Origin of the sequence: Streptomyces sp. 7-21 (assembly GCF_016741785.1) — a bacterium.
Classification (GTDB): Bacteria; Actinomycetota; Actinomycetes; order Streptomycetales; family Streptomycetaceae; genus Streptomyces.
This window is the reverse complement of record NZ_JAERRL010000004.1, coordinates 285177-341814: the sequence shown is the minus strand read 5'-3', so window position 1 is coordinate 341814 and position 56638 is coordinate 285177. Positions and strand designations below refer to the sequence as shown.

51 protein-coding genes and 2 pseudogenes (2 of these 53 only partly in view) are annotated in these 56638 nt (G+C 73.6%); 24 read left to right on the top strand and 29 right to left on the bottom strand.

The annotated features are described in order from the left end of the window. A protein-coding gene (locus JK356_RS07245; protein WP_189896938.1) for an arsenate reductase ArsC crosses the window boundary here: on the bottom strand, positions 1–269 show its 5' portion. Its footprint begins 154 nt before the window's first position; the window shows 269 of its 423 coding nt (coding positions 1–269); its start codon is at positions 267–269; its stop codon lies beyond the left edge, outside the window. Positions 270–364: 95 nt separating this feature from the next. Between JK356_RS07245 and JK356_RS07240 the strand changes: the two genes are divergently transcribed. The 4 genes from JK356_RS07240 to JK356_RS07225 all read left to right on the top strand — a co-directional run bounded on the left by JK356_RS07240 (position 365) and on the right by JK356_RS07225 (position 3586). Then, positions 365–673 carry a helix-turn-helix transcriptional regulator gene (locus tag JK356_RS07240; RefSeq protein ID WP_201866705.1) on the top strand — a complete coding sequence of 103 codons (309 nt, stop codon included), beginning with the start codon at positions 365–367 and terminating at the stop codon, positions 671–673. After that, positions 670–1788, top strand: a complete 1119-nt coding sequence (gene arsB / locus JK356_RS07235; protein ID WP_201866704.1) for an ACR3 family arsenite efflux transporter — start codon at positions 670–672, stop codon at positions 1786–1788. The genes JK356_RS07240 and arsB overlap by 4 nt, the downstream gene beginning before the upstream one ends. Then, positions 1785–2846, top strand: coding sequence for an ArsO family NAD(P)H-dependent flavin-containing monooxygenase (locus JK356_RS07230; RefSeq protein ID WP_307815443.1), 1062 nt, complete (start codon positions 1785–1787; stop codon positions 2844–2846). The genes arsB and JK356_RS07230 overlap by 4 nt, the downstream gene beginning before the upstream one ends. Positions 2847–3001: 155 nt before the next feature. Further along, the gene (locus JK356_RS07225; protein WP_236670860.1) at positions 3002–3586 is read left to right on the top strand and encodes a hypothetical protein; all 585 of its coding nucleotides are present in this window, start codon (positions 3002–3004) and stop codon (positions 3584–3586) included. A 17-nt stretch (positions 3587–3603) separates the two neighbouring features. On the opposite strand, the gene JK356_RS07220 is transcribed toward JK356_RS07225, so the two are convergent. The 3 genes from JK356_RS07220 to JK356_RS07210 all read right to left on the bottom strand — a co-directional run bounded on the left by JK356_RS07220 (position 3604) and on the right by JK356_RS07210 (position 5835). After that, a complete protein-coding gene (locus JK356_RS07220) occupies positions 3604–4257 on the bottom strand; it encodes a hypothetical protein (RefSeq protein ID WP_201866703.1) in 654 nt (217 codons plus the stop codon). A gap of 99 nt (positions 4258–4356) precedes the next feature. After that, positions 4357–4731 carry a helix-turn-helix transcriptional regulator gene (locus tag JK356_RS07215; protein WP_189896538.1) on the bottom strand — a complete coding sequence of 125 codons (375 nt, stop codon included), beginning with the start codon at positions 4729–4731 and terminating at the stop codon, positions 4357–4359. Between the two features lie 42 nt (positions 4732–4773). After that, complete coding sequence (locus JK356_RS07210; RefSeq protein WP_201866702.1) at positions 4774–5835, bottom strand: NAD(P)/FAD-dependent oxidoreductase; 1062 nt, start codon at positions 5833–5835, stop codon at positions 4774–4776. Positions 5836–5944: 109 nt separating this feature from the next. Between JK356_RS07210 and JK356_RS07205 the strand changes: the two genes are divergently transcribed. Beyond that, positions 5945–7348 carry an NAD(P)-binding domain-containing protein gene (locus JK356_RS07205; RefSeq protein WP_201866701.1) on the top strand — a complete coding sequence of 468 codons (1404 nt, stop codon included), beginning with the start codon at positions 5945–5947 and terminating at the stop codon, positions 7346–7348. A 67-nt stretch (positions 7349–7415) separates the two neighbouring features. Further along, positions 7416–7649 carry a hypothetical protein gene (locus tag JK356_RS07200; protein WP_201866700.1) on the top strand — a complete coding sequence of 78 codons (234 nt, stop codon included), beginning with the start codon at positions 7416–7418 and terminating at the stop codon, positions 7647–7649. Positions 7650–8547: 898 nt separating this feature from the next. Here JK356_RS07200 and JK356_RS07195 read toward each other — a convergent pair. Then, positions 8548–10455, bottom strand: a complete 1908-nt coding sequence (locus JK356_RS07195; RefSeq protein ID WP_201866699.1) for a protein kinase — start codon at positions 10453–10455, stop codon at positions 8548–8550. Between the two features lie 390 nt (positions 10456–10845). Between JK356_RS07195 and JK356_RS07190 the strand changes: the two genes are divergently transcribed. The 3 genes from JK356_RS07190 to JK356_RS07180 all read left to right on the top strand — a co-directional run bounded on the left by JK356_RS07190 (position 10846) and on the right by JK356_RS07180 (position 13791). Further along, complete coding sequence (locus JK356_RS07190; RefSeq protein WP_201866698.1) at positions 10846–11469, top strand: hypothetical protein; 624 nt, start codon at positions 10846–10848, stop codon at positions 11467–11469. Positions 11470–11598: 129 nt separating this feature from the next. Beyond that, a complete protein-coding gene (locus tag JK356_RS07185; RefSeq protein ID WP_307815442.1) occupies positions 11599–12171 on the top strand; it encodes a sigma-70 family RNA polymerase sigma factor in 573 nt (190 codons plus the stop codon). A 159-nt stretch (positions 12172–12330) separates the two neighbouring features. Continuing rightward, positions 12331–13791 carry a PepSY domain-containing protein gene (locus JK356_RS07180; protein ID WP_201866697.1) on the top strand — a complete coding sequence of 487 codons (1461 nt, stop codon included), beginning with the start codon at positions 12331–12333 and terminating at the stop codon, positions 13789–13791. 137 nt (positions 13792–13928) lie between these two features. On the opposite strand, the gene JK356_RS07175 is transcribed toward JK356_RS07180, so the two are convergent. Further along, positions 13929–14276, bottom strand: coding sequence for a hypothetical protein (locus tag JK356_RS07175; RefSeq protein WP_201866696.1), 348 nt, complete (start codon positions 14274–14276; stop codon positions 13929–13931). Between the two features lie 76 nt (positions 14277–14352). Here JK356_RS07175 and JK356_RS07170 point away from each other — a divergent pair, with 76 nt between their 5' ends. After that, positions 14353–17235, top strand: a complete 2883-nt coding sequence (locus tag JK356_RS07170) for a BTAD domain-containing putative transcriptional regulator (RefSeq protein WP_201866695.1) — start codon at positions 14353–14355, stop codon at positions 17233–17235. Further along, positions 17154–17621, top strand: a pseudogene (locus tag JK356_RS22520) (DUF397 domain-containing protein); the annotation flags it as partial. The gene JK356_RS07170 and the pseudogene JK356_RS22520, both read left to right, overlap by 82 nt. A gap of 55 nt (positions 17622–17676) precedes the next feature. Here JK356_RS22520 and JK356_RS07165 read toward each other — a convergent pair. Next, positions 17677–18279, bottom strand: a complete 603-nt coding sequence (locus tag JK356_RS07165) for a TetR/AcrR family transcriptional regulator (protein ID WP_201866694.1) — start codon at positions 18277–18279, stop codon at positions 17677–17679. 64 nt (positions 18280–18343) lie between these two features. On the opposite strand from JK356_RS07165, the gene JK356_RS07160 reads away from it, so the two are divergent. Both JK356_RS07160 and JK356_RS22150 read left to right on the top strand, forming a co-directional pair. After that, entirely contained in the window at positions 18344–19183 is an 840-nt protein-coding gene (locus tag JK356_RS07160) for a bifunctional 2-polyprenyl-6-hydroxyphenol methylase/3-demethylubiquinol 3-O-methyltransferase UbiG (RefSeq protein WP_201866693.1), read from the top strand. A 160-nt stretch (positions 19184–19343) separates the two neighbouring features. After that, a pseudogene (locus tag JK356_RS22150) lies at positions 19344–19556 on the top strand (CGNR zinc finger domain-containing protein); the annotation flags it as partial. On the opposite strand, the gene JK356_RS07150 reads toward JK356_RS22150, so the two are convergent. Together JK356_RS07150 and JK356_RS07145 are read right to left on the bottom strand one after the other, a co-directional pair. Beyond that, positions 19502–20230, bottom strand: coding sequence for a S1 family peptidase (locus JK356_RS07150; protein WP_201866692.1), 729 nt, complete (start codon positions 20228–20230; stop codon positions 19502–19504). The pseudogene JK356_RS22150 and the gene JK356_RS07150 sit on opposite strands and share 55 nt — an antisense overlap. 223 nt (positions 20231–20453) lie before the next feature. Next, on the bottom strand, positions 20454–21470 hold the full coding sequence (locus tag JK356_RS07145; RefSeq protein ID WP_201866691.1) for a LacI family DNA-binding transcriptional regulator: 1017 nt from the start codon (positions 21468–21470) through the stop codon (positions 20454–20456). A gap of 70 nt (positions 21471–21540) precedes the next feature. Between JK356_RS07145 and JK356_RS07140 the strand changes: the two genes are divergently transcribed. The 5 genes from JK356_RS07140 to JK356_RS07120 all read left to right on the top strand — a co-directional run bounded on the left by JK356_RS07140 (position 21541) and on the right by JK356_RS07120 (position 26195). Continuing rightward, the gene (locus JK356_RS07140; RefSeq protein ID WP_201866690.1) at positions 21541–21933 is read left to right on the top strand and encodes an ester cyclase; all 393 of its coding nucleotides are present in this window, start codon (positions 21541–21543) and stop codon (positions 21931–21933) included. Positions 21934–22033: 100 nt separating this feature from the next. Further along, entirely contained in the window at positions 22034–22732 is a 699-nt protein-coding gene (locus JK356_RS07135; protein WP_201866689.1) for a DUF2271 domain-containing protein, read from the top strand. Position 22733: 1 nt separating this feature from the next. After that, positions 22734–23648 carry an FAD:protein FMN transferase gene (locus JK356_RS07130; RefSeq protein ID WP_201866688.1) on the top strand — a complete coding sequence of 305 codons (915 nt, stop codon included), beginning with the start codon at positions 22734–22736 and terminating at the stop codon, positions 23646–23648. Then, positions 23645–24820, top strand: coding sequence for a ferric reductase-like transmembrane domain-containing protein (locus tag JK356_RS07125; protein ID WP_201866687.1), 1176 nt, complete (start codon positions 23645–23647; stop codon positions 24818–24820). Before JK356_RS07130 ends, JK356_RS07125 begins: the two co-directional genes overlap by 4 nt. Positions 24821–24956: 136 nt before the next feature. Beyond that, positions 24957–26195, top strand: coding sequence for a PP2C family protein-serine/threonine phosphatase (locus tag JK356_RS07120; RefSeq protein ID WP_201866686.1), 1239 nt, complete (start codon positions 24957–24959; stop codon positions 26193–26195). Between the two features lie 67 nt (positions 26196–26262). Here JK356_RS07120 and JK356_RS07115 read toward each other — a convergent pair whose 3' ends face one another. From JK356_RS07115 to JK356_RS07100, 4 genes are all read right to left on the bottom strand, one after another. Beyond that, complete coding sequence (locus JK356_RS07115) at positions 26263–27159, bottom strand: DUF4232 domain-containing protein (protein WP_201866685.1); 897 nt, start codon at positions 27157–27159, stop codon at positions 26263–26265. Beyond that, complete coding sequence (locus tag JK356_RS07110; RefSeq protein WP_201866684.1) at positions 27134–27631, bottom strand: RNA polymerase sigma factor; 498 nt, start codon at positions 27629–27631, stop codon at positions 27134–27136. The genes JK356_RS07115 and JK356_RS07110 overlap by 26 nt, the downstream gene beginning before the upstream one ends. Positions 27632–27723: 92 nt before the next feature. Further along, positions 27724–29001 carry a hypothetical protein gene (locus JK356_RS07105; RefSeq protein WP_307815441.1) on the bottom strand — a complete coding sequence of 426 codons (1278 nt, stop codon included), beginning with the start codon at positions 28999–29001 and terminating at the stop codon, positions 27724–27726. Between the two features lie 121 nt (positions 29002–29122). Beyond that, positions 29123–30406 (bottom strand): TerD family protein, encoded by a 1284-nt coding sequence (locus tag JK356_RS07100; RefSeq protein ID WP_201866795.1) that lies wholly within the window; start codon positions 30404–30406, stop codon positions 29123–29125. 226 nt (positions 30407–30632) lie between these two features. On the opposite strand from JK356_RS07100, the gene JK356_RS07095 reads away from it, so the two are divergent. Further along, complete coding sequence (locus JK356_RS07095) at positions 30633–31610, top strand: hypothetical protein (protein WP_201866683.1); 978 nt, start codon at positions 30633–30635, stop codon at positions 31608–31610. Positions 31611–31656: 46 nt separating this feature from the next. Here the strand turns inward: JK356_RS07095 and JK356_RS07090 are convergent, their stop codons facing one another. Further along, complete coding sequence (locus tag JK356_RS07090) at positions 31657–32382, bottom strand: hypothetical protein (protein WP_201866682.1); 726 nt, start codon at positions 32380–32382, stop codon at positions 31657–31659. A gap of 236 nt (positions 32383–32618) precedes the next feature. On the opposite strand from JK356_RS07090, the gene JK356_RS21735 reads away from it, so the two are divergent. Together JK356_RS21735 and JK356_RS07085 are read left to right on the top strand one after the other, a co-directional pair. Further along, positions 32619–32879 carry a cold shock domain-containing protein gene (locus tag JK356_RS21735; protein ID WP_236670859.1) on the top strand — a complete coding sequence of 87 codons (261 nt, stop codon included), beginning with the start codon at positions 32619–32621 and terminating at the stop codon, positions 32877–32879. Between the two features lie 375 nt (positions 32880–33254). Beyond that, positions 33255–34496, top strand: a complete 1242-nt coding sequence (locus tag JK356_RS07085; RefSeq protein WP_374100620.1) for an acyl-CoA dehydrogenase family protein — start codon at positions 33255–33257, stop codon at positions 34494–34496. 67 nt (positions 34497–34563) lie between these two features. Here JK356_RS07085 and JK356_RS07080 read toward each other — a convergent pair whose 3' ends face one another. The 7 genes from JK356_RS07080 to JK356_RS07050 form a co-directional block, all read right to left on the bottom strand. Further along, entirely contained in the window at positions 34564–35148 is a 585-nt protein-coding gene (locus JK356_RS07080; protein ID WP_201866681.1) for a GAF domain-containing protein, read from the bottom strand. Positions 35149–35220: 72 nt separating this feature from the next. After that, complete coding sequence (locus JK356_RS07075; RefSeq protein WP_374100621.1) at positions 35221–35826, bottom strand: ATP/GTP-binding protein; 606 nt, start codon at positions 35824–35826, stop codon at positions 35221–35223. Then, a complete protein-coding gene (locus JK356_RS07070; protein WP_201866679.1) occupies positions 35807–36172 on the bottom strand; it encodes a DUF742 domain-containing protein in 366 nt (121 codons plus the stop codon). Before JK356_RS07070 ends, JK356_RS07075 begins: the two co-directional genes overlap by 20 nt. Before the next feature lies 1 nt (position 36173). Further along, a complete protein-coding gene (locus JK356_RS07065) occupies positions 36174–36608 on the bottom strand; it encodes a roadblock/LC7 domain-containing protein (protein ID WP_201866678.1) in 435 nt (144 codons plus the stop codon). A 30-nt stretch (positions 36609–36638) separates the two neighbouring features. Further along, positions 36639–38606: a HAMP domain-containing sensor histidine kinase gene (locus JK356_RS07060; protein ID WP_201866677.1), complete on the bottom strand. Its 1968-nt coding sequence runs from the start codon at positions 38604–38606 to the stop codon at positions 36639–36641. A 323-nt stretch (positions 38607–38929) separates the two neighbouring features. Continuing rightward, a complete protein-coding gene (locus tag JK356_RS07055; protein WP_201866676.1) occupies positions 38930–40438 on the bottom strand; it encodes a hypothetical protein in 1509 nt (502 codons plus the stop codon). A 309-nt stretch (positions 40439–40747) separates the two neighbouring features. Next, the gene (locus JK356_RS07050) at positions 40748–42499 is read right to left on the bottom strand and encodes an IlvD/Edd family dehydratase (protein ID WP_201866675.1); all 1752 of its coding nucleotides are present in this window, start codon (positions 42497–42499) and stop codon (positions 40748–40750) included. A gap of 753 nt (positions 42500–43252) precedes the next feature. On the opposite strand from JK356_RS07050, the gene JK356_RS07045 reads away from it, so the two are divergent. Both JK356_RS07045 and JK356_RS07040 read left to right on the top strand, forming a co-directional pair. Continuing rightward, complete coding sequence (locus JK356_RS07045) at positions 43253–44212, top strand: aldo/keto reductase (protein WP_201866674.1); 960 nt, start codon at positions 43253–43255, stop codon at positions 44210–44212. Positions 44213–44230: 18 nt separating this feature from the next. After that, on the top strand, positions 44231–44638 hold the full coding sequence (locus JK356_RS07040) for a family 1 glycosylhydrolase (RefSeq protein ID WP_201866673.1): 408 nt from the start codon (positions 44231–44233) through the stop codon (positions 44636–44638). Positions 44639–44681: 43 nt separating this feature from the next. On the opposite strand, the gene JK356_RS07035 is transcribed toward JK356_RS07040, so the two are convergent. The 6 genes from JK356_RS07035 to JK356_RS07010 all read right to left on the bottom strand — a co-directional run bounded on the left by JK356_RS07035 (position 44682) and on the right by JK356_RS07010 (position 52369). After that, positions 44682–45524, bottom strand: a complete 843-nt coding sequence (locus JK356_RS07035; RefSeq protein WP_201866672.1) for a DeoR/GlpR family DNA-binding transcription regulator — start codon at positions 45522–45524, stop codon at positions 44682–44684. A 49-nt stretch (positions 45525–45573) separates the two neighbouring features. Further along, on the bottom strand, positions 45574–46629 hold the full coding sequence (pdxA, locus tag JK356_RS07030; RefSeq protein WP_201866671.1) for a 4-hydroxythreonine-4-phosphate dehydrogenase PdxA: 1056 nt from the start codon (positions 46627–46629) through the stop codon (positions 45574–45576). Continuing rightward, a complete protein-coding gene (locus JK356_RS07025) occupies positions 46626–48026 on the bottom strand; it encodes a four-carbon acid sugar kinase family protein (protein ID WP_201866670.1) in 1401 nt (466 codons plus the stop codon). The genes pdxA and JK356_RS07025 overlap by 4 nt, the downstream gene beginning before the upstream one ends. Beyond that, positions 48023–49507, bottom strand: coding sequence for an SLC13 family permease (locus tag JK356_RS07020; RefSeq protein WP_307815440.1), 1485 nt, complete (start codon positions 49505–49507; stop codon positions 48023–48025). Before JK356_RS07020 ends, JK356_RS07025 begins: the two co-directional genes overlap by 4 nt. 244 nt (positions 49508–49751) lie before the next feature. Continuing rightward, positions 49752–51344, bottom strand: coding sequence for an alkaline phosphatase (locus JK356_RS07015; RefSeq protein WP_201866669.1), 1593 nt, complete (start codon positions 51342–51344; stop codon positions 49752–49754). 269 nt (positions 51345–51613) lie between these two features. Next, a complete protein-coding gene (locus tag JK356_RS07010; protein WP_236670858.1) occupies positions 51614–52369 on the bottom strand; it encodes an SGNH/GDSL hydrolase family protein in 756 nt (251 codons plus the stop codon). 532 nt (positions 52370–52901) lie between these two features. Here JK356_RS07010 and JK356_RS07005 point away from each other — a divergent pair. Beyond that, entirely contained in the window at positions 52902–53237 is a 336-nt protein-coding gene (locus JK356_RS07005) for a MerR family transcriptional regulator (RefSeq protein ID WP_201866668.1), read from the top strand. A gap of 83 nt (positions 53238–53320) precedes the next feature. Here JK356_RS07005 and JK356_RS07000 read toward each other — a convergent pair whose 3' ends face one another. Then, positions 53321–56335 carry a BTAD domain-containing putative transcriptional regulator gene (locus tag JK356_RS07000; RefSeq protein ID WP_201866667.1) on the bottom strand — a complete coding sequence of 1005 codons (3015 nt, stop codon included), beginning with the start codon at positions 56333–56335 and terminating at the stop codon, positions 53321–53323. A 57-nt stretch (positions 56336–56392) separates the two neighbouring features. After that, a protein-coding gene (locus tag JK356_RS06995) for a TadE/TadG family type IV pilus assembly protein (protein ID WP_201866666.1) crosses the window boundary here: on the bottom strand, positions 56393–56638 show its 3' portion. The gene runs 237 nt beyond the window's last position; 246 of the gene's 483 nt are visible here — the last part of the coding sequence; its start codon lies off the right edge, out of view — the gene reads right to left on this strand; it ends in the stop codon at positions 56393–56395.

Sequence of the window (56638 nt, the reverse complement as noted above, 5' to 3'; positions counted from 1 at the left end):
GGGCAGGTGTCGCCGCAGCCCATGGTGATGCACACATCCGACTCGCGGACCGCGTCGACGGTAAGGATCTTCGGCGTCTCCTGGGAGATGTCGATACCGACCTCGGCCATGGCCTCGACGGCGGCCGGGTTGACCTGGTCGCCCGGGTTGGAGCCGGCGGAGCGGACCTCGACGCGGTCGCCGGCCAGGTGGGTCAGCCACGCGGCGGCCATCTGGGAGCGACCGGCGTTGTGGACACAGACGAACAGGACGGACGGCTTGTCGGCCATGGTGATCGTTCTCTCTCGTCGCATGGCGGAACCCAGCCGCCAATGACTTCAGCCCTCGCTGGTATCAGCGAGTGGTGATGTGAGAGTATCAGCGCATGCTGACTTCAGTCGATCCTGACGTGATCCGGGTGCTGGGCGATCCGCTCCGCCTGAAGATCGTGACCCTGCTCGCGCGCGAAACGCTCTGCACGACGCACCTGGTCGAGGAGACCGGAGCCAAGCAGACCAACCTGTCCAACCACATGAAGGTGCTGCGCGAGGCCGGGATCGTGGAGACCGAGCCGTGCGGTCGTTTCACCTACTACAAGCTCAAGCCCGAGGTCCTGGCCGGCCTGTCCGAGCAGTTTGCCGCGCTTGCCGAGTCTGCCCGCACCGCCGCCGAGAACAAGAGGGCCTGCCCGTGACCTCCACCGAGCCCACCACCGCCCTCACCCAGAGCGCCGACGCGGCCGGGGACGACTCGATCGTCAAGAAGCTCTCCACACTCGACCGCTACCTCGCGGTGTGGATCCTGCTCGGCATGGCCGTCGGCCTGGGCCTGGGCCGGATCGTCCCGGGCATGAACGACACGCTCGCGAAGATCGAGATCGGCGGTATCTCCCTGCCGATCGCGCTCGGCCTGCTGGTCATGATGTACCCGGTCCTGGCCAAGGTCCGCTACGACCGGCTCGACCGCGTGACCAGCGACAAGAAGCTGATGGTTTCCTCGCTGGTCATCAACTGGGTCGTCGGCCCTGCGGTGATGTTCGCCCTGGCGTGGATCTTCCTGCCGGACCTGCCCGAGTACCGCACCGGCCTGATTATCGTCGGCTTGGCCCGCTGTATCGCCATGGTCATCATCTGGAACGACCTCGCCTGCGGCGACCGCGAGGCCGCGGCCGTCCTGGTCGCCCTCAACTCGGTGTTCCAGGTGATCGCGTTCGGCCTGCTGGGCTGGCTCTACCTCGACCTGCTGCCGCGCTGGATGAACCTCGGCGACGGCCAGGGCCTGGACGTCTCCGTCTGGCACATCGCGCTAAACGTCATCATCTTCCTCGGCATCCCCCTGCTGGCCGGCTTCCTCACCCGCCGCATCGGCGAGCAGAAGCTGGGCCGCGCCGACTACGAGGCGAAGTTCCTTCCGAAGATCGGCCCGTGGGCCCTGTACGGGCTGCTGTTCACGATCGTCATCCTCTTCGCCCTCCAGGGGAAGACGATCACCTCGCAGCCGTTGGACGTCGCCCGGATCGCGCTGCCGCTGCTGGTGTACTTCGCGGTCATGTTCTTCGGCACCTTCCTGCTCGGCAAGGGCCTGGGCCTGGCGTACGACCGCACCGCAACGCTGGCGTTCACGGCGGCGGGCAACAACTTCGAGCTGGCCATCGCGGTCGCCATCGCAACCTTCGGCGTCACCTCCGGCCAGGCCCTGTCCGGCGTCGTCGGCCCGCTCATCGAAGTCCCGGTGCTCATCGGCCTGGTCTACGTCGCGCTCGCCTGGCGCAGGAAGTTCTCCGCCGATGCGGTGACGACCGCGCCGTGACCCAGCACACGGATGTGGTGGTGGTCGGCGGCGGCCAGGCAGGACTCGCCGCCGGCTACCACCTACGCCGCCAGGGCCTCGACTTCGTGATCCTGGACGCCGGCACAGCTCCGGGCGGGTCCTGGCAGCACATGTGGGACTCCCTGCACCTGTTCTCCCCAGCCGAGCACTCCTCACTGCCCGGACGGCTCATGCCCGCCCAGCCCGGCGAGACCTACCCGGACGCCAGGCACGTGGTGGACTACCTCACCGACTACGAGAAGCGCTACGACCTGCCCGTCCAGCACGGCACCCCTGTGCAGGCCGTACGCCGTGACGGCGAGAGGCTCCTGGTCGAGGCGGACTCCGGCACCTGGCGGACCCAGGCGGTCATCAGTGCAACCGGCACGTGGTCGCGGCCCTTTCTCCCCGCCGTCCCCGGCCGATCCGTCTTCGCCGGGCGGCAGCTGCACACGGTGAACTACCGCTCCCCGGCCGACTTCGCCGGGCAGCGCGTCATCGTGGTCGGCGGTGGCAACTCCGGCGCCCAGATCGCAGCCGATCTCACCTTGGACGGACGTGCCGAAGTGACCTGGGTGACCCAGCGCCCACCGCGGTTCCTTCCGGACGACATCGACGGCCGCGCCCTGTTCGATGTCGCTACCGCCCGCCGCCGCGCTCTCGACGCCGGCCGCGACGACACCGGCGGGGTGGCTTCACTCGGCGACATCGTGGCCGTGCCGCCTGTCCGCGCCGCTCGCGGCGCCGGACGCCTGCAGGCGAGGCCCATGTTCACCCAGCTCACCACCGACGGCGTCCGGTGGGCCGACGGCAGCGGGATAGGCGCTGATGTGGTCATCTGGTGCACCGGCTTCCGCCCAGCCCTTCCTCACCTCGCTCCGCTGGATTTGCGCGGGCCGCGCGGCCGCATCCCCACTGACGGCACACATGCCCTGGGCGAGCCGCGGCTGCACCTGCTCGGCTACGGCGACTGGACCGGCCCGGCCTCCGCCACCCTCATCGGCGTCGGCCGCACCGCCCGGGACGCCGTCCGGGAGGTCGTCGGCCTTTTCACGTAGGCGCCGGAGCGGCCGCCTCGCTGTCACCACCCTGTTCACCGGTTGCGTACAGCTCCCGCTTGTCAGTGACACCAGCGACAATTCCTTCCGACAGCGCTGTGGGGCAGGGGGATGCGCAAGCATGCAGACAGATGACTTCTTCCGCGGCAGGCCCGATGAGCGTGTATAAGGACCCGCTGCCGCTACAGGGCCTGACCTGGCGGCAGATGGTCACCTGGTGGCAGGCGCACCACATGCCGGACGCCGCGGAGCCAGAGGCCGCCGATGCGCTGTACAGGCGGCTGTACCGCTCACTGGATTCCCTGCCGGAGCAGACGGTTCTGCGCACGTACTGCGCCCGCTACGCCGAACCCGACGGGTTCGACCTGCCCGCCCTCATTCCGCAGGTCTACCTGCACTACGACCCCTACACCCGCAAGAGCAGCGGACGCAGCGGGGCCCTGCACCGCGAGCGCATGGACTTCCTGCTGCTCGCCCCCGACCGCTCCCGAATCGTGATCGAGGTCGACGGCGCCCATCACTACGGCATCAAGAACCCCACCGGGCCAGACGGCCGCACCACCTACACCGCCTCGCCCAAGCTGTACTCCGAGATGGTCGCCGAGGACCGCCGCCTGCGGCTGGCCGGTTATGAGATCTACCGCTTCGGCGGCTGGGAACTCACCCGGCCCGACAGCCCGCAGCTCATCTCCGACTTCTTCACCGAGCTCCTCAACCGCCACAAGAAGCCGACGCCGTAACGACGGCACGCACCGCTTCAGTAGCCGGCCGTGTCCATGGCCTCGATGTACTCGATCTGCCAGTTCTCGTACTCTCCGAGATGAGACGAGTAACCGCCCCACAGCAGGTGCGCGAGCTTGTGCAGCTCGTTCACCTGCTCATAGAAGTTGACGTTCTGCTGCACGGGCCGGGCGGGAGCCCGGCCGGCGCCGTGGCCGACCACGGCGTACCGGTAGGTCTCCCCCGTCGCATCCTCGCTGTCCAGCCAGTTCAGTTGACTCCAGGACTCCGGGTCGATGCGCTGTTCCACCTTGGGCAGGTCCAACAGGGCCAGGTACCGGTTGAGGCAGTCCGCCAGTCTCCTGATGTTGTGCGTGCGCAGACGCTTGTCCAACTGGTCGGGGCTGAGGTCCTCTTCTCCTGTGTAGCCCTCGCGCAGCGCGCACTGGGCGGCCTTGCGGATCAGCCACTTCAGCGACAGCTCGATGCTGTGCCGGTAGTTGTAGAGGATTGGGAGGGGCAGCAGGTCGTCCGGGCCATGGGCGACCCAGTGTCGGGCGGCGGTCTCAGCCACTCGCAGATAGCCGCCTGCAAGGGCGAGATCGTCCTCGCTGTCACCGCCCCAGACGGCGATCTCGGCATTCGCCCAGCGGGGCCGGGGCAGGCTCAACCGGTCTTCTGCTTCCTCCATCCCGTCAGGATGGCAACTGCCCGCCTCGTCCACTACCGCTTTTGGCAACTGTCCAGCGCCGTAACCACCCTGGGCACTTCGGCGGGCGTCCGGGTGTAGTCATGCCGCAGCCGATGCACCGATCAGGAGTCGGCCCATGGCGGCGAGCACGGACGGCTCGACACGGTAGTACACCCAGGTGCCGCGCCGCTCGGAGGTGAGCAGCCCGGCTTCCTTGAGCTTCTTCAGGTGGTGGGAGACGGTGGGCTGGGAGACGCCGACGTCTGAGATGTCGCAGACGCACGCCTCCCCGCCCTCGTGCGAGGCCACCGCAGAGAACAGCCGCAGCCTCACCGGGTCACCGAGGGCCTTGAACATCCGCGCTGCGGTCTCGGCCTCCTCAGCGGTCATCGGGCGCTCGGTCAGTGGCGGGCAGCACGGCGCCACACCCTGACCGTCGGCTTCGAGCAGCGGCAGCACCTTGGCATTCGACATGCGTCTATGTTGACACATATCGAACCAGCACGGGGAGGTCCATCACCGGCGTGAGAGATAGGCGGCCAGACGCCGGGCGATGCGCTCCGCGTCCCGGCCCACTCCGCGCAGCGAGTTCGACGACAGGCTGCGCTGCCATTCCAGCCCGACGAAGGCCAGGCCCGGCACACCGGTGGCCAGGCCCTCGCGGTGCCGGGGGTTCCCTTCGGCGTCGAGAGCGCCGTCGAGGCCGGCGAGGTAGGGCAAGTCGGGGCGGTAGCCGGTGGCGAGCACGATCGCGTCGACCTCCTCCCGCTGCCCGTCCGGCCAGACGAGCTTGGTTCCGTCGGCGCCGGTGAACATCTCTCGCCGCTCGGGCCGTCCGGCGGCCAGGGCGGCCCGATAGCGGCCGTCGTCGAGGACCGGCTGCGCCGGCGGGCGCGCAAGGAACCGGCCGAGGGGTGCGGTGTCCAGGCCGGTGCGGGCCGTCCAGAAGTGCAGGTCTCGGCCCAGGATGCGCTGGGCTGCGAACTTCACCGGGGCGCGGGTGGCGAGCGTGACGCGTGCGGTTTTGGCGAGCTCGGCGGCGATCTGCACCGCGGAGTTCCCGGCCCCGACCACGACCACCCGGCGACCGGCGAACGGGGCCGGGCTGCGGTAGTCGGCGGCGTGCAGCACCTGCCCGGTGAACTCCTCCAGACCCGGCAGCGCGGGCCGATGCGGGTGACCGAACGTCCCGGAGGCCGCCACGACGGCCCGCGCGGACAGCCGACCGCCGCCCTCCAGCTCCACTGCGAAGTCGTCGCCGGTGCGGCGGACCGCGGTGACGCGGCAGCCGGTGCGGATCTCGGCGTCCAGGCGGTCGGCGTAGGCGGTGAGGTAGGCGACGACCTCGTCGCGGTGCGGGTAGCGGTCGCGGTCGGCGCCGGGGAACGGCATCCCGGGCAGGGAGCTGTACCGGGCGGGCGAGAACAGCGTGAGGCTGTCGTAGTAGTGCGGCCAAGACCCGGCCGCACGGTCGGACGCCTCCAGCACCACCGGCCGCAGCCCGCGCCGCAGCAGCGCATGGGCGGTGGCGAGGCCGGACTGGCCGCCGCCGATCACGGCGACGTCAATGTGCTCCATCAGCGAATCCCCTGGGTTCGATGAATGTCTATGTTGACGCTCATCAATACAGGTGTCATGCTGGGCCGCGCAAGCCATCGACAGATGTCGAAACACGCAAGGAGTCGCCGTGAACGCGCCCGCCACCACCGAGTTGCCCGTCGTCGTGATCGGGGCCGGCCCCGCCGGTCTGGCCGCCGCCGCCCACCTGGTCGACCAGGGCATCGAGCCCCTGGTCCTGGAGGCCGGGCCTACTGCCGGCGCCGCGGTGCGCGAGTGGTCGCACGTGCGGCTGTTCTCCACCTGGGGTGAGGTCGTCGACCCGGCCGCCGAGAAGCTCCTGGCCCCCACCGGATGGACCCGCCCCGACCCGGCCACCTACCCCTCCGGCGGCGACTGGGCCGACCTTTACCTGCAGCCGCTCGCCGACGTACTCGGCGACCGTGTCCACACCGGCGCCACCGTCACCGGTGTCTCGCGTACCGGCCGGGACCGGATCGTGGACGCCGACCGCGAGGCCCAGCCGTTCGTCGTGCACGTCGCCCACACCGACGGCCGTGAGGAGCGCCTCTTCGCCCGCGCTGTTATCGACGCCTCCGGCACCTGGGCCACGCCGTCCCCGGCTGGTGGCAGCGGACTGCCCGCGCTCGGTGAGAAGGCCGCTGCGGACCGGATCACCTACCGCGTCCCGGACCTGAAGGACCCCGCCGTCCGTGCCCGGTACGCGGGCAAGCGCACCGCTGTGATCGGCTCGGGCGCCTCCGCGTTCACCGCTCTCGCCTACCTCGCCGACCTCGCCAAGTCCGACGACGGCTCGGGCACGAAGGGCGTGTGGATCCTGCGCCGGGGCATCTCGGGCTCCACCTTCGGCGCTGGCGAAGCCGACCAGCTCCCGGCGCGCGGCGCCCTGGGCCTGGCGGCGAAGGCCGCCGTCGACGAGGGCCACGCGGGCGCGGTCACCGGCTTCCGCACCGAGGCGATCGAGCGGGCGGACGACGGCCGCCTGGTCCTGGTCGGCGAGGACGGTCGCCGTCTGGACCCGGTCGACGAGGTGATCGTGCTGACCGGCTTCCGCCCCGACCTGTCCTTCCTGGACGAGCTGCGTCTGGGCCTCGACGAGCGCCTCCAGGCGCCCGTGGCCCTGGCTCCGCTGATCGACCCCAACCAGCACTCCTGCGGCACCGTCTACCCGCACGGTCACCGCGAGCTCTCCCACCCCGAGCAGGGCGTGTACCTGGTCGGCATGAAGTCCTATGGCCGCGCCCCGACGTTCCTGGCGATGACCGGGTATGAGCAGGTCCGCTCCGTCGCCGCCGCGATCGCCGGTGACCTCAACTCCGCCGACCGCGTGGAACTCACTCTGCCCGAGACCGGAGTCTGTGGCGGCGCCGGCCTGTTCGACGCGCCCGACGCCGCTGAGGCCGACGGCGGCGGCTGCTGCGCGCCCGCACGGCAGCTCGTCCAGCTCGGCGCCCCCGCCACGGTCGGGGCGGCGGCCGAGGAGGCCCCGGCAGGCGGCTGCTGCGGCTCGTGACCAGCCTGGGCACCCCCGCACGTGGGGCCGCGACCGGAACAGGGTCCTCGGGCAACGTACGGGGCCGGTGATCGCTGACGCCGGTGCCACGGCGCTGATGTGGCTGGTGCCGTGCGGCAGCGGCCTCGGTGTCAGCGAGGGCCTGATCCTGGTGCCCCCGGCCGACGCGCTGGACGGGCAGCGCGGACGCCGCCCCTGGTGGGTCGTACCCCCGCGCGACGACTGCCTGACCGACCCGCTGCTGCTGCGCGACGCCGTACGGGCGCGGGCAGGGAACCTGTGGGCGGTGCCCCGTGACTAACCACCCCGGTACGCCCCGCGCTTTGGCGTGCTGCCCGCTGTGCGGCATCCCGGAAGACAGGCAGGCCGAGGGGAAGCGGCACTCCTGCCAGCCCACCCCACAGCTGTTCGCGCTGCTGGACTACCACCTCGGCGGCGACCCAGCCACCGCCCCCGCCCGCCAGGCCATCGCCCGCGCCCGCCACAGACTCCACACCGCACTACAAGAAGCCGGACTCGACCCGAACGACGCCAGACCGTACGCAACCGCCGACAATGCACCCGCGACAGCCTGCGCGCTCTCGTCCACACCGCTGTAGACATCGTCGCCCGCGCCGCCGCAGAAGTAGAGGCCGCCACCGAACCTCACGATCGCCGCTAACAACCACCGGGCACCGCCATGACCACGTTGGCAAACCCCATACCAACCACAGGGACCGCCCCCTCGTCCGCTCGTTGCCCACGCCCCTGCACGTGCTATACGTTCCCCATGCCCAGCCAACGTTTTTCAGCGACACTCCGGGGTTCGCTGCACAACCGCCGGTCCGCTGAAAAACCAACCCCGCCACACCCGGCTGACAACCTCATCACCAGGGCCTTTACCCTGGGGTCCTCATCGCCCCTTCGAGAGGTAGCAGCCCGCCGCTGCCCACGGAAACGCCGCATGACGCGCACGTCCTCATCGCCCCTTCGAGAGGTAGCAGCAGAGCACAGGCGCCGGTACCGAGACGGGAGCGCGGCGCATCGTCGTCGTTTCTTGGGCAGGCAGCAGCATGACTCCGCTGCGCTCCTGGAGTCCGGTAGATGCCTGTGTGAGTAGGCAGTCGAAAGGCTGAGTTCCGGAGAAGTGCCATCAGCCAACGACGGATTCCGGTGGGGCCATGCGGACGGAATGGCACTGATCCGGGGCTGTGCGCGGGTCAGAAGGTCAGGGACCAGTAGGAGAGGGTGCCGTCGTCGGTGGGGTGGGTGTCCTCAATGAACAGCGTCCAGGTACCGTTCACGTCGACCGACGACAGATCGAGCTCGAAGTCGCCCTGGTCCGGCGGGTCCAGGTCAAAGTAGGTGCCGTCGGGAGCGAACAGTTCCATGGTGAGATCGCCGAAATAGGTGTGGCTGATGTCCACGTACACCCGCACCGAGTCGGCGGTGCCCATGCCCGAGACGTCGATCGTCGACTCGACCGCCTCGTCGAAGGTGATGTCGGCGGACGACCCGTTGGTGAATTCGCGTGCGCTATCCGCTGCCTGCCCGATGGCGTCTTGCGTCCCCGTGTTGAAATGCAGTGACCAGCCGTTGAGGGTGCCCTCATCCGCGGACAGCTGGTCCTCGATGCGCAGCGTCCAGGTGCCGTTCACCTCGGTGACCGCCGAGGCGTCCAGGGCGTACGTCTGCTGGTCCTCCACCACGATGATCGTGAAGGGTGTGCCGTCGGGGGCGTAGAGGCGGACGTCGAGGTCGCCGAAGTAGCTGTGTTCGAGGTCGATGTCGACCTCCAGCTCCGCGGCGTCGTCGCCGTCCACGCCGGACACCTCGATCGTGGACTCGATCGTTTCCCGGTCAGGGATGTCCACGGCCGTGGTGTTGCTGAACTCCGTGCCTGAGCCACCGCCCTGGTTGACCAGGATGACAGCGACCGTGCCGACGCCGATGACGAGGGCGGTCAGCGGCAGCCACAGCCGTACCGCCCGGCCCCGCCGGGAGCCCTGGTGCGGAGTACCCACAGGCGGGACGGCCGGAGGCGACGCCGGCCACGCCTGCGGCGACGTATAGGACGTCGTCGTGGACGACGCGTAGGGCGAGACAGCCGTGGGCGAGACAGCGGTAGGCGCGGGAACGGTGGGCGCGGGAGCGGTGGGCGGCTCGGGCGGCGGCGGAGTCGATGGCCGAGGTGGAGTCGACGGCGGAGGCGGAGTTGACGGCGGAGCGGGAGGCGGCGGTGTGGCGGGCTTCTCCAGAACGACCGCCGTCGGCTCGGCGTCGGGACGCGGCTGCGGGCCGGACTGCGGCAGGCCGTTGAGCAGCTCGAACGCCTCGGCAACGGTCGGCCGGTCCTCGGGCTCCTTCGCCAGCAGACGCGAGATCAGCGGTGCCAGCGGCTCTCCGCGCTCCAGCGGCGGAGGCTCCTCATAGGCGACGGCGTGCAGCGTCGCGGGCGTGGATTCGCGGTCGAACGGCGACACGCCCTCAACGACTTCCTGGAGTGTCACGCCGAGGGAGAACAGGTCGCTGGAAGGCCCTCCCTTCGCTCCCCGTACGCGCTCCGGCGCCATGTAGGGGACGGATCCGATCACGCCGCCGGTGACTGTGAGGGAAACATCCTCCTCATGGGTGGCGATCCCGAAGTCGGTCAGCAGAATGCCGCCGTTGTCAGCCAGCAGCACATTGGCTGGCTTCACGTCACGGTGAACGACGCCCGCCTCGTGCGCCGCACCGAGCGCACTCAGCAGCGCACGGGCTATGTCCGCGGTCTCACTCACCGACAGCGGACCCGACTCCCGCAACCGCGCGCTCAGCGTCTTGCCGACGACGAGCTGCATCACAATCCACGGAATCTCATCCTCGACCAGCACATCGTGAACGCTGACGATGTGCGGATGATCCCGCAGCCGCGCAGCGTTCAGCGCCTCACGCTCCGAACGCCTCAGCCGCTCCTCCCGCTCGGCGGCAGAAGCCGTCGAGGGCAGCAGCAGGCATTTGAGCGCGACATCGGTCCTCAGCCGCTGGTCACGACCCTTCCAGACCCTGCCGAAACCGCCCCGGCCCAGCTCCTCGATCAGCTCGTACCGGCCGCCGATCAGCCGCCCCCGTTCAACGGCACGATCCATGCCCGGCACTCCCACGTGATCGAACATCGAAACAGGCCAACAGAGTAGAGCACACACCCCAGCCCAGATGTCTTTCCTCACTGCCCGCGGACAGGCTGAGGTCTTGCGTCGGCACGAGTGAAAAAGGCCAACGGGGTGTTGAGGTGACGTCCCGTTGAGTCGGCTCGGCCGCGGTGTGCCAGACGCGGCGCCGGAAGCGGGATCCGGGTTCGTGGCGTCCGAGGGGGCGCTTTGCGGCCATGACCATGTCATCCTGACGGGAACTGGACCGGCTCCGGTTCCGACTGCTGATCGGGGCGCTCCTCGCCCCGGAACGGTCGTCTCCACGGTAAGGAGCACGCTCGATGGCCGCGTCGCCCAGCTCACGCCCGCACCGGGAGTGACCCCGTCATGCTCGTCGGCTGGGCGGTGCGGGCGCTGCGGACCCTGGTGTTCGCGGCCGTGTGCGTCGTGCTCACCGGCGCCGGCCACGTCCTCCGCTCCGGCCGTCCGGTGCCGCTGCCGGCGCTGGTGCTGGCCTTCGCCGCGACGGCCTGCGGCACCTGGTGGCTGACCCGGCGCCAGCGCGGCCCCGCCGCCGTGGTCGGCGCCGCGCTGGCCACGCAGGGCCTGCTCCACCTGGCCTTCTCCTTCGCCCAGGCGCACGCGGCGCCGCCGGTGGCGCCGGCGGCGCCGCACCCGCCGCACGGCGCCATGGCCATGGACCACCTCGCCGCGTCCGCGCAGCCGTTCGCCGACGGGCACGGCGACCCGGGGATGGCCGCGGGCCACGCGCTGGCGGCGCTCATCAGCGCGGTGTGGCTGTGGGGCGGCGACCGGGCGGTCTTCCGGCTGCTGCGCGCGGCCGCGCGCCGGGTCGTGACCCCTCTCCTGCGCCTGCCCCGCCCGCGTCCGGCGCCCGCGCCGCCCGCGCCGGCGGGGCGCGCCACGGAGTCCGCCGTCGGGCCGTACCCGCCGCTGCTGCTCGCCGCCGATCCGTCGCGGGGCCCGCCGCCGGTGCCCGCTGTCGCCTGACAGCACGGCGCCATCCCGGGGACCGCGCGGCGCGGCCCGCCCGCCGGGCCGCCGCGTGCTTCCCGACCGCCCCACCGGCACGTCCGTCAGGGGGCGCGGACCTGCCGGTCCAGCGAAGGACTCATCACCGTGGACTTCCTCTCATCACGCCGCGCTGCCCGCTGCCGGAACGACGCCGCGATCACCAGCTGGGCCCTGGCCGCCAGGACCGGCGACCGGCGGGCGGTGGAGCGCTTCGTCAGGGCCACCCGCGCGGACGTCCGCCGTTACGTCATCCATCTCACGGGCGAGCCGCAGGCGGCCGATGACCTGACGCAGGAAACGTTCCTGCGCGCCCTGCGCAGCCTGCCCCGCTTCCAGGGCAGGTCGTCCGCCCGCACCTGGCTGCTCGCCATCGCCCGGCGCACGGTCGCCGACCGCGTCCGCTACGAACGCGCCCGCCCGGCGCTCGTCTCCACCGACGAGTGGCTCGCGGTCGCGGAGGCCGCGCAGCGCCGGGACGCGCCCGGGTTCGAGGAGGGCGTCGCCCTCGGCGAGCTGCTGGACGCGCTGCCGCCGGAGCGCCGCGAGGCGTTCCTGCTCACCCAGCTGCTGGGGCTGCCGTACGCCGAGGCCGCCTCGGTCGCCGACTGCCCGGTCGGCACCGTGCGTTCGCGCGTCGCCCGGGCCCGGCAGGACCTGGCCGCGCAGCTCGGGGCGTAACGGCCCCGGCGGACCGGCGGCGGGGCTGGTGCCGTGCGGCGACGCCCGGCACCAGCCCCGTCCTCATTAGTGACCCAGGTCACATATACGCCGCGGGAACTGGCCCCTGCCAGGGGCCGACGACTGTCACGGCACGACCCCAGCGACAGGAGCACCGCAATGGCGACCGAGACGTCTGTCGGCACCCCGCCAGGAGACCCGTCCCCGACCGCACCGGAACGTCCCTCCCTGACGTCCGTGCTGCGCTCGCTGCTGCTGCGGCTGCACTTCTACGCCGGAGTGTTCGTCGCCCCGTTCCTGCTGGTGGCGGCGGTCAGCGGGCTGCTGTACGCGCTCTCCCCCCAGGCGGAGCGGATCGTGTACGACCACGAGCTGCGCGTGCCCGCCGGGGAGGAGGAGCTGCCGCTGTCGGAGCAGATCGCCGCCGCGCGCGCCGACTATCCCGAGGGAGAGATCTCGGCGATCCGCCCCTCGCCGAAGGAGGGGGAGACGACCCGCGTGCTGCTGAGCGGCGTCCCCGGGGTGACGGAGGGGCACACCCTGGCCGTCTTCGTGGACCCGTACACGGCCGAGGTGCGCGGCGCGCTGGAGCAGTACGGCACCTCCGGGGCGCTGCCGCTGCGCACCTGGATCGACGAGCTGCACCGGGACCTGCACCTGGGGCAACCCGGGCGGATGTACAGCGAGTTCGCCGCGAGCTGGCTGTGGATCATCACCGGGGCCGGGCTGGTGCTGTGGCTGGGCCGGGCCCGGGCGCGGCGGAAGGTCCGGGGAACGGCGGGGCGGCGGCGCCTGCTCGGGCTGCACGGCACGGTCGGCGTCTGGGCCGCGGTGGGGCTGTTCTTCATCTCCGCGACCGGGCTGACGTGGTCCACCTACGCCGGGTCCCGCGTCGAGGAGCTGCGGACCTCAATCGGCCAGGCCACGCCGGTCGTTGCCACGGACACCGGGCACGCCGGGCACGAGGGGCACGGTTCGGACGGCGGGCACGCCGGGCACGAGGGCCACCAGGGCCACGAGGGCCACGAGGGCCACGGCGGCGCGTCCGGCGGGGAGATGGCCGCCGAGGGCGTCGGCGTGGATGACGTACTGAGCGCCGCGCGCGCCGAAGGGCTGTCCAACCCGGTGGAGCTGGTGCCGCCGGCCGACGAGAACACCGCCTGGGTGGTGCAGCAGATCCAGCGCAGCTGGCCGGAGAAGCAGGACGCCGCCGCCATCGACCCGGCCACCGGGGAGGTGCTGGACGTGGTGCGGTTCGCGGACTACCCGCTGCTCGCCAAGCTCGCCCGGTGGGGCATCGACCTGCACATGGGCAGCCTGTTCGGCTTGCCCAACCAGATCGCTCTGGCGCTGCTGGCGGTCTCGCTGATCACGCTGATCGTCCTGGGCTACCGCATGTGGTGGCGGCGGGGCCGGGCCGGGGCGTTCGGCCGGCCGATACCGCGCGGGGCGTGGCGGCAGATGCCGCGGCCGGTGCTGCTCGGGCTGGTAGCGGGGCTGGTTCTCCTGGGCTGGTTCCTGCCGCTGTTCGGCATCCCGCTGGCCGCGTTCCTGCTGGTGGACGTCTGCCTGGGCTGGCGCGCCCGGCGGCGGGCGGCGGCGGCCGCGAACGGCGGCTGACGCGGCGGGCGGGACGCGGTCCGCGGCCGTCCGGACGACGCGGCGCGCTGCGGCGCCAGTTGCGGTGAACGAACGGGACGGGGGACATCCGGCCCCCCCGTGACCGGACGTCCCCCGTCCTTCGCCGGGCGGCGTGATCAGGCCGCCCGCAGATGCACGAGGGCGCTGACGGCACCCGGGCCCCAGAAGCTGAAGACGGCCCGGTCGCCCTCGTGACAGGCCCACCGGCTCGAGTTGTACTGACCCGTGTCGAACAGGACTTCTACCTTCGCGCAGCCGCCGTTGGCGTCGTCGTCTTCGACCCAGCCCAGGACACGCGCCCCACTCGGAAGCCGGTACTCGGTGATGGCGGCGTAGCCGCCCGGAACGTGCATCGAGTAGTTCTGGCAGGACGAGGCCATTACCTCCTCCATCGTGTGGTCGGCTCCGCGTCCGCCCGCGTCGCTGCGGGCGGACGCCTTCTCAGGCGGCGTGTACCTGGTCATGACGGCTGACCCTTCTCTTGGGGGCCGCACGCACTCGACTGTGGGGCACCGGCCTTGCGAGGATCTTCCGCAGATCATGAATCCGCAGGCAGACGTGCCCGCGGACGGGGTGGCGGAGAGTGAGGGGTGCAGGGTGACGGTCAGCTTCCGTCTGCTGGGCGGCGTGGACGCGGACCTGGACGGCCGCCCGCTCGGCGGCCTCGGCCACGCCCGCCAGCGGCTCGTACTCGCCGCGCTGCTCCTCGACGCCAACCGCGCGGTCACGGCCGAACAGCTCATCGACCGGGTCTGGGCGGACCGCCCGCCGCAGCGGGCCCGCAACACTCTCTACAGCTGCCTGTCCCGGCTCCGGCAGGCCCTGGCGCCGGCGCGCGCCGAGGTCGGCATCGAGCGCCGCCACGGCGGTTACCTGCTGGCCGTCGACCCGGAGACCGTCGATGTGCACCGCTTCCGCCGCCTGGTCGCGCGGGCGCACGCGGCCGGCGACGACGACCGCGCCACCGCGCTGCTGGAGCAGGCGCTGCGGCTGTGGCGGGGCGAGGCGTTCGGCGGCGCCGACACCCCGTGGTTCAACGCCCAGCGCGACGCGCTCGCCCAGGACCGTCTCGCGGCCCAACTCGACCTGGGCGACATCCGGTTACGGCATGGCCACCACGCCCGGATGCTGGCCGAGCTGTCCGAACGGGCCGAGCGGCACCCGCTGGACGAACGGGTCGCCGCCCAGCTGATGCTGGCGCTCCACCGCAGCGGCCGGCCCGCCGACGCTCTGCGCCACTACGAGGCCCTGCGGCGCCGCCTGGCCGAGGAACTGGGAACCGACCCCGGCGCCGCCCTGCAGACGCTGCACCAGCAGATACTCCGCGGCGATCCCGCGCTCGCGCCGCCCCCGCCGCCCGCCTCCCCCTCCCCGGCCACCGCCGCCGCACCGGCCGCGCGGCCGCCGCTGGCGCCCCGTCAGCTGCCGGCCGCGCCGCGTGCGTTCGTCGGCCGGGACAGCGAACTCGCCTGGCTCAGCGAGACCCTGGCCAGCGGCGGCGGCCAGCCGGGCGCGGTGGACATCGCCGTCCTGACCGGCGCCGGCGGCATCGGCAAGTCCTGGCTGGCGCTGCGCTGGGCACACCTCAACCTCGACCGTTTCCCCGACGGCCAGCTGTACGCCGCCCTGCGCGGCTTCGACCCAGCGGGGCAGCCGCCCACGCCCGGCGCCGTCATCCGCGGCTTCCTCGACGCCCTGGGCGTGCCACGCACCGACATCCCCCGTGACGAGGACGCGCAGGCGGGGCTGTACCGGTCGCTGCTGGCGGGGCGGCGCGTGCTGGTCGTGCTGGACAACGCCCGTGACACCGCGCAGGTGCTGCCGCTGCTGCCCGGCAGCGCCGGCTGCGCCGTGCTGGTGACCAGCCGCAGCCAGCTCGGCGGCCTGGCGGCCACGCACCGGGCACGCCACCTGGCGCTGGACACGCTCCCGGACGCCGAGGCCCGCCAGGTCCTCACCCACGAGATCGGCCCCGACCGGGTGTCGGCCGAGCCCCAGGCCGTGACGACGCTGCTGCGGCGGTGCGCCGGCCTGCCGCTGGCGCTGGGCATCGTCGCCGCCCGCGCGGCCACGCACCCGGACTTCCCGCTGGCCGCCCTGGCTGACGAACTCGACGACGCCACCACCCGGCTCGACGCCCTGAACGCCGGGGACCTCACCGCCGACCTGCGCGCGGTCTTCGAGGCGTCGCACCGCGACCTGGACGACGACGCGGCCCGGCTGTTCGCGCTGCTCGGCCTGGCGCCCGGGCCCGACATCAGCCTCCCGGCGGCCGCCTCCCTGGCCGGGCTGCCGCTCCCCGCGGCCCGGCGTCTGCTGACGTCCCTGGAGGCGGCGCACCTGGTCCGGCAGGACGAGCCGAACCGTTTCCGCATGCACGACCTGATCGGCCTCTATGCCGCCGAGCGCGCCCACGCCCTGCCCGCCGGGCACCGGGACGCGGCGCTGCACCGGCTGGCCGACTTCTACCTGCACACCGCTCACGCCGGGGCGCGGCTGCTGTACCCGAACCAGGACCTGCCCTCGCTGGGGCGCGCCCGCCCGGGCGTCACGCCGGAGCGGCCGGCCGGCCAGGCGGCGGCGCTCGCGTGGTTCACGGCGGAGCGCCCGGTGCTGCTCGGCGTCCTGGAGACGGCGATCAGCGCCGGGTTCGACGAGCACGCCTGGCGGCTGGCCGGAACGCTGGAGACGTTCTTCGACTACCAGGGCCACTGGCACGACTGGGTGGACAGCCAGCGTTCCGCGCTCCAGGCCGCCCGCCGCCTGGGCGACCTGCCGTGGCAGGCCAGCACCCACCTCAGCCTGGGCCGGGCGCTCACCACCCGCGGCGACATCGAAGACGGCGAGACGCACTTCCACTGCGCCCTGGAGATGTACGAGCGGCTGGCTGACCCGGTCAACCAGGCCCACACCCACCGGGGCCTGGGCTGGGTGTACGCGCTGCAGGACCGGAACGAGGACTCGCTGCGCCACGGGGTCCGGGCCCTCAGGCTCTACCGGCAGGCCGGCCACCGGCCGGGCATGGCGATGGCGCTCAACAACGTCGGCTGGCTGCACGCGGTCCTCGGCGAGTACGAGCAGGCACTCGACTACTGCGCCCAGGCGGTGGCACGCAACCGGGAGATCGGCAACCGGCACGCGGAGGCAGGCGCCTGGGACAGCCTCGGCTACGCCCACCACCACCTGGCCCACTACGCCGAGGCCGTGCGCTGCTATCAGCGCGCCCTCGGTCTGGTGCGGGAGTTCGGCGACCGGGACGGCGAGATACAGATCCTCCACCACCTCGGCGACACCCACCTCGCCGCGGGCGACCGCGACGCCGCGGAACGCACCTGGCGGGAGTGCCTGTCGGCCGCCGAGGAGATCGGCCACCCCGCCGCCGGGAAAGTCCGCACCAAGCTGGCCGGGCTGACAGAGACGTGACGGCCAGTCAGCTCGCTGCCGGGCTTGCCGGACGTTGCGGGGTGGCTGCGGCCCACTCGTACGGCCGGCGTTCACCGCGAACCGGCCGCCCGTCCCCGGGCTTGCCTGGCCTGGGGAGTTCCCACGTGTCCGGCCGGCCGAGACGAGGGGCGGAGACGGCATGGACGACGGAGCACGGCGCGTCCCGGACGCTGCCGAGGGCGGCATGGGCTGGTGGGGGAAGCATTTGGGAGAGCTTCAGGACGAACGGCAGTGTGGCACCCGAGGTGACCTGGCAGACAGGCAGCTGCGGCGCCGGAGACGGCGGCCAGTGCGTGGCGGTCGCGGCCACGGCGGCGACCGTGCACGTCCGCGGCTCCAAGCGCCCCGGCGGACCCGTACTCACCGTCCCGTCCGCCGGAAGGGGCGCAGTTCATCCGCCACACCGCCCGGCCCTGACCCTCAGCCCGGCGTCTGGCGCAGGGCGCCGGACAGGGCCGTCGCCACGACCTTGCGGACCTCGCCGGGCCCGGGCGGCTCGCCGTGGCGTCCGGCGAACAGCAGGTGTCCGGCGCCGATCAGGGTGAGGGCGAGGGTGTCGGTGTCGGCCCCGGGGTCGATACGGCCCCGCTCGCGTTCGGCCGCGAGGTAGGCGGCGATCATGGCGGCGGCGTCCGCCAGCAGCGGCACGCCCGTGGGCCACTCCTCGCGCAGCCGGGCGCGCAGCCCGTCCCGGGCGATGACGAGGCCGACGACCGCCAGGGCCACCGAGCCGAACAGCTCGCTCAGCGCGGCCGCCAGGTTGCCGGTGACCGTGCCGGTCCCGGCGGCGCGGCGGAGAGCGGCGGACTGGTCGCCGAGCCGGGCGACGCGGTCGCGGACGAGCCCGGCGAGGAAGTCGTCGAAGTCGGCGAAGTGCCGGTGCAGCACGCCTTTGGCGCAGCCCGCCTCGGCGGTTACCGCCCGGCTGGTCAGCGCGTTCGGGCCGTCCCTGAGCAGCACGCGCTCGGCGGCCCTGAACAGCTGCTCGCGCGCGTCGCGCAGCGCGACCCCAGTCGGCGCCATGCTCTTTGCTCCTTCTCCCGCCGCCCCCGTTGAGTAGTGGGCACGCGCCCATTATAGTGGGCGCATGCCCACTATACCGCCGCAGCCAGCCCCGGCCCCCGAGGAGCAGCCGTATAAGAACCGCGCGGTCGCCGAGTCATTCGGCGCCGAGGCCGAGCGCTACGAGCGGTCGCGCCCGCACTATCCGCAGGCCCTGGTGGAACGCATCGCCGCCGCCTGTCCCGGCCGCCGTGTCCTCGACGTCGGCTGCGGCACCGGCATCGCCGCCCGCCAGTTCCAGGCGGCGGGCTGCGAGGTGCTCGGGGTCGAGCCGGACGCGCGCATGGCGGAGCTGGCGCGGCGCGCCGGGGTCACCGTCGAGGTGGGAAAGATCGAGGACTGGGACCCGGCGGGCCGGGTGTTCGACGCGGTGGTCGCCGGGCAGGCGTGGCACTGGGTGGACCCGGTGGCGGGTGCGCGCCAGGCGGCGCGGGTGCTGCGGCCCGGCGGTCTGCTGGCCCCGTTCTGGAACGTCGGCCAGCCTCCGGCTCCCCTCGCCGACGCCTTCCAGGAGGTCTACCGCCGCGTCGTGCCCGACTCGCTGGTCGCCCGCCTGGCGGCGCCCTCGGCCACCGACGCCTACGAGCGGATCACATCGACAGTCGGCGACGGCATCCGCCAGGCCGGCGGCTTCGCCGAGCCGGAGCACTGGCGCGAGGACTGGCAGCAGACCTACAGCCGCGACGCCTGGCTCGACCAGCTGCCCACGCACGGCGTCCTCAGCCAGCTGACGCCCGGTGAGCTGGCCCAGGTGCTTGCGGGCGTCGGCGCCGTGATCGACGCGGCTGGCGGCTCGTTCACGATGGACTACACCACGGTGGCCGTCACTGCCGTCCGCGAGGCGGGGGCCGCGCCGCGCGCGTGACAGGCCGCGCGCGGCGCGGGTTACCGGCGCCGCCATGGAGCCGGCGTCCCTCCCGCCGGCGGCGCCTCAGCTGACATGACGTCACCAAACCACAGCAGACGACGCAGAGAACAACGCGGAAAAGAAGCCCCCGACCGCGAGCGGGTGGAAGCGGTGCACCCGGCTGTTCGTGGACCGGTCGCGGCGCGGGGTGCGGCGCTGGTGCGACATGGGGAGCTGCGGGAACCGGGCCACGGCGGCCGGGTTCCCGCGCGTGCCGCCGCTCCCGGCCGGGCCTGAACGCGGCGCGGCCGGGAACGGCGGCACGCGGGCGTCAGCTCAGCCGATGGTCAGGCCATGGGCGGCGAGGACCGGGGCGACCGGCTGGAAGTAGCTGGTGCCGCCGCTGGTGCAGTTGCCGCTGCTGCCGGAGAGGAGACCGAGGGCGAGGCTGCCGGAGAACAGCAGCCCTCCGCTGTCGCCCGGTTCGGCGCAGACGTTGGTCTCGATCAGGTTGGTGACGGAGCCGTCGGGGTAGCCGACGGTGACGTTGACGCCGGTCACGGTGCCGGTGTGGCAGCCGGAGGCGCCGGCGAAGGTGACGGGCTGGCCGACGTAGGGCTGGCCCACGCCGGTGATCTCGATGACCTGGCCGCCGCAGATGACCGTCGGCGGGTGCGGCAGGTCGTCGTTGGCGTAGCGGATCACGGCGTAGTCGCCGCCGGGGAAGTAGGCGGCCTCGGTCGGCCCGATCAGGGTGGTGAGGCTCGCGTCGGCGAACCAGGTGGGGAAGCCGGAGGCGCAGTGGCCCGCCGTCAGCACGAAGTGATCCGTGCTGGAACGGGCGTTGAGCCCGGCGAGACAGCGGCTGCCGTCGCTCGCGTAGACCGGCTCGCCGCCCTGGAGGAGCGGGCGGGCATCCGCCGCGCCGGCGCCCGGGGCGAGCGCCAGGACGGCCGCCGCGGTCACCAGCGCGGCGAGGACGGCGCGGACCAGGCGGCGCGGGTGCCCGGCGGGTCTGGCCGGTCTGACGGGTCTGGCAGGACGGTCATGCTGATGGGGTGTCATGTTCTCTCCCTGGCAGCGGCGTTCACGGTCACCGTCGATGACAGCACCGGCGGCTCCGGGGCGCCAGGGGCACAGCGGGCCGCGGGCAGACCGTCAGCGAGGATCGAGCCGGCCGTGCGGTTCTGGCGCCGGGCCGCCGCCGGGGCGGCGGGCGTGGCGTGCACAGAGGAGACCCGCCCGGTGCCGGGGCGGCCGGACGCGCCGCCCGGCGTCTGGATCTCTTTCAGCGCGGACGCCGGCGGGTCGTCGACTCCCTGACCACCAGGCGGTGCGGCCCGGTGAACGCCATGGCCTCGCCGTCGCCGCGCGGCGCGCGCATCCGGGCGAGCAGCATGTCGAAGGCCGCCGCGACCATCTCGGTGTGGCCCGGCGCGACGGTGGTCAGCGAGGGCACGCTGTACGCGGCCTGCCCGATGTCGTCGAAGCCGGTCACCAGCACGTCGTCCGGCACGTCCAGCCCCGCGTCGGCCAGGCCGCGCAGCACGCCCAGCGCGATCGAGTCCGTCAGGCACATGGCGCCGTCGAACGCCACGCCCGCCGCGGTGAGCGCGCGCACCGCGGCGGCCCCCGCCGCCGTGGTGAAGTCGCAGGGCACAAGCAGCTCCTCGGCCGGCTCGGCGCCGGCCTCGCGCAGCGCCGCCAGGTACCCGGCGGTGCGCAGCGTGGCGGCACCCTCCTCGCCGCCGGTCCGGCCGCCGATCGCCGCCACCCGGCGGCAGCCGCGCGCCAGGAGGTGGCGCGTGGCGTCGCGCGCGCCCTCGTAGTTGGCCATGGAGACGTGGTCGACGGCGCCGCCGCGGACGCGTTCGCCGAGCGCGACGACGGGGACGTCGGCGGGGAAGACGGCGGCGTCGGCGTCGCCGAGCCAGACGGTGCTGATGATGAGGCCGTCGTACATGCGCAGCCGGGAGCGGGCCAGGGCGCTCACCTCGCCCTCGCGCGAGGCGCCGGTCTCCTCGACGGCGACGCGGTAGCCGCGCCGCCCGGCCTCGGCGATGACCAGGGCGGCGAGTTCGGCGCAGTAGGGCTGCCCGATGCCGGGCACGGCCAGGCCGATGACGCCGGTGCTGCCCGACCGCAGGTTCCGGGCGGCGACGTTGACGCGGTAGCCCAGGCGGTCGATCGCCTCGGTGACCTTCAGGCGCGTCGCGTCGCTGACGTAGGGGTGGCCGTTGATGACGTTCGACACCGTCATCGCCGAGACCCCCGCGGCCTTCGCGACGTCGCTCATCGTCACCATGGGCCGATTATCCAGCGCTGGCCGGCGGGCTCCGCGCGCGGACCCGGCCGGAGTGCGCCAGACTTCCGGCATGACGGGCATGACGGGCACAACCGGCGGTGTGCCGGGTGACGTGACGGGCCAGGAGCTGTACCACCGCTGGATCGAGGAGGCGTGGAACGGCCATCCCGAGGCGGTCCGGGGACTGGTAACGGCGGACTTCACGGGGCACTGGCCGGGCCGCAAGGTGCACGGCGCTGACGAACTGGCCGAGCTGATCGCGAGCACGCGCCGGATGTTCACCTCGCTGCGGTTCGTGATCGAGGTGGGCCCGTTCGCGGCGAACGGCCTGGTGGCGGGCCGGTGGTCCGGGGTGGGGCGGACCGACGGCGGCGAGGCGCGGTTCTTCGGCAACGACATCCTGCGCGTCAGGGACGGCCGGTTCGCCGAGTACTGGGTCGCCTCCGGTCAGCTCGGTGGCTGAGAACGACCGGAATTCTTCGTCTCCGGACCTCAGACCGTTCGCTATCTTATAAGCACACGACACCGAATACCGGGGACGTGAGGGGAGGGGGCAGCACCGGATGACGGACCGGACCAGCCGCCTCATCGTCCCGGTCGTCGTCATCACCGGGGTCGCCGCCACCGCCGGCGGCACGTACCTCTACCAGCGGCTCCCCGACGCGCCCGCGGCCACCGCCGAGGAGCGGCCCGCCCCCGTGACCCGGCAGACCATGGCCCCGCAGGCCGAGAGCCTGGGCCTGGTGCGGATCACCTACCAGCTCCACCGCATCCCCACGCACGCCAGCAACCAGATCGCGGTCTGGATCGAGGACGCCGACGGCGCCTACGTCACGACGCTCTTCGCCACCAGCTTCACCGCCAACGGCGGCTGGGACCGCCGCCCCGAGTCGCTGCCGCTGTGGCGCCAGACCTCCGGCTGGGAGTCGGCGACCGAGGAGGAGGTCAGGGCCGCCAGCCGCCCGGCCCAGGACAGCGGCCGCCACACCCTCTACTGGGACGGCACCGACCGCAACGGCAACCCGGTGCGCCCCGGCACCTACACCTACCGCATCGAGGGCAACCTGCTGTGGGAAGACCGCGTGCTGTTCACCGGCACCATCCAGCTCGGCTCCGAGCCGGACGCCTCCCAGGCCGAGGCCGTCTACCTGCCGCGGTCGGCGCGCGAGCACCCCACCATGGTCGAGGACGTCGGCGCCAGCTTCACCCCGGGCGAGCCCCTCGACCCCGACGACGTCACCACCTACACCCGGGGCTCGTGACGTGCGCGGTATACGCGAGCGTCTGATGGGCACCGACGTGCTCCTGGTGCTGCCGCCCCGCGACGCCGCCGCCGTGCTCGGCTGGCTGCGGGAGGTGGAGCGCGTCTTCAGCCGCTTCCGGCCGGACAGCGACGTCTCGCGCGCCAACGCGGGCGGGCGCGTGCGCGTCTCCCGGCTGTTCCTGCGGGTGCTGCACCAGGCGTGCGCCTACCAGGCCCGCACCGGCGGGCTGTTCAGCCCGTTCCTGGGAGCGGAGCTGGCCCGGCTCGGCTACACGCGTGACTTCGCGTCGATCGGCACCCCGCCGGCGGCGCCGCCCGGCCGCCGCCCCGCCGGGCACCCCGCCGGGCCCCCCGCGCCCGAGGTGCGGCTGGACCACGAGGACGGCACGGTGCTGCTGCCGCCCGGCGTCGCCGTCGACCTCGGCGGCTTCGTCAAAGGCTGGGCCGTGCAGGCGGCCGCCCGCGAGCTGCGCACGCCGCGCGGCCTGATCGACGCCGGCGGCGACCTCGTCGCCTGGCGCCGCGCCGCCGACCCGCCGTGGCGCGTCGGCGTGGCCCACCCGCAGGACCCGGACGGCGGACCGGGCGCCGGCGTGCTGCCGTTACCGCCGCGCGCCGCCGTCGCCACCAGCAGCGTCGTGCGGCGCAGCTGGCGCGACACCGCCGGGCGGCGCCTGCACCACCTCCTCGACCCGCGCACCGGCGAGCCCGCCGGCTCCGACTGCCTCCAGGCCACCGTGGTCACCGGCGACCTGGCCGCCGCCGAGGTGTACGCAACGTGCCTGGTGATCCTCGGCACCGCCGAGGGCCCGGCCTGGCTGGCCCGCACGGACCCGGACGCCGGCTGGGTGACCATCGACCGCCAGGGGGTGGTGCGCCACTCCCCGGGCCTGCCGCTGGAGCGCGCCGCGTGACACGTCTGCTCGTGCTGATGGCGCTGACCGTCCTGCCGTTCACCTCGCTGCTGGCGCGGCCCGGCCTCACGGCAGGCGACTGGGCCAACCTCACCGGCCTGGCCGGCGGCCTGGTGCTGTGGTGGCAGGTCGTGCTCGGCATCCGGCAGGTCTCGGAGCGGCTGTGCCGCGACCGGCTCGCCGTCGTCACGCTGCACCGCTGGCTGGGCGGCTGCGGGGCGTTCTTCGTGCTGCTGCACCCGCTGCTGGAGATGATCGCCGCCCACCAGGAGCTGCCCTACCTGGTGGTGTGGGACTTCACCTGGGTCGAGTCGACCTACACCTCCTACGGCCGGATCGCGCTGCTGCTCTTCCTCGCGCTGTGGCTGACGAGCACGCTGCTGCGGGCGGCCGTGCGGCACCGCGTCTGGCGCTTCGTGCACTACGTCTCCTACCCGCTGGCCGGGCTGGTGTTCCTGCACGCCTGGGGCATCGGCTCGTTCCTGCTGGACACCCCGTGGCTGCGGGCGCTGTGGCTGGGGCTGGCCGGCGGCCTGGCCGCCGTCGTGGCCTGGCGGCTGGCGGTGCCGGTGTGGTCACGGCGGTACCGGCTGACCGGGAAGGCCGAGCTGTCGCCGACGGTGACCCGGTACACCCTCCAGCCCCTCGGCCGGCCGCTGCGCCCGGCGCCGGGCCAGTTCTGCTATCTGCGCCTTGGCCCGCTGTCGCGCGGGCACCCGTTCAGCGTCGTGGCGAGCGGCGACGACGGCACCCTGACCTTCGCGGTCAAGCGGGCGGGGCGGTTCACCGAACGGCTGCGGACGCTTGCGCCGGGCGCCGTGCTGCGGCTCGACGGCCCGTACGGCACGTTCACCCGCCAGGCCAGGGACCCCGGCCGGCCCGCCGTGCTGGTCGCGGGCGGCATCGGCGTCACCCCGTTCGTCGACCTGGTGCGGCGGCACGCGGGGCCGCACATGTCGCTCACGCACATCGTCTCCTCGCCCGCGGAGGCCGTCTTCCGCGACGAGCTGCGCGCCCGCCTCGGCAGCCGCTACACCGACCGGCTGCCCCTCGACCGCGGCGCCCGCTACTTCGTCTGCGGCAGCCCCGGCTTCGTGCGGTCCACCGTGCGCGGCCTGCAGGACCGGGGAGTCGCCCGCGACCAGGTCTTCACCGAGCACTTCGACTGCTGACGGGAGCGTTCCCGCCGGTTACGGCCGGTCCCGGCGGGTCGTCCGCTTGCCTGCCGGAAGTGGGCGCGCCCCGGCGACTCCGCCTAGCGTGAGAAGAAGCCCTGCACGGCCGGGGCTCTCGCCGAGGGAGTGAGCGTTGACGTCACCGGACATCGACTACCCCGCGCTGTTCGCCGCCGCGCCCAACGCCTATCTCGTGCTGGACGCCGACCTGCGCATCCTCGCGGTCAACGACGCGCACCTGCGGGCGACGAAACAGCGGCGCGAGGACGTCGTGGGCCGGTTCCTCACCGACGTCTTCCCCGACAACCCGTCCGCGCCCGACGGGGGTGCGGGCGCCATCGACGAGGCGGTCCGCCGGGTCTTCGCGACCGGCCAGCCCGACACGCTGGCCGTGCAGCGCTACGACATCCCCTCCCCGGGCCGGCCGGCCGTCTTCGAGGAGCGCTGGTGGTCCGTGGAGCTGGCGCCCGTGACCTCCCCCGACGGCGCGCTGACCTGCGTGCTGCTGCGGCTGGAGGAGCTGACCAGGCTGGTGAGGTACCTGCGGCAGCGGCAGGACACCGGCGAGCCCGGCATGGACGACCGCGGGCCGGAAGCGGAGCTGTTCGCCCGCGCCGAGGAGCTCCAGCGGCTCAACGCGGAGCTGAAGCGCGACAACCTCCGCGAGCGGCAGATCGCCCTGCGGTTGCAGGAGTCGATGCTGCACTCCCCTGATCTGGCGCACCACCCGGAGATCGCGGTGCGCTACCTGCCCGCCACCGGTGTGCTGAACGTGTGCGGCGACTGGTACGACGTCACCGACGTGGGCCCCGGCCGGTTCGCGGCGGCCGTCGGCGACGTGGTCGGGCACGGCCTGGGAGCCGCCGCCGTCATGGGCATGCTGCGCAGCGCGCTCAGCGCCGTGATGCGGGCCGAGGTGGGCCCCGGCCGCGCGCTCGGCATCCTCGGCATGTACGCCGCGTCGGTGGAGGGCGGCCTCGCGTCCACCGTCGTGAAGGTCGTGGTCGACACCGAGACGCACGAGCTGCGCTACAGCAGCGCCGGGCACCTGCCGCCGGTCCTGCTCCACCCCGACGGGTCGTTCGGCATGCTCGACAAGGCGACCGACCCGCCGCTGGCCACCCGGCCGGAGCAGCGGCCGCGCATCGAGGCACGCATGGTGTACCACCCGGGCGACACGCTGGTGATGTACACCGACGGGCTGGTCGAGCGCCGGGGCGAGGACATCACCACCGGCATCGACCGCCTGACGTCCGTCCTCACCGAGCACAGGCGGCACGACCCCGAGCACCTGGCCGACGAGCTGCTGACGCGGCTGGGCGTCGCCAACGGCGCCCCGGACGACGTGGCGCTGCTGGTCATGCGCCTGTAGCCGTCACGCCGCGCCGGGCGTGCGGCGCAGCAGCGGAGTGACGAAGCCGCGCGTGCCGCGGCCGCCGTCAGTACACCGGGGTCACGTCCAGCAGGCTGATGTCCTCGTTGGCGCAGCCGGTGAGGCCCTCCAGCGGCAGGAACAGCGCGTCCCGCTCCTCCGGCGGGTACACGCGCAGCCCGCGCGCGGCCTGGGGCGAGCAGTCGCTCTCGGAGTAGTTCTCCGCGCGGCCGACCCGGAGGTCCGCGCCCGCCGTCTCGCCGGGGGCCAGCTCCACGCGCACGGACTCGCGGTCGGCGACGCGCTCGGCCGGGCTGCCGATCTGCTCGCCGTCGTCGCCGCCGACCAGCGAGACGCCGGGGTACCCGACCAGCGCGCACGTCTCGCCGGAGACGTTGGTCAGGTCCAGCGTGACGAAGATCGACCCGGCGCCCGCGTTGGGCCCGGAGGTCCCCAGTTCCAGCTGCTCGCTCTGGCAGAGCGGGGCGCCGGTGCCCGTCCCGGACGCACCGGAGGGCGCCGGGGCGGCCGCGCCGTCCGGGTCCCGAGCCTCGTACGGCTCCGCGTCCGGCTCCTCCTCCCCGGCGCCGTCGCCGCCCACGGACGACGGGGAACCGTCCTCGGTCTGGTCCGGCCCGGCGGCCGACGAGCCGGATCCGGCCCCGGCCTCGGTCCCGGACCCGGCCCCGGACGCCAGGGTGTCGGCGGCGGATGCGTCGTCTCCGTCCTGGCCGCCGAGGGCCACCAGGCCGGCGCCGCCGCCGGCGCAGAGCACGACGGCCACGGCCACGCCCGTCACGCGGCGGCGGCGCCGTGCCGCGGCGCGGCGGCGAAGCTCGGTGTAGGTGCCGGGCGGCGGGTCGAGCGGCTCCGCCGGGGCACCGAAGACGGCGGTGAACTCGCCGCGCTCCGGTTCGTCCCCGTGCCCGCCGTGCGGCTCATGCGGTGATGCCGGTGTATTCATATCGTCCTCCCAAGGCGTTCCTCAGCCGCTCCCGGGCCAGGTGAAGGTCACTCTTCACCGTGCCGGGGCGGCGGTGCAGCACGGACGCGATCTCGCTGACGGGCAGGCCGGCGTAGTAGTACAGCAGCACCGGGACGCGCAGCCGGCTGGGCAGCGACTCCACCAGGCTGCGCACGGCCAGCCCCTGGTCGGCGGCGGGCGCGTGCGCGGGCCCGCTGGCCTTCAGGTGGCGCATGGCGTTCCGTTCCCGGTCGCGCAGGCGCCAGTAGTCCTTCACGAGGTTGGCCGCGACGCCGAACAGGTAGGCCTCGGGCCGGTCGACGCTCCGCCACCGCGACCACAGCCGGGTGAAGGCCTCGGCGGCGATGTCGTGCGCGGCGGCGTCGCTGTCCACGAGGCCGCGGCACCAGCCGGCCAGCCGCGGATACACCTCCTCGAAGACCTCGCGGGCTTCCTGCTCAGCGGGGTCCACCGTCTCTCACCGCCTTCCCGTTCCCGGCTGGCTGCTCGTCTGGCTTCTTCGTCTGGGTTCCTCGTCTTCTCCGTCTTCCTCGTCTGCCCGGATCACGGCGCCGTCACCTCGCGCCAGCCGCCCAGCGGCGCCTCGCCGACGTTCAGCGCCTGGAGCCGTGCCAGCACCTGGGGGTCCTGGGCCTCAAGCCAGTCACACAGCTGCCGGAACGACACCAGGCGTACGTCCGGCTTCGTGGCCATCTCGGTGAGCGCGTCCTCGACCGCATCCATGTAGATGCCGCCGTTCCACTGCTCGAAATGGTTGCCCAGAAAAAGGGGCGCGCGGTTGGTGGTGTAGGCGCGCTCGAAGCCCGCGAGGAGCGCGCCGCGCGCCTGATCGCGCCAGGCGGGGTACTGGGACGGGTCGCCCTCGGTCGAGCCGTCCGACTGATTGGCCAGGATGTTGTAGTCCATGGCCAGCACCTCGAAGTCGTGGCCGGGGAACGGCACGGCCGGCAGCGGGAAGTCCCAGATGCCGCTGGTCTGGGCAGGCCACCGCTGGAGGCCGCCCGGCGAACTGGCGTCGTACCGCCAGCCGAGGCTGGCGGCGGTCGGCAGCAGGTTCTCCTGGCCGAGCAGGCACGGCGTGCGCCCGCCCACCAGTTCGCGGCGGTAGTCGAACGGCAGCGGCTCGACGTCGGTGAAGCCGGTGTAGGTGCGCCAGTGGGTGACGAAGTCGATGGCCTGCTCGATCTCGTCCTCCCACTCCTGCGGCGTCCAGTTCGCCACCGAGCCCTCACCGGCGCAGAAGTGGCCGTTGAAGTGCGTGCCGATCTCGTGGCCCTCCAGCCACGCGCCGCGCAGGTGGACCAGAGTGTCCCGGATGTGCGCGTCGGTGAGGTAGCCGATGTCGGAGGCGCCACGGGGGTTACGGGGCGGCCGGTAGCGGTTCTTCTGGGACTCGGGCAGCAGGTAGAGGCCCGAGAGGAAGAACGTCATCGAGCCGCCGGTCTCGCGCGCTACGCGCCGGAACCGCTCGAACAGGCCGTCGTCGAGCGAGCCGGCGCCGTCCCAGGAGGCGACGACGAACTGCGGCGGCGTCTCGCCGCGTTCGAGGCGGCGGACCTCCGGCTGGTTCGGCTGCGGGCCGGTGTCGGCCGTGGAACCGTCGCCTATGAGGCGGGGGTTGTCTACGCTGGGCTCCCCGCCGCTCTCGCCGCTCTCGCCGGCCCCGCCCGCGTTCCCGCCGGAGCCGCCGGACCGGTCGGCAGCCGCCGCGTTGCCGGTGCGGGAGAAGTGCTCGGCGAGGGCGTAGCAGCCCCCGCCGAGCAATCCGACCGCGCCAAGCCCCAGGACGGTCCTGCGTGTGGAGTGGTGCCGTGCGCTCACGCCAGTCTGCCCCTCTATGTCGGTGCGGTCGGACACACGTGTGACCGCGAGGCCCGGGGGGCGGGTTGTTACGTTCGTGCAACGACACCGGCGGTGTGCGGCCGGTCACGGCCGGGCGCCGTCACAGCAGGCGGGCGGCGGGCCTGGCCATGCCGCGTGCGGTCCTGGCGCGGACGAACTCGCCCAGCGCCGTCATGTGCCACTCACCGGAGTGCTGGCGGACCAGCTTGCACATCACCAGGCCGGTGCGCGGCTCGGAGTCGGTGAGGCTGAAGCGCACGAGCTCCCTGTTCTTGGCGGTGCCGTCCAGCAGGCGGCAGTAGGCCTTGGCCACGGAGGTGAACTTCTGGCCGGAGAAGGAGTTCACGACGAAGACGAGACCGGTCACTTCCTCGGGGAGGCGGTCGAGCCGGACCGTGATGACCTCGTCGTCGCCCGCGCCGTGGCCGGTGAGGTTGTCGCCGGAGTGGGATATGGCGCCGCCGAAGAGGCTGGTCCGCAGGAACCAGCAGGTGCCGAGTTTCTTGCGCTGGGCGTCGAAGGCGATGACGGAGGCGTCCAGGTCGATCGACCTGCCGCGCCGGGCGGGCTCCCAGCCCAGGCCCATCCGCACCCGGGTCAGCGGCGGGCGGCCGGACTTGACCAGGGAGACGGACTGGTTCTTGGTGAGCGTGACCCGGCCCTTGTCGAGGGTGACGATGCCGGGCGCCGGCGCGGCCTCCTGCGGGGCAGGCTCTGGCGGCTGCGCCGCGGGCGCCTCACTCGGGGGCGGCGGCGTGTCCGGCTGGGCCGCGGCAGCCGATGGCTGCGGCGCGGACTCCGGCGGCTGCGGCGCCGGCGCCTCGCCCGGGGACGGCGGCGTGTCCGGCTGGGCCGCGGCAGCCGATGGCTGCGGCGCGGACTCCGGCGGGGCGGGGGTGTCGATGGAGACCCCGAAGTCCGTGGCGATGCCGGCGAGTCCGTCCGCGTACCCCTGCCCGACGGCACGGATCTTCCAGGCGCCGCCGCGCCGGTAGACCTCGGCGAGAACCAGCGCCGTTTCCGACGTCAGCGGCGGCGGCGTGAAGGTCGCCAGCACGGCGCCGGTGCCGGCGTCCCGGACGGTCGCCGTCGGCTCGGCCCCGGCGAACGGCCGGCCGCCGTCGAGGCTCGCCGTGACGACGACCTTGTCGATCTCCGGCGGCACGGCGTCGGTGTCCACGGTGATGCCGTCCGGCACGCCGGGCGCGGCGGCGCGGTGCGTCACACCGGGCCCCTGCGGCTGGTTGTAGAAGACGAAGTCCGCGTCGGAGCGGACCTTGCCGTCCGGCGTGACCAGCAGTCCCGAGACGTCGATAGCCATGGGCGCGGTGACCTCCACGGTCACCTGGGCCGCGGTCAGGGGCGCGTTCGAGCCAGCCGTCATCCTCATCATGCCCACCACGGTACGCAGGCAGGCGGCGCCCGCGTGCGCCGCGGCGGGGCGCCAGCGGCCGCACCTCCGCCAACCATGAAAGTGACATGAAAACTGACGGTGCGTAAATGTCGCGGACATCAGGGGGGACCCGGTGCCGACCCCGGGGACCGTGGGACGCAACGCGGCGCTCCGGCCAGGGGAACACGCACACCGGGGTGGCGCGGAGAGGGGGATCATGCGCCAGGTCAATCCGGACGACCTTGAGCGCCTCGCGGACCTGCTCGACGCCAAGGACGGGGGATCGGGGACGGCCTGGGAGATCCAGCAGCTGTTCAACCGGGCCAGCGAGCTGGGGGCCCGAGCCGAGCTCAGCCCACTGGAACCGGTGCAGACATGGGCCACCGAGACCGCTTCCGGCCTGCGCCGCCGCGCCGGAATCGCGCGGAGCGACGAGGAGTGGTACCTGGAGGCCTACGGCTTCGTGGGTGACCTGAAGGGCGCCGTCAGCGCCATGGTCTCCGCGTTAGGCAGCTGGAAGATCACCAAGCTGCTGGCCGGCCAGAGCCTGCTCACCGGCGGCCTCGTCGCCCCGGTCGGCCGGTTTCAGGCCAGCCTGGCCGCGCTCGGTGCGGGCGGCAGCGTTCTGCCCGGACTGGCGGGCCGCGAGGCCCAGCAGCTCGTCACCAGCGTCAACCAGATCGCCTCCCGGCTGGGCTGGTCATCCAGCCTGGGCGGCAGGGTGGCGACGATACTCGGCGGCACTCCCGCGGCGCTCACCCAGAGCCTCTTCCAGGCCGGCCGCTACGCCGGCTTCCTGCGCTACACCGGGTTCATCGGCGGCCTCATCAGCACCGGCACCGGCATCGCCGACCTGATCTCGCAGGGAAATCCCGTCACCGCCTTCCAGAACGACCCCTCCGGCTACTCCGTCGACGTCGCCGGGACGGTGTCCGCCGCCACCATGACGCTCGCCCTCGCCTTTCCCGGGCCCGGCACCGCCGTCGCGGCCATCATCGCGGCCGGGTTCTGGGTGGGCACCCTCGTCTGGGACAACTGGGACGACATCAAGGAGTGGGGCAGCCAGGCCATCGACTGGACCACCGACGCCTGGAACGCCTCCACCGACTGGGTCAGCGACCGGGCCAGCGATGTCGTGGACGCCGGCCGGAGCATCGTCGACGGCGCCGGGGACGTGCTGGGCAGCCTTTTCTGAACAATCCGGCGTTCCGGCGGCACCGCCCCGCGCGGCGGCCGGCGCCTCAGACGAACGACCGGTGCCCCCCGGAGCGGCCCAGCGGGGACTCCCAGCTGTGGAGGAGCAGCAGCAGCGCGGCGGTCACCCGGCGGTCCCAGCCGCCGGCGACCACCTGAAGGTCCTCGCGGCCGCCGCGGAAGTCGAGCACCACGCGGCCGCTTCGTCCTGCCCCCTTCTCCGCCGGTTCCCGGAACCGGAGGCGGCGCGGCGGCTCGGCGCCCGCGTACTCGCCCATGGTGAAGGCGGTGAGCAGCAGCTGGAACGGCCGGGACGGCAGCCACAGGAACCACGACCGCAGCAGCCCCTTGCGGGCGGTGGCAGGAGCGGCGCCCCGATCCAGCTGCCGCACGCTCCAGCGGGCCCGCCGCAGCCGCCATAACGAGCCGGGCTCGCGGCGGATCACGCCCAGCGTCTCCCCCGGCGCGCCCCGCACCTCGTATTCAGCGCCATCCCGGCGGGAAGCCGCGAGCGTGACGACGTGCGCCAGCGCCTCCCGGCCCTCCGGGTCGCGCCACAGGGTGAACGCCCGCGCGCCGCGCGCACGTGCGGCCCGCTCCTCCTCGGCCGTGCCGCCCGGCTGGACGGGCCGCCGCTCCGGCCAGCCGACGCGCTCGTCCGGCGCCGGCAGCACCGGGCCGCGGCCCGGTCGCTGAGCGGACGCACCCACCACCCGGAACAGCGTGTCGCGGGCGCGCTCCGGGTCGGGCTGCGCCCACAGCCATGTCGTCACGGGCAACGAGCGTAGACGCGCCGGAGGCTCGCTGCCCCCTTTCTGACGGAAACCCGGCGCCCCGCTCCCGCCGCCGCCCGGCTGCGGTCACGCGTCGTCCGGGGCGCCAGCGGATCAGGAAGCGCGGTCAGGGGCGTCGTCTCTGGCGGGCCTGCGGCCCGTCCTTGCGTCCGTGCCGGTCCGCCAACGAACCGCCACCGCACCGGCATCGGCGTGGCGGGCTAGTCTTCGTGACCATGACGGGAACAGTGGGGGCGCGCGTGCGTGAGTGGCACGACGCCGAGGGATGGGGTGTGCTGGATTCGGCGGAGACGCCCGGCGGCTGCTGGGCACACTATTCGGACATCGCACCGGCTTCCGGGAATGACGGTTTCCGTTCGCTGACCCCGGGCCAGCCGGTCATCCTCGAATGGGAGGCCGGGGCACAGGACGGCTACGCCTACCGGGCGCGCAGGGTCGTTCCGGGGTCGTCCCCACCTGCCACAGGCAGCGCCTAACTAGCGCGAAAGCCAACAAATTACACCGCTTTCCGGGCGTGTCGGGAGGGTGACGCTCGGCTCAAACGACGCCGAAGCGATCGGCCTCCGCTACTGCAACGACTGCGAGGAATCGGTCACCGTATGTGTGGTGCCTCGCTGGGAGTCCCGATCCGGTGACTGACAGCGCGGGCCCGCGTCGCTGCGGCCCCCTCGTTGCGTCCTGGCGAGCACGACGGGTGCCGGCCTTCAGCGTGCCATCCGCCGACGAGAGTGAGCGTTCGTGACAGAGCAGTGCCCCAGCCGTGCCCCCGCGTCACGCAACCGCTCGTAACTCCGAAGGCCACGTCCGTCCCACGATTCCAAGTGCTGACCGTATTGATGGAGTCCTTAACCATGATCTTGCCCTCGGACAGTATGCAGTCAGACGGTTACTTCCTCACCGAGTCGCATCGCCGCCTGCGCCAGGAGGTCAGGGAGTTCGCCGAGACGCAGGTCCGTCCCCGAGTGCCCGAGATGGAGGCCTCCCGCACGGTCCAGCACGAACTGTCCCGCCTCATAGCCCGCCAGGGCTGGATCGGCGTCACGATAGGCCGCGAGTACGGCGGCATGGGCATGGGGCACCTGGCGAAGACCATCATCATCGAGGAACTCGCCCGCGTCTGCGGCGCCATGGGCGCCATGGTGCAGGCCTCGCAGCTCGGGGTCGCCAAGATCATCCACTTCGGCAACGAGCAGCAGAAGAAGACCTGGCTGCCGGCCATCGCCGCCGGTGACTGCCTGCCCACCATCGCGACGACCGAGAAGCACTCCGGCAGCCACGTGCTGGGGATGGCCGCGAGCGCCGTGCGCGACGGCGACGACTACATCCTCAACGGCAGCAAGGTGTTCGTCGGCAACAGCCACGTCGGCGACCTGCACGGCGTCGTCGTGCGCACCGGGCCGGGCTCCAAGGGCCTGTCGGCGTTCCTGGTGGAGGCGGACCGGCCCGGCTGCCGGCTGGCCGCCCACCGGCCCGCCATGGGCCTGCACGGCTTCAGCTTCGGCGAGATCATCTTCGACAACTGCCGGGTCCCGGCGGACAACCTGCTCGGCGAGGAGGGTGACGGCCTGGCCGTGGCCTACTCCTCCAGCGTGCTGTACGGCAGGCCGAATCTCACGGGCGTCTCGCTGGGCATCCACCAGGCGGTGGTGGAGGAGACCGCCGCCTTCGCCGCCCGGCAGATCCGGTACGGCAAGCCGCTGGCGGAACTCGACTCCGTCAAGCAGAAGCTGGGGCAGATGCAGTCGCGGCTGATGACGGCCCGCCTCGCGGCCTATCACGCGGTGCACCTGCTCGACCGGGGCCTGCCGTGCGACGCCGAGCTGCAGAACGCCAAGCTCATCAACGTCGAGTACGCCATGGACTCGGCGCGCACCGCCATGGAGATCCACGGCGCCTGCGCCCTGTTCCCCGACCGGCCGGTCGAGCGCTACCTGCGCGACGCCTTCCACATCTTCGCGCCCGCCGGCACCTCCGACGTGCAGCGGCTGCGCCTGGCCGAGGTGGCACTGGGCACCTCGCGCGGCGAGTGGTCGGAGCGGCTGGCGGACGTCACCAGCGGCGGCACGCAGCGCGAGCCCGTCGCCGTGCGGTAACCGCGGCCGGCCGCCAGAGGGCACGCAGACGCCGGGCGCCCGCAGCGGGGCGCCCGGCGTCCGGCGTTCAGCGGGAGCCGGTCACGCCGACGCCGCTGCGGAGCATGTTCATCATCCGCTCGGCCCGGTCCTTGATGAAATCCAGGCCCTCGCGGCCCCACGGGATCGGCTCGGTGTCCACGACGCAGACCGTGCCCAGCGCCTCGCCCGTCTGGTCGTCGATCAGCGGCGCGCCCATGTAGGTGCGGATGCCGATGTGGTCGACGACCTCGTTGCCCGCGAAGCGCGGGTAGGCGCACACGTCGGGCAGGACGAGGGCCTTGCCGCGGTCCACGACGTGCGGGCAGTAGCCCTGATCCAGCGTCATGGTGCGCCCCACGTCCTGTCCGCCGCCGCTGGCGGAGCCGTCGGGCGTGTACAGGCCGGCGAAGAACTGCTGGTTCTGGCCGATGAAGTTGACCATCGCGTAGGGCGCGCTCGGCAGGCCGTTGAGGTCGGCGGCGTCGCGGGCGAGTTCGGCTGCGAACTGGTCGAACTCCGGAACGGGCCTGTCGGCCAGGCCCAGTTCGCGCAGCCGCGCCTCCCGCACCGGCCCCCGGGCATCGGCGGGAGTCAGCAGGTGGCGCCCGGTGTCGGTATCGAACGTCGGCATGGGATGGGCTCCGGATTCTCTCTAGGTGAGGGGGAAGTGCGGGGTCGGGGGGCGGCCTGGCTCGTCACCGGGCTACTGGTGGGAGCGCGCCGCCAGGGACATGGCTCTGGCGTGCTCGACGAGGGAGATCAGCACGCGGCGGCACGATGAGGTACTGCGGGCATCGCACAGCATCACCGGCACCTCCGGCTTGACCTCCAGGGCGTCACGCACCTCCTCGGTCGTGTACCGGAAGGCGCCGTCGAACTCGTTGACGGCGACGACGAACGGGATGCGGCGCAGCTCGAAGTACTCGATGGCGGCGAAGCTGTCCAGCAGGCGGCGGGTGTCGGCGAGCACGACCGCGCCGACCGCGCCGAGGGACAGGTCCTCCCACATGAACCAGAACCGCTGCTGCCCCGGCGTGCCGAACAGCAGCAGCATCAGGTTCTGTGTGGGGAAGGTGATGCGGCCGAAGTCCATCGACACGGTCGTCGTCGTCTTCTGGCCGACCCCTGCCAGGTTGTCCACGCCCACGCTGGCGGCGGTGAGCGTCTCCTCCGTCGTGAGCGGCTTGATCTCGCTCACCGCCCCGACCATGGTCGTCTTGCCCACGCCGAAGCCACCGGCGATCACGATCTTCAGCGGAATCAGGTTCACGTCGCGTGACGCGGATGCCTCAGAGCTGTCGAAGGCCAGCAAGCAATGCCTCCAGGAGTAGTGGGTCGGTGGGGTCGGCGTCCGTGGCGGGCATCGGTACCACCAGGGAACGGGCGTCGATGAGATCCGAGAGCAGCACCTTGGTGACCTGCACCGGGAGCTTGAGGACTCCGGCGATCTCGGCGACCGACCGCGGGCCGTGACGACACAGTTCGAGGGCTTCGCCGTGCTCGGGGCTGAGCCGGACCCCACTCCGGGAGCGCCCGGCCTTGACTAATGTCGCCAGGGTCAGGTCGCGGGTCGGACGGGTGCGCCCCTGCGTCAGGGCGTAGGGGCGCACGTCCGGCGCGTCCGCGTCGATCCAGGGATCGTCGAACGACGTCATGTCAGACAACCGCGTTGGTCGGCGCCATGTTCACCCTCTCTGGCGTGGCCAGGTAGCTGGCCACGCTCTTGACGAGCTGGGCCATCTCGTAGCCGACGAGGCTCAGGTCGGCCTCGTGCGTGGTGAGCACCGCGAGCACGGCGCCCGGGCCGGCCTTCGAGACGAACAGCAGCGCGTCCTCGTGCTCGACCACCACCTGCCGCACCTTGCCGCTGCCGTGGTCGACGAACTCGCCGACGCCGCGCCCGAGTGAGCACAGACCGGTGGCTATGGCGGAGAGGCGGTCGGCCTGGTCGTTGTCCAGGCCGTACACGTGCTTCTTCACGCCGTCGCTCGACGCCACCACGGCGCTGCGGGCGTGGACGACCTTCTGGACAAAGCTGGCCAGGAGCCAGTCGAGATCTGCTGGCCGGCCCGCGGGCACGTCGCTCATCATGATCGAAGTCCTCCTTGAGGGTGGTGCTGGTCAGTCAGCTCGGGGGCCGTCGTCGGCGCGGGCGAAGCCTTCGGAGAACCGGGCCATCAGGCCGAAGTCCGGGCCGGCGTCGGGTTCGTCGCGCGCGGCGGCGTTCTCGTAGAACTCGGGGGAGAGATACGACCCGCTGCGCTTGGGCAGCGGCGGTCTCCCCGACTGATCGGCCGGGGGCTCCGGCGCCGTCGCCCGGGTGCGCACCGGAAGCTCCGGGCGCTGGGCGTCGCCCTCGGGCCGCTGGGCCCGGGGCTGGCCGGCGCTGCTGCCTGGCTCCTGGCCGCCCGGGTGCGCGGCGCGCGCCCCGGGGGCCTCGGTGTGGCCGGCGTGGCCGGTGTGTCCCCCGTTCTCCCTTCCTGGTCCAGGCTCCACCCCCTGCCCCGGCTGGGCCGGGGCCATCGGGTACCCGCCTGTGGGGTAGCCCCCGGTGTCCGGGGCGGCGCCCATGCCGGTGCCCCGGCCCGCGGCCCCGCTCGCGGCCGGGTCACCCGTGCCGTGGCGGGCGGCACCGGAGACGCCGAAGCTCTCGTCCAGACCCGGGAACTGCGCCGTCGCGGTGGCGGCGGCGTGCTCCCGCGGCGCGGCGGCCGGAGCAGCAGCGGGGTAGCCGCCGGTGGCGGGCCCGGCGTCGGGGGCGTGAGTCCGCGGCAGCTGTGCGGTCCGGGCCGCCTGCGCGGGCTGCGCCGCCGCCTGGGGCGCGGCCTGCGCTGACTGCGCTGCCTGCGCGCCCACGGCGGCCAGGCCGCGGTCGCCGCCGTTCTGCGCGGCGGCGGTGGCGGGCACCGCCGGGATCTGCTCGGTCGGGTCGCTCAGCAGGGCGTTGGGAAGGATCACCACCGCCTGGTTGCCGCCGTAGACGTTGCTCTGGAGGCGGACGGTGATGCCGTGGCGCCGGGCGAGCTGCGCGACCACGAACAGGCCGATGCGGCCGTCCTTCAGCTGCTCGCCGATGTCGAACTCTTCCGGCGCCGACAGCAGGTTGTTCATGCGCGTCCGCAGGTCGGCGGGCATGACCAGGCCGCGGTCGTCGATCTCGATGGCCAGGCCGGCCGCGACCCGCTCCGCGCGCAGGTGCACGGTGGTCGTGGGCGGCGAGAACGTCGCGGCGTTCTCGACCAGTTCGGCGATGAGGTGGATGACGTCGGCGGTGGCGTGGCCGTGGAGGATGCCCTCGACCGGCTGGTGCACCTTGACACGGGAGTACTGCTCGACCTCGGCGACCGCCTGCCGCAGCACCGTGTAGACGCTGACGGGCTTGCTGATGCGGCGCGGCACGGCGCCGCCGAGCACGCCGAGACTCTCGACCTGGCGGCGGACGCGGGTGACGAGGTGGTCGAGGCTGAACAGGCCCTCGAGCAGCTCCGGGTCCTCGACCTCGCGCTCCAGACCGTCGAGCTGGGTGAGCGCCCGGGTGACGAGGGACTGGAGGCGCCGCGCGATGTTGACGAACACCACGATCTGCTGCCGCGCCGACGCCTCGATGACGGCCGACTCGGCGGCCGTCAGGAAGGCCCGCAGCGCGCGGTCGATCTCCTCCAGGTCCCGGGCGTCCACGGCCGCCCGGTCGCGGGGTTCGGGGCGTTCGCCCCGGCGTATCTGCTTCACCAGGCGCTGGATCTCGGCCTGGCCCTCGGAGAGTCTGGCCGCGAGGGCGTGCGCCCGGTCACGCGCGGCCTGGTCACTGACCGCCGACTCGCGCCCCAGCGCGGCGGAGGCGGCCGTGGCGGAACGATACGCCCAGAAGAGCACCGCCAGGCATGCCCCGGCGGCGACGATGGCCACGCCGAGGGCGGCGCGGCGGGGGGCCTCCGACGCCATCAGCGCGGCTCCGGCTCCCGCCGCGATCAGGGCCACAGCGGCGGCGGGCAGCAGCGCGAGGCGCAGCAGCCCCGCTCTGTCGCCGGCCGTGGGCGGCCTTCCGTGCCGCCGTCCTGAGCGCGTGGTGGGTGGGGGGGATTGAGACATCAGCGTCCTCAGTACAGGGCCCGCGGGGAGTATGGGCCTCGTGGCACACCGGCATCGCACCCGGCGCGGGGGCGGCGCGGGGAAGCAGAGACGGCGCCGCACAGGTGCGGGGCCAAAATAACCCTGTCGGCTCCGGTCACCGTTTCGCCACGGACCGCGCGGGTCGTTTGACGGTCGTTTTGGCTGCCGGGCGTGGACCGCGCCGCCTGGCTGTGCCGCGCGGCGTGCGGGTTCCGCGCCGCGCCCGCCCGGCGGGGCGCGCGGCGCAGGGGCCGGCGAACCGGCGCGAACGACCCCGGAACGACACCTGCCGCTGGCATGTGTCAGCCCCGGCCGTTATCCGCGTCGAAGCCGCCGACGAACCTCAGCGTGGCGTCCAGCGCGTCGAGGCTCAGCAGCCGCGACCGCGGCCTGAGCATGCCCCAGATGCCGTACTGCGCGAGTTCGTTGCAGCGGCGGACCAGCCAGGACCAGTCGAGGTCCAGGTAGTCGGCCAGGGCCCGCAGCCGCCGGGCCGGGGTGGCGCCCGGGGCGACGGTGTGCTTCCTGGCGTGTTCGATGGCCTGCCCGTAGGTGTGGACCTCGGAGCGGCGGTTGGTGGCCTCGACCTGCCAGATGCCGTCCGCACGCAGCCAGTTGCTGACGACGGCGCGCTCGCCAGGTATCAGGGCAAAGGCGTCGATCTGCGCGTACTCCGGTTCGCGGCAGATCCATGCGGTGATGCCGTGCTTCTCCAGCAGGGCGACCGCCAGGAACAGCAGGGTGCGCTCATAGCGTTCACTCTCCTTGACGACGGTCTCGGGCACGCAGAAGGCGTGCCCGCAGGGCTCGCCGCCGCGGGCGTGGGCGTCTCCCGTGCGCTCCAGGCTGTCGTGGAGGTGCCGGAAGAACAGCAGCGGCGCCGCCTCCTCCCCCCGCTGCTCGCGCGACCAGGACAGCGGCGGGCAGGCGCTCTGGGGCAGGTGGCGGTGCGAGTACAGCGAGCAGAAGAACGAGCCCAGCCAGCTCGACCCGATGGCCGACAGCTCAGGGGCCGCCGAACGGGCCACGGCGGAGCGCCGCTTGGCGAGCTGGTGGTCCAGGTCCTGCCGCTCGCTCTCCAGGGCGTGGTCGTCGGCGAGCAGGCCGTCGTCCACGTTGAGCATGGCCCAGACGATGCCGTAGGTGAGGTCGTCGATGCCATATGCCCTGGGGATGGGCAGCGTGTCGACCGGGCGGTCCACAGCGAGGTGACGCCGGGCGTACGCCGCGTCGAGCACGTAAAGACCGGCGCCGCCGTCGGCGCCGAGCGAACCGAGCACGAGGGCCCGGCGCGCTGGCTTGACGAACGCCGTCAGGTGCGGATGGTCCTCCGGGCCGATGAGGACGACGTCGTCGAGCGCCGACGCCTCGTACATCTGCACCGCCACGGAGGTTCCGTCGAATAAATCGATGCCGCTCAGCCGCCACACGCCGTCCATGCCGGGCGCCGGGGAGGCCGGCGCCAGGGCGGAGGTGGCCCAGGCGCTGTCGAGCGCCAGCGCCGAGGCCAGGGAGGAGCGGTGAGGGGCCCGCGGCGTCACCACCTCGTGCGTCGGGGCGGGCTGGAGCAGCTGCTCCGCGGTGACGCCCAGCATGAACTCCAGAACCATGCGGGCGTCACCCCGGGGGATCTGGTCACCGCTCAGCCACCGCTTGAACGTCGTGTTGGAGATGGTCAGGCCGTTCAGGCGGTGGTTGCCGAACTCCTGGGCGGCTTGCTGGGCGGCGCGCGCGAAGTGCGTTTCGAAGGCGGTCCAGCTCGACCAGCCCTGCTTCTCCAGCAGGACGCGGAGCAGCGTGGGGGGACGCATCGGTTCCTTCCTGCGCGGCGGCGGACCGTGATCGATCATGGGAGCAGTTCCATGATCATATTTCCACGGTTCGCTGCGGGCTGGTCGGGGGCAGCTGAACCGGCAACCGTCCGTAATGCCGCATCACCTCCGGTGCCGGGCGACGGTTGCACATCGCGGCGAGATAGTAGTGGTCCGTCACTTCGCACACCAGAACTATCAGATCAGCGCACACGGCAACGCCCGCCCCCGTGACACCGGGGGCGGGCTCGTCAGGCGGCCGGGCCCGCGCCTCCCCCCCGGCGCGCGGCCAGGGGAGGCGGCGGCGGGTCAGTGCGAGTGCCGCGGCACCTCGTTCCCGCTGCGGCCGACGAGGAAGTCGAGGTCGGCGCCCTCGTCGGCCTGGAGGACGTGCTCGGTGTACAGGCGGGTCCAGCCCCGGCCGTCGTGCGGCGGCTTTGGCGGCGTGAACTCCTTGGCGCGGGCGGCCAGCTCCTCCTCGGGCACGTCGAGGTCCAGCCGCCGGGCGGCGACGTCGAGCTCGATCCAGTCCCCGGTGCGCACCAGGGCGATCGGGCCGCCGACCGCGGCCTCGGGCGCGACGTGCAGCACGCAGGTGCCGTAGCCGGTGCCGCTCATCCGGGCGTCGCTGATGCGCACGACGTCGGTGATGCCCTGCTGCAGCAGCTTCTTGGGCACGGGAGGGTTGCCGACCTCGGGGAACCCGGGGTAGCCGCGCGGCCCGGCGTTGCGCACGACGATGACGGTGGAGGCGTCCACGGGCAGGTCCGGGTCGTCGGCGACGGCGATGTAGTCCTCGACCCGGTCGAACACCAGGGCCTTCCCGCGGTGCTTGAGCAGCGACGGGCTGGCCGCCGAGACCTTCAGCACGGCGCCGTTGGGGCACAGGCTGCCGCGCAGCACGACGGTGCCCTCGCCGGCGGGGCGCACCGGGTTGTCGACGGTGCGGATGACCTCGTCGTTGTACCGGCGGGCGTTCGCGACGTCCTCGCCGATGGTGGCGCCGCCGACGGTACGGGCACCGGTGTGCAGCAGCCCGGCCTCCGCCAGCTCGCGCAGCACGACCGGCAGGCCGCCCGCGTAGGCGAAGTCCTCCATCAGGAAGCGGCCCGAGGGCATCATGTCCACCAGCACGGGCACGTCGGCGACCAGCGCGTCGAAGTCGTCCAGGCTCAGCTCCACTCCGGCGCGGCGGGCGAGGGCGAGGAGGTGGACGACGGCGTTGGTAGAGCCGCCCAGCGCGGCGTTGACGCGGATGGCGTTCTCGAACGCCTCGCGGGTGAGGATCTCGGAGGGGCGCGGCCCGCTGTCCGCCATGGCCACCGCGCGCTTGCCGGTCAGCTGCGCGAGCGCGTAGCGGCGCGCGTCCACGGCGGGCAGGGCGGCGGCGCCGGAGAGCTGGAAACCGAGCGCCTCGGCGAGACAGGCCATGGTCGAGGCGGTGCCCATGGTCATGCAGTGGCCCCGGCTGCGGGACATGCACACCTCGGCCTCGGCGAGGTCCTCGGCCGTGATCTTCCCGGCGCGCTCCTCCTCGTGCAGGCGCCACACGTCGGTGCCCGAACCGATGTCCCGGCCCTGGAACTTGCCGTTGAGCATGGGGCCGCCGGTCACCATGATCGCGGGGATGTCCACGCTGGTGGCGGCCATCAGCAGCGACGGGGTGGTCTTGTCACAGCCGGACAGCAGCACGACGGCGTCGAGCGGATTGGCCCGCATCGACTCCTCAGCCTCCATGGCGGCGAGGTTGCGGTAGAGCATGGTCGTCGGCCGCATGATCGTTTCGCCGAGCGACATGACGGGGAACTCCAGCGGCAGGCCGCCCGCCTGCCATACGCCGCGCTTGACGGCCTCGGCGATGTCCCGCAGGTGCGCGTTGCAGGGGGTGAGTTCGGAGAAGGTGCTGGCGATGCCGACGACGGGGCGGCCGTCGAACACCTCCGGCTCGAAGCCCTGGTTGCGCATCCAGGAGCGGTGGATGAAGCCGTTGCGGCCCTCCGCCTGGAACCAGGCGCCGCTGCGCCTGCGCGGGGCCTTCTCGCCGCTGGCCTGCTCGGTCATGTCGCCTCCCAAGTGGTGCGGTGCGTACCGTCCGCGCGGTCACGGGCGCGGACGAGATTCGTGGGGTGGCTGCCGCGGCCGGCGGCGGGAGGCCGCGCGGCCGGGACGGGGGCAGCGGATAAGCCGGGGGCGGGCGGCGCGCTGGGGCGGCCGAAGCCGGGACGGCGGCGGGGTATGAGCGGGACAGCGGGCGCGTCCTGGCAGCGGACGTCCCCGCGTCCGCCGCGTCTCACCGCCCGCATGGCGCCATGATCCTCGTCCGTTCCCTTCACGCGTGTCCCGGTGCGCCACAGTAACCCCAGAAAGCGGCGCTCGCACCGGTGCGTGCGCCGTTCTCCCACGCCGGAGCGGGTGCACGACCGGCGCGCGCCCCCAACTCGCCGGCGTGACACGCGTCTCGCTTCCCGGCCCCTCCCCTGCCGGTATCCGGTTCCGTGCGCGAGGATGCGGCGGTGGCCGTCGCGGGACGGCCACCGGCTCCGTCGCCAACCGCCCGGTATGTCCGGACTTCAGGGCACTGCCAGGTGGCACGGACGCCAGCACCCGACCGGAGAGGAAGGCCGTCTCCATGCCCCCAGACGGGATGCCGTACGCCGGCACCGGCGTCAGCGACGCCGGGCACTCCCCCGGCCCCTGCCGGGGCCCGCTGCGCCTGCGCCCGGCCGCGGCCGCGACCGGCCCGGGCACGCCGCGGGCCGCCGGGACGGCCACCGGCCCGCGCGGAGTCCCGCCGCGCCGGACAGGAGGCGGCGCATGAGCACTGCGGAAGCCGCGATGCCGCGGCGGCTCCTGGGGAACACGAGCCTGGCGGTGCCCGCGGTCTGCTTCGGCGGCAGCGGACTGGCCAGCATGCCGGCGGTGTTCGGCTACGAGGTGCCCGAGGAACGGGCCATCGCGACGGTGCGCGAGGCGCTGCTGTCCCCCGCTCCCTTCCTCGACACCGCCGCCGGGTACGGCGACGGGGAGAGCGAACGGCGCGTGGGCGCGGCGCTGCGGGAGCTGGGCGGGCTGCCTGAGGGCGCGGTGCTGGCCACCAAGGCCGACCGGGACGCCGCCACGGGTGACTTCTCGGCAGCCCAGGTGCGGCGCTCGGTGGAGGGCAGCCTGACGCGCCTGGGACTCGACCGGCTCCAGCTGCTGTACCTGCACGACCCGGAACACCTCACCTTCGAGGAGGCGATGGCGCCCGGCGGCCCGGTGCGGGAGCTGGTGCGCATCCGCGACGAGGGCCTGGCCCAGCACATCGGGGTGGCGGGCGGGCCCGTCGGCCTGATGTCCCGGTTCGCTGCCACCGGCGTCTTCGAGGTGCTGCTCACCCACAACCGGTGGACGCTGCTGGACCGGTCGGCCGGCCAGCTGATCGAGGACGCCGCCGGCGCCGGGATCGCCGTCATCAACGCGGCGCCGTTCGGCGGCGGCCTCCTCGCCAAGGGCGCGGCGGCGCAGGATCGTTACGCCTACCGGCCCGCCGCCCGCGTGGTCCTGGAGCGGGTGCGGCGGATCGAGGCGGAGTGCGCGCGGCTGGGCGTGCCGCTGGCGGCCGCCGCTCTCCAGTTCTCCCTGCGGGATCCCCGGATCGCCTCGACCGTAGTCGGGGTGACCCGGCCGGAGCGGGTGGCCGCGACCATGCGCCTGGCCCAGTGGGACATACCCGACGAGCTGTGGCTCAGCCTCGGAGAGCTGGCCGCGCCCGCTTCGCACTGGCAGTACTGATCCGTCCCCTGCCGCGGCATGGAGTTCGTCAAGCGGGGGCTGCCCTGCACGCAGCTGGGCTGGGAGATCGCCCCGGACGGGCTGTGCGAGACGTTCACCCGCGTCACGCGCGAGTACGGGCCGCTGCCGCGGTACGTCACGGAGAACGGCGCCGCCTTCCCCGACGAGGTCACGGCAACGGGACGCGTGCACGACGAGGAGCGGCGGGCCTGTGCGGGAAGCCGCTTGCGGGCGGCGCACCGTGCCCGGTCCGACGGCGTGGACCTGCGGGGCTCCGTCGTGTGGACGCTGCTGGACAACTCCGAGCGGGCCCATGGCTACAGCAAGCGGTTCGGGCTGGTGCCCGTGGACGTCGCCACGCACCGGCGCACGGTGAAAGACAGCGGACGCTGGTTCGCCGGCGTGACGCGCGCCAACGCCGTGTGACCGCGGGGGCGTTCCCCGTTGGCCGGCCGCAGGGGCGCCCGCGTCATCCGGCGGGTGCGGGCCGCCCGTCCCCGCCGGCGCCCCGTCCGGCGCGGGCCCCGTCGGCGGCGCGGATCAGCGTCACCCCGGCCTGGGCGCACCGCTGGTCCAGGTCGCCGGGCGCGTCCGCGTCCGTCACCAGGGTCCAGCTCCCGGGCAGCCGGGCCCACGAGGGCGCGCTCGGGCCCGCCAGCTTGCTGGAGTCGGCCAGGACGGCCACGCGGCGGGCCCGGGCGGCGACCCGCTCCTTGACGGCGGTCTCCTCCAGCGTGGGCTCCCCCACGCCGCGCGCCGGGTCCACGGCGTCGGCGCCGAGGAACGCGACGTCGAACGCCATCCGCTCCAGGGCCAGATCGGTCAGCGGGCCGGTCAGGCCGTGGCTGAGCGGCTGCACCCGTCCGCCCAGGAGCACGACCTCGCAGCGCACGGACGCCATCAGCGCGGTCGCCGTCTCCAGGCCGCGCGTGACGACCAGCCCAGGGGCCGGGCCGTCGGCGAGCCGCTCGGCGAGGGCGGCGCAGGTGGTGCCCGCGTCGAGGAAGACGGAGCCGCCGCCGGGCACCAGGGGGCGGGCGGCGGCGGCGATGCCCGCCTTGGCCTGGCGCCGCAGCAGCGCGCTTTCGGTGACGGGCCGCTCCTGGAACGCCTCGGGCACCAGGGCGCCGCCGTAGGTGCGGGCGACCTTGCGGTCGTCGGTGAGGCGGCTCAGGTCGCGCCGGACCGTCGAGGGGGAGACGGCCAGGGCGGCTGCCAGCTCCTCGACGCGCGTCATGCCGCCGCGCAGCAGCCGCAGCAGCTCCTCATGCCGCTCGCGTGTGCCGCGCCTGACCGCCGCTGGCCGTGCCACCCTGGCGCTCCCTCCGTCGGTGTTCCGGTCCTGCCCTCAGGTCCTGCCCTCAGGCCGTGGCGCCGCCGGTGCCGTAGGTCTCCCTGATCGCCGGCACCGAGGGGCTGTAGTCCACAGCCGCCCGGTACGCCGACAGCATTGTGCCGTGATCGGCCTTGCCGCTGCCCGCGATGTCGAAGGCGGTGCCGTGGTCCACGGAGGTCCGCAGCACGGGCAGCCCCACGGTGACGGAGATGGTGCCGTTGAAGTCGTAGGTCTTGGCGGGGATGTGGCCCTGGTCGTGGAAGTGCGAGAGCACCCCGTCGAAGCGGCCGGTGAGGCCCTGGTGGAAGACGGAGTCGGCCGGAACGGGCCCGGTGACGTCTATGCCCTCGGCGCGGGCGTCCTCGCACGCGGGGGCGAGGTGCACGATCTCCTCGTCGCCGAACGCGCCGTTCTCCCCGCCGTGCGGGTTGATGGCGGCGACGGCCAGCCGGGGGCTGGGCGTGCCGAAGACGCGCAGCGCCGTAGCGGCCTCGCGGATGGCGGCCAGCACCCGCTCCCGCGTGATCTGGTCGAGCGCGGTGCGCAGCGAGACGTGACGGGTGGTGAAGAAGATCCGCAGGTGGTGGCCGGGCTTGGCGGTGTTCCGCACGACGAACATGGTGTTCTGCCGGGTCACGCCGGTGAGTTCGCCCAGCATCTCGGTGTGGCCGAGGTGCTTCGAACCGGCCTGCCAGATGGCCTCCTTGTTGATCGGGCCGGTGACGATGCCGGAGACCTCGCCCGCGAGCGCGGCGCGGGTGGCGGTCTCGATGGCGGCGACGGCGGCGCGGCCGGCGCGGGCGTCGACGGTGCCCCAGGCGGGCAGGTCGCTGCCGAGCACACCGGTGTCGAAGACGTCGATGGTGCCGGGACCGGCCGGCTCGGTGGCGAAGCTGGTCACCTCGCGGACCCGGACGTCGAGCCCGGCGGCGGCGGCGCCCCGGCGGAGCGCCTCGGCGTCGCCGACGGCGATGCCGTGGTGGCCGTCCTCTCCCGCTACCTCGGCGAGCGTGCGGGCGGTGATCTCGGGGCCGATGCCCACGGGGTCGCCCAGGGTCACGGCAAGAACGGGGCGGGTCATGCTGTCTCCTTCGGAGTGTCGGTAGGTGCGAGAGCGGCGGGCACCTGGCGGCGGGCGGCCGCCGCCATGCGCCGCAGGTGCGTCACACAGGCCGAGGTGGTGCCAGGGTCGCCGACCAGGCCGCCCTTGGTGACGACGGGCAGCCCGGCGAAGGGGCCGCCGACGAGGGTGCCCGCGACGGCGAGCGGGACCAGCTCCTCCTCGACGTCCAGCCCCTGGGCGCCGAGTTCGGCCAGCAGCGCGGCCGAGACGTCGCCGCCGGTGGCGAACAGGCCGTCGGCGGGCCGCTGCCGCAGGGCGAGCCGCACGGCGCGGGCGAGTGCGCCCGGCAGCCGGGCCGCGTCGCCGGGCCGGGTGCTGATGATGTCCGCGTCGTCGAGCACGGTCGCCAGCAGCACCACCTCGCCCGGCCCGGCCGCCGTCATCGCCTCGGCGAGCGCGTCTGCCGTGGCCTGCGGCTCGGGCACGACGCCCTGGCCGTCCGGCACGGGCCGGACGACCCGCACCTCGTGCTCGGCGCGGAGCCGGGCGAGCTGGGCGCGGGTGAGGCGGGTGGTCGAGCCCGAGACGGCGAGGACGGGGGCGCCGGCGGCGGAGCGGGCGGTCAGGCCCAGCGCCGTGGCCAGCGCCAGGGAGCCCGGCCCGGGGTCGACGCCGACCCAGGCGACCGGCTCGCCGCCCGGCCCGGCGGTGGCGCCCGCCGCGACGGCCGCCTCGGCGACGCGGTCAAGGTGCGCCGTCGTCAGGGCGTCGGCGATGACGATGTCGGCGCCCTCGGCGAGCAGCCGGCGCAGCAGCTCGCGCAGCCGGGCCGGCTCGGCGGTGACCGCGGACAGCGGGACGTGGGCCGCCCGCAGCCCGGGCGCCTGTGCGGCGAGCAGCCCGGCGACGTCGGAGGTGGGCAGCGGCGAGCGCGGGTCATGCGCCAGCTCCGTCTCCTCCAGCCGCACGCCGTCGAGCAGCTGCCTGCCCTCGACGGTCTGCCGCCCGGCCCCGGGGTGCGCCGGCGCGCACAGGGCGACGGCGCGGCGGCCGGTCAGGCCGGCAACGGCACCGAGCACGGCCTGGGTGGTGGCGCCGACGTTCCCGCGCAGGGTGGAGTCGACGCGGTTGCAGACCAGGGCGGCGGGCCAGGCGGCGCGCAGGGCCGCGCTGGCCTGGCGGGCCGCCTCCTCCGGCGGGCTGTGCCGGGTGTCGGTGGAGACGACGACGGCGTCGAAGCGGGCGGCGAACTGCGGCAGCACCGCGTAGGGCTGCCAGGACCCGGCCGTGACGGCGCGCAGTCCGGCCCGCGCGAATCCGGCGGCGGCCGCGTTGGCGCCGGTGAGGTCGTCGGCGATGACGAGCACCCCGGCGCCGGGCGGCGGCGTGTGCGTGGCAGGAGCAGTAGCGGTCACAGGAACAGGCTCGCGATCAGCAGCAGGGGCAGGGAACCCAGCCACACGGCCGTCGTGATGCCGGACCAGCCGCGGAGGGCGGCGGTGCCGTCGAGGCCGGTGAAGCGGGTGACGACCCAGAAGTACGAGTCATTGAAGTAGCTGAGCACCATGGAGCCGGCGCAGCAGGCCAGGGCGGCGAGCAGGGCCGATATGCCCAGGCCGTCCAGGAGCGGCGCGGTCACCGAGGCGGCCGTGATCATCGCGACGGTGCCGGAGCCCTGGGCGATGCGGACCATGCTGGCGATCAGGAACGGCACCAGCACGGCCGGCAGGCTCCAGGAGGAGATGGCCTCCGCCAGCTCGTCCCCGATGCCGGAGTCCCGCAGCACGGCGCCGAAGGCGCCGCCCGCGCCCGTGATGAGGAGGACGAGCCCGGCCGAGGCGGCGGCCTCGGCCAGCCAGCCGGTGACCTTCCGGCGCGGCGTCCAGCGGGGCAGCAGCACGTAGACGGCGATGAGGATGCCGATCACCAGCGCCACCACCGGGTTGCCGATGAAGCTCAGCACCTCGGCCAGCCGGGACGGCTCGTAGCCCTCGCCGCCCAGCGCGCCCTGGCGGTTCTGGTCGATGGCGGTGGCCGCCGTGTTCGCGACGATCAGCAGCAGCGGCACGAGCAGCGGCAGGAACGCCATGAACGCCGTGACCCGGTGCGGCCGCGCGCCCTCGGGCGCGGGACCGAGCGCGTCGCCCGGCGCGTCGCCCGGCGCGTCGCCGGTGCCGCCGGAGCCGGTTCTGGCCGGCTCACCGCCGGCAGCCACACCGGCGGTGGCGGTGGTTCTGGCGGCCTTGCCGTACACCGCCTCGCGGACGTCGGGCAGCAGCGAGCCCTCCAGCCGCGGGCCGATCCAGCGGGCGTACCCCACGACGACGGGCACCAGCAGCACGGCGAACACCAGCCCGGCCAGCAGCAGCTTGCCGAGGTCGGCGCCGAGGATCCCGGCGACGCCCAGCGGCCCCGGCGTCGGCGGCACGAGGTGGTGGGTGAGCGTCATGCCGCAGCCGAGGGCGAGGGCGAGCGTGACGTATCCGGTGCCCTTGCGGCGGGCGATGGACCGGGCCAGCGGGTTCATGATCACGTAGCCCGAGTCGCAGAACACCGGGACGGAGACCACCGCCCCGGAGCCCGCCATGGCCCACGGCTCCCGCCCCTTGCCGAAGGCCCGGAGGAAGGCCCTGGCCAGCGCGTCGGCCGCCCCGGAGACCTCAAGGATCTTGCCCATGGCGACGCCGAGCCCGATCACGATGCCGATCGACTCCATGGTGGAGCCGAAGCCTCCGGTGATGGAGTCCAGCACCTCGGTGGCGGGCGCGCCCGCCACGAACCCGGTGACCAGGCAGGCGAGGAGCAGGGCGATAAAGGCGTCGAGGCGCGTGCGGAGCACGACGACGACGATCGTGGCGATCCCGAGGACGAGGGCCGCCAGCAGTTGGAGATCCACGTTGATCCTCCTCCGGCAGGGGAGCGGTATGCCGGCCATCATGCACCCCGAAGTTGAGCAAAACAAGCAGCTTCGGCTCACAAATTTGCGAGACTGCGCATCTACCCCGCAGTAGTCGCGTGGTTCCGGCGCGCGATGAGCAGCTTCCGGCATGCGTGTGCCCCCGCCGCCGTCATAGCGGCGGGGGCACAGCCCGGGCGGGGGTGCGGGAGCCGCGAGCCGGGCGTACTGCCCGGCGGCCCGGTCAGGCGGACACCTCCTGGATGCCGGGCTCCCCGGCGCTGACGTGGACGGTCGCGCGGGTCGTGACCGGCGCGCCCGGGCTGGAGACGTACGGCACGACCCGGTAGTCCGTGCGCCACCAGGACCGGGTCAGCTCGCACCGGCCGTAGCCGCGCTGCGCGTTGTGGAAGCGCAGGTGCGGATTCTCCGCCAGCCAGGTGAGGCCCCAGTCGTCCTGGTCGCTGCCGTCGCCGCCCGAACTGACCGACGTGCCCAGGAACTCGGTGCCGATCACCGCCGACTCCGGGTCGTCGAAGTCGGCCTTCAGGTCGGCCGCCGCGCTGCGGTGAGCATCGCCGGTGAGGACCACGAAGTTCGCCACGCCGCGGCGCTGGATGCCGTCGAACAGCCGCTGCCGCGCCGCCGCGTAGCCGTCCCAGGTGTCCATGCCGAACGCCTGCGGCTCGCCGGCCGCCGAGTCGCCCTGGAATATGAAGATCTGGTTGGCCATCACCTTCCAGGTGGCCTGGGAGGCGCCGAGCCCGTCGAGCAGCCAGCGTTCCTGCTCGGCCCCGAGCATCGTCCGCTCCGGGTCCAGCCGCTCGGCGCAGTCGAACTGCCGTCCGTCGCCGCACGCCTGGTTGTCCCGGTACTGCCGGGTGTCCACGACGTTGAACTCGGCCAGCCTGCCGTAGCCCAGCCGCCGGTACAGCCGCGCGCTGGGCCCGGCCGGGAGCGCGGCGCGGCGCAGCGGCATGTGCTCGTAGTAGGCCTGGAGGGCGGCGGCGCGGCGGGCCAGAAACGCCTCGCCGCCGTTGTCCTCCCCGTCGAGGCCGCCGGCCCAGTTGTTGTCGACCTCGTGGTCGTCCAGGATCACGATCCACGGGAACGCGGCGTGCGCGGCGATCAGGTCCGGATCGCTCTTGTACTGCCCGTACCGCACCCGGTAGTCGGCCAGCGAGAAGATCTCCGCCTCCGGCAGGTGCGGCCGGCCGATGCTCCGGCTGCCGGGCCCCTCGTAGATGTAGTCGCCGAGGTGGACGACGAGCCGGAGGTCCTCCTCCGCCAGGTGCCGGAAGGCGGTGAAGTGCCCGTCGGAGTAGTTGTTGCAGCTCACGAACCCGAACCTCAGCACTTCGGGCTCGTCACCGGCGGCGACGGCGGTCCTGGTGCGCCCCGCCGGGCTGATCTCCGGCCCGGCCCGGAAGCGGTACCAGTAGTCGCGGCCCGGGCGCAGCCCGGTGACCTCGGCGTGCACGGCGTGGCCGAGCTCGGGCGCGGCGACGGAGTGGCCGCGCCGCACCACCCGGCCGAACCGCTCGTCCTCGGCGACCTCCCACTCCACCGGCACGCTGCGCGCGGGCATGCCGCCCGTGCCGTCGGCGGCCACCGGGTCGGGGGCGAGCCGGGTCCACAGCACGACGCCGTCGGGCAGCGGATCGCCGGAGGCGACGCCGAGGGTGAAGGGGCTGGCGGGGAAACGGGGCGCCGCCCAGGCGGGGGCCTGGGTCGCGGCGGCCAGCGGCAGGCCGGCCGCGAGCGCGCCGCCGGCGAGGCCGAGAAAACGGCGGCGCGACGGTGGTGCTGACGTGGTGTCATGCGGGTGACGGGACAACGCTCCTCCTGCGGACGCGTAGTGGCTTCCAGCCACGGGCAGGGAAACAGCGAAGCCCGTCCGCCGCGTGACCGGCGGATGAACACGCCTGGGCCGGCCGCAGCGTCACCATGACCGGGCCCTTACGCTCTGCCGGGTGCCTCACGCTCCGTCACCACGCCCCGGGCGGATGTCCCGTCAGTACCCCCTGGTGAGGACACCCCGGCCCACCCGCCCGGCACGGCGGCGCGCCGGGCGGGGAGTGCCGGGGTGCCGCGAGCGGCGGCGTCCTATGAGGACAGCGCCGCGTCGAGGGCCGGGAACCAGGCGTCGGCGATCTTCCGGTTGCCCGAGTCGTTCGGGTGCACCCCGTCGTAGGTGTCGGTGGCGGTGTCGAAGCCGGTCCACTGGTCGACGAGGATCACCGGCGAGGTGTCGGTGCTCACCTCCTCGGCCCACGCGGGCAGCGCGGCGTTCAGCTCCTGGACCCGCTGGCCGCAGTCACCGCAGTTGAACGGGGCCATCGGGATGATCTGCGCGACGATGATCTCCATCTCCGGGTTGCTGTCGCGCATCTGGCCGACGAGCGTGGTGAAGGCGCCCAGGATCTCCTGCGTCGAGCGGGCGCCCCACACGTCGTTGGTGCCCAGGTGCATCATCACGATGTCGGGGTTGGTGGCCGCCAGCCAGGGCGGAAGCTGGTTCTGGTTGGCCATGTCGACGGCCTGGATGCCGGCGTGGCCCTCGTTGTCGCCGTCGTGGTCGATGCCGCAGTTCTGGGCCGGCAGCGTGCCGACGAAGTCGATCGCGGTGTGTCCGGCGGCCACCAGGTCCTGCCAGAGCAGGGCGCGCCAGCAGCCGGGCGAGCCGGTGATGGAGTCGCCCAGCGGCATGATCCTCACGGGCTCCTGGGCGGGCTGCTGCTGGGCGCCGGCCTGGGCCGGGCGGGCCACCATGGCCACGCTCAGCGCCGAGACGATGGCGAGCAGGGCGAGGAGGGTGCGGCGGGCGCGGCCGAGGGGCGCGCCCGTGCTGGTCAAGGGCATGTCGGCTCCATGGGAAACGACGGATCTGCCCCGGGTCACGCGGCACGTCCCGTCCGGCCGCGCGCCTGCCCCCGCGCCACCCGATGGCATGTACATGTTCCACCATGGCGGAGGCTGGGCGGAAGAGGGCGTGCTCACGCGCCCGGTGTGCCACCACGTGCCGCGCGCCACCCTGACGACGGCGCCACAGCCCGCCCCGGCCCGCTGACCGGCGCGGGCCCGCCGTACTGACCGCCGTCCGGCGCCCCTTCACCCCGGTTCACCCGGCGTGCGCTTCTGTTACCGGCGCGGGGCGCAGGGCGGCGGTTCACGGCCAGCCCTGGGCGCGCTCCCATCGGCGCACGGTGCTGGCGCGCACTTCCGGGCGGAGCACACCGACGCGCAAGAAAGCAAGAGAAACGATCGCAAGAAGCAGCATCAGGAACAGAAAAAGTCATCTCTTGACCGTTTCAACGAGAAGGCACCGGAACGGAATTGGCGCGAAGAAACTCTCCCAGCCGATCCCGTTGCCGAGCGTCCCTATTCTGTGACCATGCGCATCGGCACGCTGGCTCATACGGCAGGGGTGACCACCAAGACCATCCGGTTCTACGAGCGGTCGGGCCTCCTGCCCGAGCCGCCGCGCACGCCGTCCGGATACCGCGACTACCCGCCGGAGAGCGCGGAACGGCTCGACTTCATCCGCTGTGCGCAGGCCGCCGGGCTGAGCCTGTCGCAGATCCGCCTCGTCCTGCGGGCCCGGGACGACGGTGACCTCACGCCGGACACCGCCCGGCTGGTGCGGGAGCAGGTGCGCCTCATCGAGGCGCGCGTGAAGGATCTCGTCCGCACCCGCGACGTGCTGCGCCGTCTGCTCTCCGACCCCTAGCTCAGCCCTCCGGCTTCACCGCCTAGCCGGCCGCGCCCCGGCGCTCGGCGCGGGCCTGGTGCGCCGTGAGGCCGCAGGGGCCGTCACGTGGCGGCCGAACCCGCGCGCCAGGCCGGAAGCAGCTCATCCAGCAGCGCCTCCGTCTCGGCCGGCAGGGACCGCCCCTCCCCGTAGAGCTGCCGGTGGTGGGCGACCAGCCACTCCGCCGCCCCCGTCAGCCACTCCCGGCGGCCGGTGGCGTGCGCCGCCCGCAGCAGCGCGTTCCACAGCCGCTCGTCCATCGGCGCCGCGCCCAGCGCGGTCCTGACGGCGGCGTACGCCTGCTCGCCCCGGCCCGCCGCGATCTGCTCGCCCGACAGCATCAGCGCGATGTCCGCGACCAGCAGCGGGTACTGGGCGTCCACGATCTCGTGGTCCAGCCAGCCGTAGCCGCCCGACTCCCGCTGCCCGTCCAGCAGCGGCCCGGCGGCCATCGACAGCGCGTCGGACAGCTGCCGCTCGCGCTGCGCCGCCGGTGCCCCGGACCGGCCGCTGACCGCCTGGTGGTGGAGGGTGCGCAGCACGTCCCAGTCGGAGAAGACCCGCGGCGACAGCGTCAGCCGCCCGTCCGCCGTCCGCCGCAGCCGCGGCTCGCCGTCCGCGCCGGTACCCAGCCACCCCCGCAGCCGGTCTATCAGCGCGTCCCGCACGTCGTCGGAGACGCCGCGCGGCCACAGCGCGGCGGCGAGGACCCGCGGGTGCACCCCCTCGCGGTGCAGCAGCAGCACGGCCAGCGCCTCGCGCAGCTGCGCGGCGCGCTCCGGCTCCGGCTCGGGCAGCCCGGTCAGCTCGTAGCCGCCCAGCAGCCGGGCGTACACCTCCGGCTTGCCGCGCTCGGTGAGATCGACGGTGAACGCCGGGGCGGCGGCCCGCTGCCCGCCGTCTCCGGCGGGCGGCGCGGTCAGCTCCGTGAACAGGCCGACGACAGCGGCCCGGTGGGCGGCGGGAAGCAGCTGCCCGGACAGCTCCAGGTCCATCACTGGCTCCCGCAGCCGCCCGTCCGGGGTGATCTCGAACTCCCAGGCCGCGCCCGGCAGGTCCGGCCGGTCGGACGCCACCAGATAGCCGATGCCCAGCGGCGCCGACACCGAGGCCAGCCCGGCCAGCCGGTCGGCCTCCTCCTGGCTCGGCGCCGTGCCGATGATGACCAGGTGCGGCGCCCACTGCTGCTGCCGGGCGGGCCCGGTACGGCCGGTGAGGATGGTGTCGTGTCCGGCGTGACGCAGCGCGCCGCGCCGCAGGTTCGTCTCCGTCTCCATGACCTCCAGCAGCCCGGCCACGTCGTCCAGGCACCGCACGCGGGTGGGGGCGAGCGCGGTCAGGTCGGCGCCGAACCCGACGAGCGTGACGGTCATCCGGTCCGACCAGCCGCTCGTGGCCAGCTCCGCCGCGATCGACGCCAGCACCGCCTCCCGGTCCGCGGGCGTGCCCCGCACCGACACCAGCCCCGGCACCGCCTCCAGGTTGAGCAGCAGCCGCAGGCCGTCGCGCATGCCGAGGCTGACCAGGCCCGGATACGGCGCCTCGGCGCCGGGCTCGGGCGCGCCGTCCAGCCCGTCCCGTTCGATCATCCAGTACGTCTCGCCCTGCCCCGTCCGCCAGGGCTCGGGCGGTGCGCCGGCCGGCGCGGCGAGCTGGAGGTGCAGCTCCTTCTCCCCCAGCCAGGCCGCGTAGACCGGCGGCAGCGCCCGGCCCTGCGCGTCGAGCGCGGCCGACAGCACGCGCAGCGCCCGGTCCAGGAACGCCACCGCCTCCGGGTCGGCGCCGACCAGCAGGGCGTCGCGCGCGTTGAACGTCTCGGGTGTGCCCGGCGCCAGGCCGTCGCCGACGCCGCGGCCGAGCGTGCCGGCCGCCGCCTGCCACAGAGCGTTGCGCCGGGTGCGGCCCAGGGCCACCAGCAGCCCGGCCGCCAGCAGCGGCGCCGCGATCAGCGCCTCGGGCAGGCCGAAGCCTGCGGACTCGCCGGAGGCGTCGGACTCCCCGCCGCCGGAGCCGCCGGGACCAGCGGGATCAGCGGAATCAGCGGGATCCTCGATCACCGGCGCCTGCTGGGCGTTCTCGGCCGGGGCGTCACCGCCGCCGGTGCCCGGGCCACCGGGCCCGTCCGGCCGCGGCAGGTCGGCCCGCTCGGCGCTGGTCTCGTCCGCCGTCTCCCCGCCGGGGCCGTCCGGCCGCTCACCGCCACCGGTCCGCTGGTACTCCTCGTACTCCGCGGCCTCCTCGGCGGACAGCTCCTCCGCCTCGTCCGGCATCTCGACCAGTTCGCCGCCGTGCGCGTCCGCGGGCATCTCCAGGATCCAGCCCGGCCTGATCAGGCTCGCCTCGGTCAGCCGCGACCCGTCCGGCTGCACGCGGTCCTTGTTGAGCTGGTAGATCTCCTTGTACCGCAGCCCGTCGCCGAGGTGGCGCTCGGCGATGCCCCACAGGGTGTCATGGTGACGGCCCTCAGGCGGCTGGATCCGGTAGAACTTGGTGCTCTGTCCGGCGGTGTTCTCGCGGCCCTCCTCCGGCAGGTTCATCGCGGGATCGGCCACGGCCTGCCCCGGGCTCTGGCCGCGCTCCTGCCCCGGCGTCTCCTCCTGCTGCTCCGCCACCACGGACGGGCCGGAGGAGTCGAACGCCGAGGGCAGGTCGCTGAGCACCGGCGTCACCGAGGCCGCCGCCGAGCTGATCAGCAGCAGCGCGCTGACCAGCTGCCGCGCCAGCAGCTGGCTCGGCCCGGCGCCGGGCACCCGGCGCGGCAGCCCGATGCCGGTGACGGCGGCGTGCACCTCGACCAGCACGCAGGCGGTGAACTGCGCCCAGGCCACCCACACCATGACGGCGAGCACCTTCAGCAAGGCGCTGGCCGTGATCTCGTCCTGGAGCATGTCCCAGGTGGGCGCCTCGTCAGGCAGCGGCCAGCCGATGAAGTAGGCGAGGGAGAGGGGGACACCGGCGACCAGGCAGAGCAGGGCGATGAACGCGAGGACCGCCTTCAGCACATCGCCGAAGCTTCGCCCGACCTTCACCTGCGCGGGCGTGCGGTTCCCGCCGCCGGAGGGGATGGGCTGCGCCATGACTCGTGCTCCCGTGAGTGGTCGGTGGTTCGTGAACTGCCCGGCCGCGGGCCGGTGTCAGCCGGTCTGGGCTTCGGCCGTGGCCTCGCCCCAGACCTGTAGGGGTTCGGAGAAGAGGATGCCGGAGAAGACCGGCCGGTAGGTCAGCCGGATCCTGACCGTGACCTGGTTGACGGCCGTGCCCGCGTCGTCGCAGTAGGAGGCGGCGATGTCGTCCGCGCTCATCCCGACCGACTCAGCGTACTCGGCGATGCGGTTCTCGCAGTTGCCGAAGTTGATGGGGGCCGGGCGCTGGCCCTCGCG

Bases quoted from the DNA above. Each gene is read 5' to 3' on its own strand.
- JK356_RS07175 (WP_201866696.1), bottom strand. From the start codon at position 14,276: ATGACCAGGTACACGCCGCCTGAGAAGGCGTCCGCCCGCAGCGACGCG.
- JK356_RS07010 (WP_236670858.1), bottom strand. From the start codon at position 52,369: ATGCCCTTGACCAGCACGGGCGCGCCCCTCGGCCGCGCCCGCCGCACC.
- JK356_RS07095 (WP_201866683.1), top strand. From the start codon at position 30,633: ATGCGCCAGGTCAATCCGGACGACCTTGAGCGCCTCGCGGACCTGCTC.
- JK356_RS07190 (WP_201866698.1), top strand. From the start codon at position 10,846: ATGCTCGTCGGCTGGGCGGTGCGGGCGCTGCGGACCCTGGTGTTCGCG.
- JK356_RS07045 (WP_201866674.1), top strand. From the start codon at position 43,253: ATGAGCACTGCGGAAGCCGCGATGCCGCGGCGGCTCCTGGGGAACACG.
- JK356_RS07055 (WP_201866676.1), bottom strand. From the start codon at position 40,438: ATGCGTCCCCCCACGCTGCTCCGCGTCCTGCTGGAGAAGCAGGGCTGG.
- JK356_RS07065 (WP_201866678.1), bottom strand. From the start codon at position 36,608: ATGATGAGCGACGTGCCCGCGGGCCGGCCAGCAGATCTCGACTGGCTC.
- JK356_RS07180 (WP_201866697.1), top strand. From the start codon at position 12,331: ATGGCGACCGAGACGTCTGTCGGCACCCCGCCAGGAGACCCGTCCCCG.
- JK356_RS07100 (WP_201866795.1), bottom strand. From the start codon at position 30,406: ATGACGGCTGGCTCGAACGCGCCCCTGACCGCGGCCCAGGTGACCGTG.
- JK356_RS07225 (WP_236670860.1), top strand. From the start codon at position 3,002: ATGAGCGTGTATAAGGACCCGCTGCCGCTACAGGGCCTGACCTGGCGG.
- JK356_RS07140 (WP_201866690.1), top strand. From the start codon at position 21,541: ATGACGGGCATGACGGGCACAACCGGCGGTGTGCCGGGTGACGTGACG.
- JK356_RS07220 (WP_201866703.1), bottom strand. From the start codon at position 4,257: ATGGAGGAAGCAGAAGACCGGTTGAGCCTGCCCCGGCCCCGCTGGGCG.
- JK356_RS07000 (WP_201866667.1), bottom strand. From the start codon at position 56,335: ATGGCGCAGCCCATCCCCTCCGGCGGCGGGAACCGCACGCCCGCGCAG.
- JK356_RS07135 (WP_201866689.1), top strand. From the start codon at position 22,034: ATGACGGACCGGACCAGCCGCCTCATCGTCCCGGTCGTCGTCATCACC.
- JK356_RS07070 (WP_201866679.1), bottom strand. From the start codon at position 36,172: ATGACGTCGTTCGACGATCCCTGGATCGACGCGGACGCGCCGGACGTG.
- JK356_RS07005 (WP_201866668.1), top strand. From the start codon at position 52,902: ATGCGCATCGGCACGCTGGCTCATACGGCAGGGGTGACCACCAAGACC.
- JK356_RS07170 (WP_201866695.1), top strand. From the start codon at position 14,353: ATGAATCCGCAGGCAGACGTGCCCGCGGACGGGGTGGCGGAGAGTGAG.
- JK356_RS07160 (WP_201866693.1), top strand. From the start codon at position 18,344: ATGCCCACTATACCGCCGCAGCCAGCCCCGGCCCCCGAGGAGCAGCCG.
- JK356_RS07080 (WP_201866681.1), bottom strand. From the start codon at position 35,148: ATGCCGACGTTCGATACCGACACCGGGCGCCACCTGCTGACTCCCGCC.
- JK356_RS07145 (WP_201866691.1), bottom strand. From the start codon at position 21,470: ATGGTGACGATGAGCGACGTCGCGAAGGCCGCGGGGGTCTCGGCGATG.
- JK356_RS07165 (WP_201866694.1), bottom strand. From the start codon at position 18,279: ATGGCGCCGACTGGGGTCGCGCTGCGCGACGCGCGCGAGCAGCTGTTC.
- JK356_RS07240 (WP_201866705.1), top strand. From the start codon at position 365: ATGCTGACTTCAGTCGATCCTGACGTGATCCGGGTGCTGGGCGATCCG.
- JK356_RS21735 (WP_236670859.1), top strand. From the start codon at position 32,619: ATGACGGGAACAGTGGGGGCGCGCGTGCGTGAGTGGCACGACGCCGAG.
- JK356_RS07195 (WP_201866699.1), bottom strand. From the start codon at position 10,455: ATGGATCGTGCCGTTGAACGGGGGCGGCTGATCGGCGGCCGGTACGAG.
- JK356_RS07215 (WP_189896538.1), bottom strand. From the start codon at position 4,731: ATGTCGAATGCCAAGGTGCTGCCGCTGCTCGAAGCCGACGGTCAGGGT.
- JK356_RS07085 (WP_374100620.1), top strand. From the start codon at position 33,255: ATGATCTTGCCCTCGGACAGTATGCAGTCAGACGGTTACTTCCTCACC.
- JK356_RS07115 (WP_201866685.1), bottom strand. From the start codon at position 27,159: ATGAATACACCGGCATCACCGCATGAGCCGCACGGCGGGCACGGGGAC.
- JK356_RS07150 (WP_201866692.1), bottom strand. From the start codon at position 20,230: ATGACACCCCATCAGCATGACCGTCCTGCCAGACCCGTCAGACCGGCC.
- JK356_RS07210 (WP_201866702.1), bottom strand. From the start codon at position 5,835: ATGGAGCACATTGACGTCGCCGTGATCGGCGGCGGCCAGTCCGGCCTC.
- JK356_RS07060 (WP_201866677.1), bottom strand. From the start codon at position 38,606: ATGTCTCAATCCCCCCCACCCACCACGCGCTCAGGACGGCGGCACGGA.
- pdxA (WP_201866671.1), bottom strand. From the start codon at position 46,629: ATGACCCGCCCCGTTCTTGCCGTGACCCTGGGCGACCCCGTGGGCATC.
- JK356_RS07050 (WP_201866675.1), bottom strand. From the start codon at position 42,499: ATGACCGAGCAGGCCAGCGGCGAGAAGGCCCCGCGCAGGCGCAGCGGC.
- JK356_RS07040 (WP_201866673.1), top strand. From the start codon at position 44,231: ATGGAGTTCGTCAAGCGGGGGCTGCCCTGCACGCAGCTGGGCTGGGAG.